Here is a 57,671-nt window from a genome sequence, read left to right on the forward strand (position 1 = left end):
TTCTTGTTGTGGATGCTTTCTACCACCATTAGGTGGAACACTAGCAACAGTACCTTCTAAGATCTTCAATAGCGCTTGTTGAACACCTTCACCGGAAACATCACGTGTGATTGAAACATTTTCAGATTTCTTAGCAATCTTATCAATTTCATCAACGTAGATAATTCCCTTTTCAGCTCTTTCAACATCAAAATCAGCATTTTGAAGTAGCTTTAATAAGATGTTTTCAACGTCTTCACCCACATAACCAGCTTCGGTAAGGGTTGTAGCATCTGCAATTGCAAATGGAACGTTTAAAATACGAGCTAGTGATTGAGCAAGGTATGTTTTACCTGAACCAGTAGGTCCAATTATTGAAATATTACTCTTTTGTAGTTCAGTATCGTCGTCATCATCTAAGTTATTAACACGCTTGTAATGGTTGTATACAGCAACCGCTAAGGTCTTCTTAGCTTCATCTTGACCAATTACGTAATCGTTTAACTTATCAACGATTTCCTTTGGACTTAATGATTTGATTGTTGTATCTGCATTTTCTTGTGCTAATTCTTCGTCGACGATATCTTTACATAAATCGATACATTCATTACAAATGTATACGCCAGGTCCCGCGACGATTTTCTTTACTTGATCTTGTGATTTACCACAAAAAGAACAAGTAATGGGGCCTTTTCCTTCATTATCTTCAAACAAAAACTTCACCCCTATATAATTCCGATATTATTTTAAATAATACCACATTATTAATGTTGATAACATCATAATGCTTTAGTTTAAAAAAGGTCCAATTAACGAATTGTTAACTGGACCTTTAATATTAACAAAAGTAGAAATTATTTGTTAATTTTTGACTTTGGTTCTTGTTTTGCGTTGTCAGTGATTAACTTAACAGCGTTTTGGATTGAAATATCATGTTTCAACATGTCTTCAGTTAAAGCACCACGTACGGCTTCTTCTTTCATACCGTATTGAGCAGCTAAGTCCTTAACTTGTTGATCGATTTCTTCTTGTGAAGGAACGATGTTAGCATCCTTAACAATTGCTTCTAATACAAGGTTAGTCTTAACACGTTCGTCAGCACCTTGAGCAAATTGTTTCTTCAAGTCTTCTGGCTTAGTACCAGTTAGTTGGAAGTACATTTCAGCATTGATACCTTGTTGTTGCATGCTTGCAAGGTATTGATCCATTTGACGTTGAACGTCTTCGTCGATCATTGCTTGAGGAATTTCTTTAACAGTAGCGTTTGCTACAGCACCCTTAATAGCTTCGTCTTCAACTTGAGTTTCACCTTCGGCCTTCTTTTGGTCCTTTAGTTGGTCCTTAATCTTAGCCTTTAGTTCTTCTAGACTGTCAACATCTTCGTCAACGTCCTTAGCAAATTCGTCATCTAGTTCAGGCATTTGCTTTTCTTTAACTTCGTGAATCTTAGTCTTGAAAGTAGCTTCTTTTGATGCTAATTCTTTAGCTTGGTAATCTTCTGGGAAAGTTACCTTAACATCAACATCTTCACCAGCTTTGTGGCCAACTAGTTGGTCTTCAAAGCCTGGGATAAATGATTTTGAACCTAATTCTAGTGAGTAGTTAGTTGCTTGGCCACCATCAAATTGTTTGCCGTCAACGTAACCATCAAAATCGATAACAACAGTGTCACCGTTTTCAGCAGCCTTGTCTTCTTTTAGAACAAGTTCTGCTTGGTTCTTACGCATGTCTTCAATCTTAGCGTCTACATCTTTTTGGTAAACACGAGTGTTTGGTTTTTCAACAACGATTCCTTTGTAATCACCTAGTTCTACATCTGGCTTAACAGTAACGTTAGCTTTTAGAACCCATGGTTGATCCTTTTCTAGACTATCAATGTTAACTTCTGGTTGAGCAACTGGTTCAATGCCAGTTTCCTTGATAGCTTCACTGTATGCTTCTGGTAAAAGAATGTTTAAAGCGTCTTGGTATAGAGCTTCTTCACCGTACATTTCGTTAAATACTTGGCGTGAAACTTTTCCCTTACGGAAACCAGGAACAGTGATGTTTTTCTTGTTCTTGTTGAAGGCTTGATCTAAACCTTCTTTTACTTTGTCAACACTAATTTCGAATGTTAGTTCACCGTCATTAGTGCCTTTTTTTTCCCATTTAGCTGACATTATTTTCCCTCCGACATGAAAATATAATTTTTACAATTTTCTTCTAATTGCGCACCTCTATATTTTAACGTAACACAAGTAAAAAGTAAATAATTATAGGTCTTTCGCTTATTTTTATGTACAAAAAAAGATCCAGATAAAAATCTGAATCTCTTTTTTAGAATTGATTATTCTTCGATGTCTGAAACAACACCGGCACCAACAGTGTGACCACCTTCACGAACAGTGAACTTAGTTCCCTTTTCGATGGCAACTGGCTTAGTTAGCTTAACGTCAAATTCAACGTTATCACCAGGCATAACCATTTCAACACCGTCTTCTAGTTCGATAACACCAGTAACGTCAGTGGTGTGGAAGTAGAATTGTGGACGGTAGTTTGAGAAGAATGGAGTATGACGTCCACCTTCTTCTTTACTCAAAGCATATACTTGAGCTTTGAATTCAGTATGAGTCTTGATTGAACCAGGAGCAGCGATAACTTGACCACGTACAACTTGTTCACGGTTTACACCACGAAGTAACATACCAACGTTATCTCCGGCTTCACCTTCGTCAAGAGTCTTACGGAACATTTCTAGACCAGTAACAGTAGTCTTTAAGATGTCTTCAACAAGACCGATGATTTCAACTTCGTCACCAATCTTAACAACACCACGGTCGATACGTCCTGAAGCAACAGTACCACGACCAGTGATAGTAAATACATCTTCAACAGGCATTAGTAATGGTTTTGAAGCATCACGTTCTGGAGTTGGGATGTATTCGTCAACGATATCCATTAAGTGTAAGATAACATCTTTTTGTTCTTGGTCGTCTTGTAGAGCCTTTAGAGCTGAACCACGAACAACTGGAATATCATCACCAGGGTAATCGTATTCTGAAAGTAATTCACGTACTTCCATTTCAACTAAGTCAACTAATTCATCATCGTCAACTAAGTCAGTCTTGTTTAAGAATACAACGATGTATTCAACACCAACTTGGCGAGCTAGAAGAATGTGTTCACGAGTTTGTGGCATAGGACCATCAGTTGCGGCAACAACTAGGATGGCACCATCCATTTGAGCGGCACCAGTGATCATGTTCTTAACGTAGTCAGCATGTCCTGGGGCATCAATATGAGCGTAGTGACGCTTTTCAGTTGAGTATTCAACGTGAGCAGTATTGATTGTGATACCACGTTCACGTTCTTCTGGAGCAGCATCGATTTGAGCGTAATCAGAAGCGTCTGCTAGACCCTTTTCTGAAAGCACTTTAGTGATAGCTGCAGTTAAAGTAGTCTTACCATGATCAATATGGCCAATAGTACCAATATTTACATGGGGTTTTGTTCTTTCATAATGTTCTTTTGCCATTTATGAAAACCTCCTATAAATTTCGAAAGATTTGAGTTAGCGAATGCCAACTCATCTTTATGATTTATTATACTACATCTTCTCAAAAAGACAAAATCACATATCAGTCTCAAGAAGAATTCCTTTAATATTATAGCTACTGTATTTTTATTTGTAAACACAAAAAAAGCATATTTAACAATTTTATTCTATTTAATTGAATTAAATTGTCGCTTTATAATTTCGATTAATTTTACATAATCATCATTATCATCTTCAGTGTACTCTTTTGCACTTAGATATGCCTGTATTGACAGGTCATACCACCTGTTTGCATCCAGAATTATTTCATCATTGAATGGGTACATCAAAATTGATTGATGTTGGAAATAACTACTTAATAACATGAACTTTTCTGGATCCATCATGTACTCGTCAGTTAATCGATTAAAGATAAGTTGATATGATTTCATATCTTGAAGTGATTCAATTTCACCCATCTTAACTTTCTTTGTCTTTCCATCAATCCACATCATGTCGACGACCTCTTTTGAACCGACCTTTCTTAACGTGTCGATTACCTCTGCCTTAATCACAGATTGGACAAATGGGTCCATCAAAACAAAGCGACTGTATTTTAAAAATTCATCGTATGGTAAATGTTGTCCATTTAAGAACGATTCCTTTTGCCAATACATCGTTTGCTTACTACTTATATGGTAGAACTTTTGTGCAAGTTGATGAATTTCTTCACTTGAATTACTTCTAAAAGAAGCTTCGCTTTCTTCAATTAGCTTTAAGCCATCATTGTTATAGCTATCGTTGGCCTTAAATGTTTCAACAATTTCTCTAGATTTAATGTATTCATTGTTCTTCAATAACACATTAATCATCAATAAAAAGTCCTGCTCGTTTGTGGTAAACGCATTTGGATTTTCCATGACTTCTTTTCTTGCCTCAACATATTGCTTTAAGCTAAAAAGAGATTGAACTAATAATACTTCAATCTCATCGCTTGTCTGATCTTCTAAGTAATTTTTGGCTTTGTTGATAGCTAGTTGATATTGTTTATCATCAATGTTTGATGCAATATCCTTGGCTATTTGTGAACTATGTTCATCCATTAAAATCACTCCGAATAATTAACCTTATTTATTTTTGTGGACGCTTCTTTTTATGATGTTGGTTTACTTCCATAATAACTGGAAGAATTACCGGACGACGTTTTGTCTTATCAAATAAGAAGTGACTGATTTTTTCTCTTACTGATTGCTTCAAGTGGCTCCAATCAAATTCCTTGTTATCAAGGTTTAATTGAATGGTCTTGGAAACAATTTCAGCTGCTTCATTCATTAGGTCCTTGTTTGACTTAACGTAAATGAATCCTCTTGAAGTTATCTTAGGACGAGAAATGATAATCTTTTTCTTTCTATCAATTGTAACAACAACGATGAAGATACCATCTTCTGATAATACCTTACGGTCACGTAAAACGATGTTACCAATGTCTCCGACACCGATACCATCAATCATAGTGTTACCTGCTTCAACAGCGTTACCATGGTGGAATTTAGCACCATCGTATTCGATAGTTTCACCCTTGCTTAGGATTAAAATCTTATCTTCGTCTACACCCATGTTAGTAGCAGCACGTTTGCTTTCGTTCATCATCATGTATTCACCACTAACTGGAATGAAGTATTGTGGTTTCAACAAGCTGATTAGCATTTGGATGTCCTCGGCACTGGCGTGATCTGAAACATTTAGGTCGTTTGAAATCACCTTAACTGTACCGTCTGCTTGATATACCATGTCATCAGTCTTAGCCATGCTGTTATCCATTGCTGGAGATGGTGAAGTAACGATTAGTACAACGTCACCAGATTCGATGTTGATATCCTTTTGTTGTTGAGCGGCCATTCTTTGAACTAGCTTGATTGGTTCACTAACTGGATTAGTTTCCAATACAACAATTTCGTCGCTTTCAAGCTTCTTTAGTTCTTCGATGTCTTCAATTAATAAGTCTTCTGCTACATTAATGTATCCAGAATCAATTGCTAGTTTGACTTTAGGATCTAGGTGCTTACCAACAAATACTTTTCTTTCAGACTTTGCAGCTGCGTCAAATACTTGTTGGATTCTTAATAGGTTAGCAGAGTTAGCTGCAACAATCACACGACTCTTACTATCTTCGAAAGTATCAAAGATGTATTGGCTAGCTTGAATTTCGTTTGCCATTGGGAATGGATTATCCGCATTTTGTGAGTCTGCTAATAAAGCGATAACCTTCTTGTTACCAACCTTTGCGATTGAACTGTAATCAGTTGCAAACCCGTTACGTAATGATGGATCAAACTTAAAGTCACCAGTGTATACGATTTGACCTTCTTCAACAGCCAATGAAATTCCCATTGAGTCAGGAACTGAGTGACTAGTCTTAAAGAAAGTAACTGTAACGTCATCAAAAAGAATTTCACTCTTTTCGTTTATTACGTTGAAGTTGTTAAACTTCTTTGATCTTTCATTATTCTTAACTTCGTACTTAGCCATTTCAATGGTTAGTTTTGATCCGAATACCGGAACATTGAATTCACTGACGAAATATGGTAGTGCGCCAATTGAATCCATGTCACTATTAGATAGGAAAACTCCAATAATCTTTTCCTTGTTTTCACGTAAGTATGTGAAATCAGGAATAACTACATCAATTCCTAACATATCATTTTCAGGGTATTTTAGACCGCAATCTAAAACATAAATCCCATTGTTAATCTCAACGGCATATAGGTTCTTGCCACTCTCCCTTACTCCTCCTAAGGGAATAATTTTTACACTATTTTTCATGATTCACCTCATATAATTTTATGTATATTTTTTATTATGAAATAAAATAATTATTTTCAATACGATCTCATTTAACTATCTATAGTGTATCATACTTTTAAATTGAATAATAACTGATAAGTGCATATATGTATGTATAAAAAAATGGAACCACTCATAGAGCAGTTCCATTTTAAAAATATTAACGACGTAGACCTAAACTCTTGATTAAATCACGGTAACGTTGAACATCTGTGTTACGTAAGTATCTTAGTAAGTTACGACGGTGACCGATTTTCTTCAACAAACCACGTTGTGAATGGAAATCCTTCTTGTGTTCTTTCATGTGACCATTAATTTCGTTAATGTCAGCAGTTAGTACAGCAATTTGTACTTCAGCAGAACCAGTGTCACCATCATGTCTAGCATACTTCTTGATGATGTCGTTCTTTTCAGCTTGTGTTAGAGCCATTGTGTTTCCCACCTTTCAAAAGTAAATATACCAGATACTGAGTAAAGCGCCAGATGAGAGCAGCGACAAAACTAAGTATCGGTACTGTAGTTTTAAACTACGTTAATCATACTACTATGATTACCTGAAAATAGCAAGGTAATATCCTTATTAATGTGATCGGAGAAATCCGAATTATATAATTCTATTGCTTTTTTAAGTTGTCTTTTGTATAATAAAAGTCGTTGAAATTTAAGGATTTTAAATAAAATTCGACTTTTTTGGAGGTGAATTTCATGCCTGTTATTAAATCTGCTATCGAACGTGTAAAAACTAATGAAAAAGCAAACAAACGTAACGCATCTCAACTAAGCAAGATGAGAACTGCTGTTAAGAAGTTTGAAAAAGCTGATGCTAACGCTGACAACCGTGAAGAACTATTCAACAACGCTGTTAGTGCATTAGACCATGCTAAGTCAAAGGGCTTAATCAAAGCTAACACTGCTGCACGTAACAAATCACGTCTAGCTAAGTTAAACAAGTAAAAAGAACTCAGTTTTAACTGAGCTTTTTTTATTCCTAAAAAAGGACATCTCGTTTGAGATGTCCTTTTTTGTTTATCCAATTTGATTATCGACAAATTTCAAAGTGAACATTTGAAATAGTAGTTCTGGTGATTCTGGTGTTGATTTTAGCTTTTCTTCCACATCAACTAATCCTAAATAGGCATCCCTCAAACTACTAAATTGATACTTACGCACATTTTGCATTGCCAGTTTCACTCTAAATGGATGTACCTTTAGCTTTTCCGCAATGTTTCCCTGGCTATATCCCTTACGGCTTAACACATTCACCTGTAGTAATAGTCTAAACTGTGATAACAAGACCGCATTGATTTGTAATGGTTCTTGATCTTCCACGATTAGGTTACGGTATAAATCGATGGCGTTTTTGGAATCCTTCTTCATTACGTAATCAATTAAGTCAAAAACGTTTTGATCCAACGACTTTGCAACCAAGCTGTCAATACTGTTCTTAGTAATGACCTTATCCTTTTGACAGTATAGGAATAACTTAGGGAGTTCGTTCATTGCAGATGATAAATCGTTAGAAACTCTGCCTAGTAATTCTTGAAGAGCATCCCCTTCTACCGTGTAACCATTACTCTTAATGTTGTTGGCAACGTATGATTGGATGGCACGATCATCTAGTTTGGTTAAATCGATTACCTCTGCATTGTTTTTCAACTGCTTGGTAACCTTTTTTCTAGAATCTAGTTTGCCGTATGGTGCCATGATGACCATGACCGTACTATCAACCGGGTGGTTAACGTAATCAATAAAACTATCGATGTCCTGATCTAAGGTCGACTTACTACGTTCACCGGTTAAAAAGTACGGATTATTTACGACAACCAATCGCTTTTCACCAAAGAATGGCAAACTTTCTGCATCCCCCACAGCAGTGGCGATGTTTTGACTTTCCATGTCATAACTAGCAAAGTTCATGGTTCTTTCTTCTTCCGGAATTAATTCCACGAAGTGTTTCTTAATTTCATTAATTAAATAGTCTTCTTTACCTAACACTAGATATATTGGGTTAATATTATTGTTTTTAATTTGTGTTAATAGTTCGTTTACTTTCATTACTATTCCCCTTGCAATTTAAATATCCAGTGATTTCCTAATAATCCATATTTATATGATATCATACCCTGTTTTTGTGTGGTCACGTATGCTAAATTATTATCCTTTAATCTTTCAAGCATTGCAACACTTGGATGGTGATATCGATTGTTCCTACCAGCGGAGATAATTGAAATTTTGGGATGAATGAATTTTAAAAATGCATCACTGCTGGATGTATCACTACCATGATGACCCAATTTCAAATAATCCGCTTTTAGCATCGGATATTTTTGCATGATGTCACTCTCACCACTTGATGGCAAGTCACCCATAAACAACCAACTGTGATTTCCTTGCATGGTTCCCAAGACGACCGAGTCCTCGTTTTTACCAAGGCCACTTGCAAAGGGATGATAAATGTTAAACGGAAAATCAGGTAACTTTTGATTGGCTTTAATTAACACTAGTTTTGTTTTATTCAAATAAGGGCGGATTTTTCTCATTATTGATGGATTGTTCTGCAAACCATCCCCAACAATAATCCGGTCAACCTTTAAATCCGCTAAGATTGCGGGAACATCCCCTGTGTGATCAGCATCCTGATGACTCAACACTAGATTATCAAGATGATTAATACCAATACTCTTTAGATAATTAATCGACGTTTTTTCCGCCTGATAGTTCACCTTACTATTCTGCCTGCGACCAAATTGTAACTTACCACCCGTATCAATCATGGTGATTGAATGGTTAAACGGCTCGCGAATTAAGATGCTATCACCCTGGCCGACATCGAAAAAGGACACCTCACCCTGAACTGGATAGTGAATATACATAAATGTGATTAGATACATACATATTAGCATCGATACTCTTTTAAGACTCACTCTATCGATTACCAACAAAGTCATTACCAATAATATTGTAGCCACATACAGATTGGGTTTACCAAAATTAATCTGCCCGGGTAAATCCCCCAGCCAATTGACGGCAGTATCAAAGCTATTCAATATCACCGCCACCACCGAACTAAACCATCCGGCAATTGGGTACGTAATGACCGCAATTAATATCATCGGCATAATCAACGCCGAAAATATCGGAATCACTAAATAGTTGGCCAACATCGTTAGAGCATGCCACTGAAATAGCTTGTATATAATAAAGGGTAAACTGACCAAGTTCATCATCACCGTTTGCTTGAGCGGATTCATCTTATTCGTATAAATCAATCCGAATGCCAAAGCGTAACTTAGTTGTGAACCAAACTGCAACAACATATCCGGCTCAATTATTAAATTGACCATCAAGGTAATCGCAAAGACATCCAAACCGGTCAATCGCTTCTTTAGCATTAACGCAATAATGCCGATTTCAACCGTTAATATTGACCGCATCAATCCAATCGATGATCCGGCAATGACGAAATATGTTGGCAGAAATATCAAGGTAATCCACCGAGTCTTCTCCCTGGTCACACGAAATAATCCCAGTATCATTTTCAAAAGGTTCACGATGTAAAAGACATGCAAACCAGAAATACTAAATAAGTGAATCAACCCCAATGTCTTCACACCCGATAGTTCATCGTTGAAGGAATTATCCATGACGCCTAAAAACAGACTACTGGCATAGAGGTTCAGGGGATGTGGTAACTGGTTCGTGTATTTCAGCATTAGCATCCGTAAATAATGAAGACTATCAATGATTGAAAAACGATGTTGTTCTTCTACACTATTTAGCTGCTTAACAGTCAATCGACTGTAGACACCCATGCTCTCGTAGTATTCTTTGGCATCAAACTGGTTAAAGTTTCTGGCCTCATCAAACGGCTGGACGACTCCAGACACATTCATGACAATTGGTTTAAAATATTGCTTTATCCTCTTTGCGTCATTGCCGTAGACCATTATCTGTTTACCGGTATCAGTAATAGTGCCAATACCATAAAACGAGTCGTCACTGTACTTAATATTGTCTGGATAAATTAAAACACTTTGCGTTACTGTTTGTTGTCCTTGAATTTGATTAGCTTGATTTTGTTTATATCTATACCAGCAAACCAAACAAAAAATAACCACCATGACGGTGGTTATTTTTATTACTAACGCGTTTTTTAATCGAATGATTCGAATCATCCATAGACAAAAAAGCAGTAGACCTAACTTTAAATCACCAAAGAAAATAATGCTTAATATTCCAATCGAAATCGATGGAAAAATATATAAATTATTAATTTATTTTGGTAAATAAGAGCTAAATTCAATTTGTTTGATTGTTTCTTCATCCAAGATTACTTGATTCAATTCGACGTTATTTTGTTTAATTAATGACAATGCATATTCATCATTGTGGTAGTTTCTTAGGTAGTTAATCTTTTTGATTCCCGCTTGTAATAATACTTTGGTACAAGGAAGACATGGGAAATCAGTTACATAGATTTCTGAACCATCGGTTGATTCACCGAATTTCGCACATTGAGAAATGGCGTTCATTTCGGCATGAATTGTTCTTAGGCAATGGCCGTCTCGCATGTAACAACCAACATCAATACAGTGTTCATCCCCTGCAACTGATCCGTTATAACCACCGGCAATAATACGTTTATCTCTTACGATGGTTGCTCCAACAGAAAGGCGATTACAGGTACCACGTGTTGAAAGTAAAACAGCTTGTAGCATGAAATATTGATCCCATGGAATTCTGTGTTTAGTCATAATTAATTACTCTCCCTCTTTTACTACTATTCATAGTATAGCAAAGATTACACCTCTAAAGAATCTTTTAATCTTTCAAATGTCTTATCACCGAATCCACTAACCTGTTTGATTTCATCGATTGAGTGAAAACCGTTGTGTTGGTTACGATAATCAATTATCTTTTGCGCTTTCTTTTCACCCACGCGATCAAGTTTTTGGAGTTCATTTAAATCTGCGGTATTCAAATTAACTTTGACGTTATTAGCAGAATTACCGGTGCTCGTATTATTCGAACTAGCAAACGATGAACTACCGGCTGCGCCTTTTTTATTAACAACGACAACATCTTGGTCGTTTAATACCTTGGCTAGGTTAACGTTTTGTTCATCGGCATCCGCCTTAAAGCCGCCCGCTTCCTTGATGACGTCGGTAACACGGCTGTTAGATGGGATTGGGTAGACGCCGGGATGCTTAACCTCACCCTTAACATCAATATATAGGTCTCCTGAAGCACTACTTTGACTTTGAGGAGATGCTGATGAAGCCACGACACTACTTTGTTCAGAATAATCGGTTGCTACGTTATTAGCATCATTGCTGTTTTGATTCATGATTAAAATAATAACTAACCCTAAACTAAAAGCGATTAGCAATAGACCAATCAAAATTTTATATGCATGTTCGTCAATTATTTCTTTTATCTGCGTTGAAAAATCTAATATCTTATTCACCGTTTCCTCCTTTCTAAAACTTAGATACGAAAAAAAGGAATGTAATTTATTCAATTACATTCCTTTTATTTTATTTTTTTCAATGCATTTAAAGCATCACTGAATGAAGTTACCGGAATAACCTTCATATTTGGTGCGTACTTCTTCGCTGTTTTAACCGCAAGTTGGTAATTAGTCATATGTTGATCTTCATACTTAAGCACTTCTTTGGTTGGCTTAACGTATGGTGCTAAGAAATACTTAGCGCCAGCATCTCTGGCCGCTATAATCTTCTTATCGATTCCGCCAATTTCACCAACATTCCCATTTTCATCAATGGTTCCAGTCCCCGCAATATTTTGCGAGTGTCTAATGTTTTGTTGAGTTAGTTGACCATAGATTTGAAGTGAGAACATCAATCCGGCAGATGGTCCACCCACTTCACCTGGATTAACATCAATTGGAATCTTCGTAGAAACTTGATTGTCATCAGATAAAATAATACCAATTCCAGCTTGGTTGGTACCAGCTAGCTTATAGAGTTTTCTGGTAATTTGAATTTTCTTCTTATTACGGTAAACCGTTAAGGTCATCTTTGAACCAATCTTCTTGGATTTCACATAGTCTCTAAACTGAGCAGAGCTCTTAAACTTATGCCCATTCAAAGAAACAATGGAGTCACCAGCCTTAATTTGATTGTAGAAGTTAGAATTACTATCAACAGCTAGCACGTAGATGCCACGATATTTCAAATAAACATCTTTTTTGGCGTAGTGAAAGGCATTATAAATTGCGTTGTTAATTGCACTTTCCATGTAAACATTTTGCAAGTTGATATAACTTTGTTGATCTTGGTTACCAGTTACATCGCTAATACTTTCAATTGTTTGGTGCGGATTAAACTTGGCAACAACGTATGATGCAATTGATGCTTGTGATTCACTCACCGTGGTAAACATGAATTTACCTTTGAACTTATCACTGTGTCCCTTGATTGAAACAACTGGTTTTAAATTAGGAGATGTTCCGGGACTTTCAATATACTTTGGTAGAAATGGAATATTAACAAAAATCGCAAGTGCGGCAATTGCCACAAAAAGTGCGATTAATTTATTCCGTCTGTTATTTTTAAACATTAACTTAACTTCTCTTTCAATGCCATAGCAACGTTTTGTGGTACATAAGGAGTAATATCTCCGCCAAAATGAGCAATTTCCTTAATTAAACTAGATGAAACAGATTGAAACTCAGGACGTGTAATCAAAAAGGTTGATTCGATTGTGTTATCCAAGTTGTAGTTCATTGAAGCAATTGAGCTTTCCGCATTAAAGTCACTAGAGTTACGAAGTCCCCTGACAATTACGGTTGCGCCTACCTGTCTAGCAAGATCAACTGTTAATCCATCAGCAGAAGTAACTGAGACATTTTCAATTCCTTCGATATTGGGTTTAATTAAACTCATTCTTTCATCATAACTAAAGACGCCATTTTTACTGGTATTCTTTGCCACAGTAACGACGACCTCATCAAACATCTGGCTTGCGCGCTTAATTAAGTCCAGATGTCCCTTAGTCAATGGGTCGAAGCTTCCCGGGAAGATTGCTTTTGTCATAACTATCCCCTCTTTATTCTGTAAATAGAAATAATGGTAATTCCATACTTCTTTTGTTTGACCATGTCGTAACCTTCTACATCATCTTTTAAAACAACGTTATCATCAGTTTCACAAATGACAATTCCATCCTCATTAAGCAATTCTTTTTCCTTAATGATATGTAGTTGGTCGACCATCTTTTGGTCTTTGTATGGTGGATCCAAGAAAATGTAATCAAACTTATCATTTTGTTCAGCAAAACGATTTAATGCCATGTCTGAATCCATCTTGTAAATTCTAAAGGCATCCATTTCCTTGGTCATCTTAACGTTTTCTTTGATGGTCTTGATGGCTAGATATTGGTGATCTACCAATACCGCACTATCAATTCCCCTAGATACTGCTTCGATTGCGACCGAACCAGAACCTGCGTATAAATCTAAAAATGACCCACCATTGAAAAATGGGCCAATCATATTGAATAAGGATTCTTTCACTTTATCGGTTGTTGGTCTTGTCTTACTACCTGGCACAGGCTTAAGGCTGCGACTACCAAATTTACCTGAAACAACTCTCATTTATCCAAACTCCTTAATAATCTTCATCATCGTCAACATCTTCGAAATCACCTTCAAGTGATAGTTCACTAGAAAGACGTTCGTAAGGTGTTTCTTCAATTTTCTTCACAATTTTTAAACTACTAATTTTTTCTTTAATCCAATCGTAGTTATCAGCATTTACATACATAACCACGTAGTGCATTTTTTGTGAGACATAATATATTAAGCCATATTTTTTCAATTGTCTGACTTGTTTAGTTGAATAAACATAAACAATTAGGCTTTTTCTGTTTTCGATTGTATCTGTCAAAAAATCACCTCCACTTTAATAACGGATTCTTCTAGTTTTTTGAGTTTTTTGTTTTGCACTAATTACCAAAATCATTCCAATACACAATGCTAAGGTTAACATACTAGATCCACCATAACTAATGAATGGGAAAGTAACCCCGGTGATTGGTAGTAAACCAATTACACCACCGACGTTGAAGTATGCTTGAACCAACATGTATGTTCCAACACCATAACAAATTAAAGTATCGTATGTATCGTTTGAACGAATACCTAGTTGGAATGCTCTAACAATAATTGTAAGTAATAGGAATAGGATGAACAATACCCCAATTAGTCCTAATTCTTCGGCGATAATCGCCATGATAAAGTCGGTATTTGGTTCAGGTAGGTACCCAGTCTTTTGAATACTGTTTCCCAATCCAACACCAAAGATTCCACCATTACTTAATGCGTAGTATGAATTAACCAATTGTTGTCCAATTCCGTTGGCGTATTTAAACGGATTACTGTAAGCAGTGATACGTTGGATTTGGTAAATACTTGTTCCGTCTTTAAATACAAAGGATAAGATTTTTAGTGATATCCATCCAAATAATAATCCAGCAGATGTAAGTAAGGTTGCACCTCGCCAATTAACTCCGGATCCAAATAGGATTGCAAACATAATTGCTAAGTTAATAACGGTACCACCCAAGTCTGGTTGGATAAAAACTAAGAACAACATAACGAAGATTGAAAAAACTTGGACATGTGTTCTTGATTTTTCACCGTTAATGATTCCTTCTTCTCGAGAAGACAAGAATTGAGCCATTCTCAAGATAATATATACCTTGGCAACTTCGGCTGGTTGCACATGCAAAGGACCGATTGGAATCCATCCGGCAGAACCGTTAACTGAATGTCCAAATGCCTTTAACAAGATCAAGGCAACAAACAATACGATAAAGAAGATTCCTAAAAACTTAGCTTTTCGGACGAATTGATTGTTCCCAGCTAAGCAAATCAGAATAATCGCTAAGCTGACTACCACAAACATACTTTGTTTGATTAAGTATCCAGTAGGTGTTCCACCAATTTGCGTTGCAACGTTTGAACTTGCTGAATAGACCATAATTATTCCAATTACAGATAGTAGTAGAAATGGAACAAAAATGTAGTAGTCCATTGCATTAATATTGAATTTCATTCTTTTCCAGTGCTCTGATATATGCCACTTGTGCCAATACTCGACGATTTTGCGTATCATATTTTTACATCTCCAACGTAACCTTTTAATATAACTAACATTATAGCATATCTACACTATTTGCTTTAGTATTTTAAAGACAACAAAAAAGGATGGACAAAATGTCCATCCTTTTTATTAAATGCTAAAGTATTAGCTGTTGTGACGCTTGCGCTTAGCTTGCTTTTCACGTTCGTTAGTGTTTAGAATTTCTTTTCTTAGACGAACGTTTTCTGGAGTTACTTCACAAAGTTCATCTTCGTTCAAGAATTCTAGTGATTCTTCTAGAGTTAAGTGTTGTGGTTCCTTAATCTTAGCAGTTTCATCCTTAGCAGAAGCACGAACGTTAGTCATTTGCTTACCCTTAGTGATGTTAACTGAGATATCGTTGTCACGACTGTTCTTACCAACAATCATACCTTCGTATACTTCAGTACCTGGATCTACGAAGATAGTACCACGGTCTTCTATACCCATAGTAGCGTAAGTAGTAGTCTTACCTTCGTTAATTGAAACTAAGGCACCGTTTCTTCTACCTGGGTTCCAGTTCTTGATAACTGGTTGGTAACTATCGAATGTATGGTTCATGATACCGTAACCACGAGTGATTGATAGGAATTCAGTTGAGTAACCGATTAAACCACGAGAAGGTGCAAGGAATGTCAAACGAGTTTGGCCGTTTCCAACACTTTCCATGTTTTGCATGTTACCTTTTCTTTCAGATAATGTTTGGATGATAGTACCTGAGTATTCGTCAGGAGTATCGATTTGAACTGATTCGAATGGTTCACATTGTTGACCATCAACTTCTCTAATAATAACTTGTGGACGAGAAACTTGTAGTTCGTAACCTTCACGTCTTAAGTTTTCAATTAAGATTGATAAGTGAAGTTCACCACGACCAGATACAGTCCATGAACCTGGTTGGTCAGTTTCTTCAACACGTAGAGAAACATCAGTGTGTAATTCTCTTTCTAGACGGTCTTGTAGTTGACGAGCAGTAACAAACTTACCTTCTTTACCAGCAAATGGTGAAGTGTTTGTACCGAAAGTCATTTGTAGAGTTGGTTCGTCAATTCTTAGGATTGGTAGAGCTTCTTGGTTTGATGGATCTACAACAGATTCACCAACGTTGATTTCTTCCATACCTGAAACGGCGATTAAGTCACCAGCTTTAGCTTCTGTGATATCTAATTTCTTTAGACCAAAGAATCCCATAAGCTTTGTAACACGGAAGTTTTGAGTTGAACCATCAAGCTTCATAACAGTAACGTTATCCCCAACCTTGATAGTACCTCTAAATACACGACCAATACCGATACGACCAACGAAGTCATCATAATCAAGCATAGCAACTTGGAATTGTAATGGTTCGTCTGAGTTGTCGATAGGAGCAGGAATAGCCTTGATGATAGTGTCAAATACAGGCTTCATAGTGTGTTCTTGAGTTGATAGGTCTTCATCGTAACTTGAAGTACCGTTCATAGCTGAAGTGTAGATAACAGGGAAGTCTAGTTGTTCATCATCAGCACCTAATTCGATGAATAGGTCTAATACTTCATCAACTACTTCACTAGGACGTGAACCTGGACGGTCAACCTTGTTAATAACAACAACTGGAGTTAGGTGTTGGTCTAAAGCTTTCTTTAAAACGAAACGAGTTTGTGGCATAGTTCCTTCAAAAGCATCAACAACTAGTAGAACACCATCAACCATTCGCATGATACGTTCAACTTCTCCACCGAAGTCAGCATGTCCTGGTGTATCCAAGATGTTAATTTGTTTGTCTTGGTATCTAACGGCAGTATTCTTTGAAAGGATTGTGATACCACGTTCCTTTTCAATATCGTTAGTATCCATGGCACGATCATCAATTTGAACGTGTTCGTCTAAAGTATCTGATTGCTTTAGTAATTCGTTAACCAAAGTTGTCTTACCGTGGTCAACGTGGGCAATAATAGCAATATTTCTAATATCGTCTCTTGTCTTCATTATTAGTTTCCTTCCCTTCGAAGCATAAATATTTGTTTCTTTAATACTTAGCAACTCGGACCAAGTTTATTACATTAAATAATTAAATTTGCATAAAAAAACTGTGACATCAGTCACAGTCAGAACCGTACTTAACAATATTAAGTATGTCCTTTTGTGCAATCTTCGTCGCTACCAATACAATGTCTGATGATACCACATCAATTATATTTCCGTCAATATCAGACACCTTAATACCAAGCGTATCACAAAGCACTTTTCCAGCTGCAATGTCCCATGGCTTTAAAGTAGAAATATATCCCACTATTTCGCCCTTCAAGACGGCAATAATCTGGATGCCGGAACTACCATATATTCTGGCACCTTCGCTGGCTTTAGAGATTGCTTGCATGTTTTTCTCATTATTTATTAATAATGGTCCACTTAATCCCATTAATCCTTCTGATAATGAAATATCTTCTGGTGGATTAATTTCGGTATCATTTTCATAAACTTTACCATCCCAATTGTGATAAAGTTTGTCATTCATAACATCTAAAATATAGCCGAGTTCTTCTTTGCCATCGATGTATAAAGCTAACATTATCGCAAAATGATTGTGCTGCTTTACAAAGTTCATTGTTCCATCGATTGGATCAACTATCCACACGTGGCCATCTAGATTGGTAACAGCATCCCCAAAGCCCTCTTCACCTAAAATGTGAGCCTCTGGATCAAATTCCCTAATTTTTTTGATAAAGAACTGTTCGTTTGATTTATCGACATCGGTAACTAAATCAGTTCGACCAGACTTAGTGGAAACATCATGAATCTGATTAACTGAACTAACGGTGAATTCACGAATTTCCTTAAACCAAGACTGAATTGCCTCGTCTGCGTTTTTTAACCATAAATCATTCATACATATCTTCCTTAAAACAAATTACATTCTTATGTTTTTAGTCTTAGCCTTAGTGGCTGCTTGAAAAGTTCTATAAATGCTGTAATCAGAGATGCTTTGAAAATCACGGTCAATTTGCTTTTGTTCCATCTTAGCAGGATTAATCTCCCTAAAACGGTTGTATAGCTTGACTACCTTTTCAGCATTAACACCATTGACGTCTTCGTATGCACTTTCTACAGCATTATATAAGGCCATCATGTCCATTAATTCTTCTTTGGACCAATCAGGAAAAATTGGATAAGAATAGTTATTCATAATCATTCCTACTTACTTTCTAAAATTTCATCAATTATTTCATTAGTGTATTGTTTGGCATCATCGAAAGCTTGTTTTTCTTTGTCAGATAATACTAATTCTACAGTTGGAACCAATCCGGTTTGGTTCAACATGATTGGTTCACTGGTCACTGCTATTTTACCATCTATTTGACTAACATGTCCTACACTTGCTAAACACGAGTTACCCATGTAAAAGGCATCCAAGATCACTCCAATTGCCTTTGCCTGGATTACTTCGTCACAAGGTGTGTCAGATTTATTGATGATTTCTTCTGCTTTGGTGAAGATTTCAGTGCTAAACATATTGTTAGGGTTGGCTAGGTAGGCCAAAATTGGTGATTGACCAATGTATGCGCGACTCCATGAGATTAAGTTCTTGGATTCACTACCTAATACACTGGCGTTAATATCGGATAAACTGATATCAAAGTAACGACGTAGTGCGTGTTTTAATAGTAACGTCTTTGCTAGCATCCCCGTTGATACAACCTTGTTATTTTCTTTACCAGAAAACTTGGTTGCAAAGTATGCGAAGACTTCATCATGAAAACCATTAACGATAATCTTTCCGCTAAACCCTTCTTTAATAACTTGATTTAGTGACTTTCTAAAGTGATCTAAGTAAGGTGATAAGAATGAAGTAACTTCGCTTTTTTCTTCAACTGCTTCCTTTGGAAAATCATATAGGTACATGTACCCGTCAAAGTCATGATAATCCATTTTGTCATCCGCTAATTTGACTTCAAAATGTTCACATAGCAAATTGGATTGAAGTTGATTGATAAAATCATTCATCTTTAAATTTGCGATAGTTAGGTTAACTGGATAATCCACTAAAATCATGAATTCAATTAGTGATTCAATTCTTTGCTGCTCTCCATCAACTACCAAATTAGTTTTCATAATGAGCCTCCGTTTAATTTAGTACCTGTAATTATACCATTTTCTAAAAATAAGCAACTCTTATGTATCATATTAGTATCATATAATTTCCGTTAATATGTTATAATACAATAATAAACTTTTTGGGAGGTCATTTAAGTGATACTAATGAAAGACATCGTTCGCGATGGAAATAAAGTATTAAGACAACAAGCTAAACAAGTTAAATTCCCACTTAGCGCGGAAGACAAAAAATTAGCTGAAGACATGATGGAATATCTTGAAGTAAGTCAAGATCCTGAACTTTGTGCCAAATATAAACTAAGAGCTGGAGTTGGTCTAGCTGCACCTCAAGTTGGTGTATCAGAAATGATGGCTGCTGTACTAGTGCCAAACGACTTTGAAGGTGAAGGCGAACCAATCTTTAAGGATGTCATTATCAACCCTGTCATCCTATCAAGCTCAGTTCAAAGATGTGCTATCACTGAAGGTGAAGGCTGTCTATCAGTTGACGAAGACGTTCCTGGCTTCATTCACCGTGCTGCTAGAATTACTCTTAAGTATCAAGACGTTGAAGGTGCTGAACACACAGTTAGACTAAAAAACTATCCTGCGATTGTTTGCCAACACGAAATTGATCACTTACACGGAACTCTATTCTACGATCACGTTGATAAAGAAAATCCATTCTCAAAAGTGGACAATGACTTGTTCATCGAATAATCAAAAAAGACCTAACATTTTGTTAGGTCTTTTAATTTACTTTATTTAATTGGCGCATATCTAACACATACTCGTATGTCGCTGCATTTAATAGGTATGCTAAATCGACATGGACCTGATTGTCCCTTACAAACGAATCGGTTAACACCACTTCATGGTTAAATCTTTTCGATTGATTTGCTTCGTCAATTGCTTCTTTAATTTGATTGATTAGTTCATCGTTTGATTCGTCAGTTTGGCACTTAGAAATCACATATTCGAAAGCGTATATGTTTCTTCCCCAAATATTGGATAAATCATGGACTTCTATAATTTCATTTTTTTCCTTTTCTAAGAGGTTATTAACCAATCCATTTAATATTTTTAATGTTTGATTATGACCTTTATCAATTGGCCGCGTAATGAAGAAATAATGGATCAAATTGTACGCTATAACAGCGACAATAAAGCCAATTACAATTTCTACAAAAAGTGGCAAAATCATCGCCTCCTTGTAAATAATATCTGATTTCATTCTATCATTTTATCAAATTATTGGTTACTATACTTATCATTATTAATATGATAAAATTAAAAACAATTAGATGTGTATTACACAATCGATCGGTAAAAAAAACATAGAAGGAGATTTTAATTTTTATGATATTTAAAGTTTTATACCAAGAAGATACTAAGGCTAATCCTAAGAGAGAATTCACAAAATCACTTTATGTAGACTGTGATACAGAAGTTGAAGCAAGAGAACTTGTTGACAAGAACACTGATCACAACATTGAATTTATTGAACCTCTTGAAGGTAACCACTTGGCTTACGAACAAAAGAGCCCAGATTTTAAAATTACGGAGTTTAAATAATTATGAACAAACTAAACGTCAAAAATAACGAAACAGCTATTTATGGCGTTGGTGGACTTGGTGAAATTGGAAAAAACACTTATGGTGTTCAATTTCAAGATGAAATCATCTTAATCGATGCAGGGATTAAATTCCCAGAGGATGATTTATTAGGGGTCGACTACGTTATCCCTGATTATCAATACCTAGTAAAAAACAAGGACAAAATCAAAGCATTAGTTATCACCCACGGACATGAAGACCATATCGGTGGTGTTCCATACCTAATCCGCGATTTAAATGTTCCCATTTACGCTGGTCCATTGGCGTCAGCATTAATCAAGAACAAGTTAGAAGAACATGGATTATTGAGAAGTACTGAAATTCATGAAATTAATCCACAAACCGTCTTAAAGTTTAACAAGACAAAAGTTTCATTCTTCCGTACCACCCACTCAATTCCTGATACTTTAGGAATCGCGGTTCACACCCCTTCTGGAGTGATTGTCGAAACCGGGGATTACAAGTTTGATTTGACCCCTGTTACGAGACAGCCGCCTGATTTACAAGAAATGGCAAGATTGGGACGCGAAGGTGTCCTATGTCTAATGTCGGATAGCACAAACGCTGAACGACCTGTTTGGACTAAGTCAGAAAGTTGGATCGGTTCTGCAGTTGAACACATCTTTGATGAAGAAACTGGAAGAATCATCTTTGCGACTTTCGCATCAAATATTTCAAGAATTAAGACAGCTTGTGACGCTGCCCTAAGGCATGGTAGAAAGATTGCTGTTTTCGGAAGAAGTATGGAAGCTGCAATTGTTAATGGACAAGAATTAGGATACTTAAACGTTCCTGATGGTACATTCGTTGACGCTTCAGAATTACAATCTCTTCCAGCCGAAAAGACCCTTATCTTATGTACAGGTTCTCAAGGTGAAACTATGGCTGCCCTTTCCAGAATTGCTAATGGTACTCATAGACAAATCGCAATCCAACCAAATGATACTGTAGTATTCTCAAGTAACCCAATTCCTGGTAATAAGGTTAGTGTTAACCGTGTTATCAACGAATTGGAAGAAGCTGGTGCTAAAGTTATTCACGGTAAGATTAACAAGATCCATACTTCTGGTCACGGTGGACAAGAAGAACAAAAGCTTATGCTTAGTTTAATGAAGCCAAAATACTTCATGCCTATTCACGGTGAATTCAGAATGTTAAAAATTCATACTGAACTAGCGGAACAATGTGGTGTTCCAATGGAAAACAGTTTCATTATGAAGAATGGTGATGTATTAGCACTAACCAAGGATTCAGCTAGAATTGCTGGTCACTTCGCTGCCGGAGATGTTTACATTGATGGTAACGGAATTGGTGATATTGGAAACGTTGTTTTACGTGACCGTCAACTATTATCGGAAGAAGGACTAGTTGTGGTTGTCGCTACAATTAACCTAAAAGATCAAGAAATTCAATCTGGTCCTGACTTACTATCCAGAGGTTTCGTATATATGAGAGAGTCTGGTCAATTACTAGACGAAGGAAGACGATTAGTATTTAGAACTATTCGTCGTGCTATGCGTAACAAGAATGCCAACGAATCAAGCATCAGAAACGCTATCATCGATGATTTACAAGAATTCTTATATAATAAGACCGAAAGACATCCTTTGATTTTACCAATGTTAATTATGAATAAAAAATAATTTCAAAATGATGCTTATTAAAAACGAATTCTTAATTGAATTCGTTTTTATTTTTACATAGAAAGGAGTATTTAAGTTGAACAATGATTATTTAGTCATCTTCAATCCAGTGGCTAATAAAAGAAGAGCTAAACATCAATGGCCCGAAATTAAAAAGCAATTGGACGCAAACGATATTAAGTACCGTCTAAAGATTACTAGACGCCCTCTTCACTGCGTATCCATTATTTCGCATTATTTAGTTACATCATTTAGAAGTGACTCACTACCTAAGGCCATTATTGTGATTGGTGGAGATGGAACAGTTCATGAAACCATCGAAGGGATTAATGCTGCTCAATCAAAGAATGAATCAATTCCAAACGTACCGGTATTAATCATTCCAACCGGAGCTAACAATAACTTCTACACCCACATGAAGCAACAGCATAACATGAATAGTAACTTCATTGAACAAATCAAGAACCACCATGTTGAAAATCATGAAATTGGTTTATTCGATGAACACATTAAAAAGCAACGTGGTATCTTCTTAAACAATTTAGGAATTGGTTTAGATGCCAATGTCTTTAACCTAAAAAACAATTTCATTTCACATAAGATCAACTTAAAGACCAGAATCGAATACTACCTTTCAATCTTCCCTACTATCTACAACCTAAGCACATTTCCTGTAGATATTAAGGCTAACGGTGAAAAACATAAGATTAAAAAGGCATTCATGGTGACTGCTTTAAATCATGACACTGATAATGACGTTGAATTACTAGTCTTAACTAGAAAAAACATTTTCCAACTATGCTACGTAATCATGCGTGTGTTATTCAAACGTGAGTTAAAAGTGAAGTCTGCTTTTAGAATCACAAGCGATAACATTCATGTTGAAATCCCATCTTTGGAATACGCTCATGCCGATGGTGAAACATTGGGAAGCCGCTTTTACGATATCGAATACCGTAAAACAAAATATCCATTTATATACTAAAAAAAGAGTGATATTAATCACTCTTTTTTTATATGGTAATTCCACCAGTAACTAGTTCATAAATCGCAATTACGGCTAAAATAACCAATGCAATCGCTAATAATTTTTCTAGTTTGGTAAAAATACGATCTTTTTTATTATCGACCTTTTGTAAGTAGCAATAAGCTGGTAGCCCTGCCGCAAACAAGATGGTGGTCAATAGAATGTAGTTTAATCCAGCTGCATAAATCAACCAAATGGAATATGCACTGGCGATAATTCCAAGAATTAAATTACGTCTACGGTCGCTAGCACCCTTATCAAGGTAAGAATACTTAACTTGGTATAATGCTGAAAATGCATAAGGAATTAGCACAGCTGAACTTGAAATTGATAGGAACAAGTTGTAAGCACTTGATGCTAGGAAGAATGAAACCATGAATAATTCAACCAATACGTTAGTAAAGATTAGTGAATTAACGGGAGTTCCGTTCTTGTTTTCCTTAGCAAAGAATTTTGGAAATGATCCAACCTTTGCAGCTTCATAAGGCACTTCTGCAGCAAACATTGTCCATGATAACCATGCACCCAATACGGCGATGATTAATCCAATGTTTACGATGATGGCACCCCACTTACCCATGACGTGTTGTAATAAGTCGGCCATGGCCGGTTGACCCAATTGTGATAATTGAGCTTGGTGCATAACACCAAATGAAAGTAAGGTTACCAACATGTAAATCATGGTTACGGCAATAATTCCAAGAACTGTTGCTCTACCAATGTCTTTTCGCTTCTTAGCGTATCCTGAGAAGATTACCGCCCCTTCGATACCTGAGAATACGAAGACTGTAACTAGCATTGTACTCTTAACTTGCCCCAACATATCTGAGAAGCTAAATGGTTTGCCATGCATTAACCAGAAGTCGCTGGTAAATACGTTTAGTTTGAATGCAGTAATCATAATAACGATAAACAAGAAGATTGGAATCAACTTGATAATAGTAATAATTGTGTTAATAAATGATGCTGAATGAATTCCCCTTAAAACAAGGAAATGACCAACCCATAGAATAATGGTAGCAGCAATAAATGATACTAAATTATGACCGTTATCAAAGATTGGGAAGAAATAAGTTAATGAACTCATCAATAGAGTTGCATAACTAATATTTCCTAACCAAACTGATAACCAGTATCCCCATGCAGAGTTAAACCCGATATAATGACCAAATCCAGCATCAGCGAAACTGTAAATTCCAGCTTGTAAATCTGGTCGTTTGTTAGTTAAATTTTGAAATGTGAATGCTAAACAAAGCATCCCAATGGCTGTGATAATCCAACCAACTATCACTGACCCAACACCAGCTTGTGATGCCATGTCGTGCATAAGGTTGAAGATTCCTCCACCAATGATTGAACCAATAACTAAACCAATTAGTTCCGTTAAATTCAGCTTTTTAGCGGAATCCTTCATTCTATCTCTCCTTTTTTAAACGATTGAAAACAATTTACTATTATAACGCATTTAAACCATGTTTGTCATATAAAAAAGGAGCAGTCTTTTACGACTGCTCCTCTTTTTAAATTTATTTTTTCAAAATTTCGTTGATACGTGTTAATTCATCTGCGGTGAAGTCTAAGTTATCTAAAGCCTTTAGGTTTGAATCTAAATGCTTAGGATCAGATGCTCCAGTCACAACACTGGTTACGACTGGGTCGTGTAATAACCAAGCTAAACTCATTTGAGCTAATGTTTGGTCTCTGTTCTTAGCCAATTCATTTAATTGGTTTAAACGTTTTACAACTTCATCCTTGTTTTCCATCATGAAACTGTTAGTAAAGTGAAGTTTCAAGTCATCAGGTAATCCATTTAGATACTTGTCAGTTAGGATTCCTTCAGCTAATGGACCGTATGCAACTAAACCGTCGTTATTTTCTTTTAACGCATCGATAGTTCCGTCTGTTTCTGCAGAACGGTTTAACATGTTGTATGATGCTTGGTTAACAACGAATGGTGTGTGTAATTCCTTGAAGTACTTAATGATTTCGCGGGTTTGTTCACCATTGTAGTTAGAGATACCAACATATAATGCTTTACCAGATCTAACAGTACTGTCCAATGCTTCGGCAGTTTCTTCTAGACTAGTGTTTGGGTCAAAACGGTGACTGTAGTAGATATCTACGTAGTCTAGACCCATTCTTTCTAGTGATCTGTCCAATGCGGCAATCAAAGTCTTTCTAGCTGAGAATGAACCGTATGGTCCAGGCCACATGTGGTAACCAGCCTTAGTAGTAATCACTAGTTCATCACGGTATGGCTTCAAGTCGTTCTTGTAGACTTGACCAAACATTCTTTCAGCTGCTCCTGAACCAGGACCGTAGTTATTTGCTAAATCATAACTAAAAATTCCTTTATCAAAAGCATTTAGCATTACTTCGCGACTGTCCTTAAAGTTGGCATCGTCACCGAAGCTATGCCACATTCCAAATGATAATGCGGGTAATTGTAGTCCGGAGTTTCCGGCTCTTCTGATTTTCATATTATCGTATCGTTCATCTGAAGCTTTATACATTTTAAACACCTCAATTTTCATAATACTACATTTATATTTTAAATTTTATTGGCCCTTAAAGCAAGAAAACAAGTAAACAAAAAAGCCCACCCAATCATGGGTGAACTTCTTATCTAAATAATTTACCAACAGATTTGTTGTTATGAATACGCAAGATTGCCTTACCCATTAAATCTGCTACAGACACAATGTCCAATTTATCAATTTTCTTTTCGTCACTGATGTAAACTGAATCGGATACAATCACTTTTTTGATTGGTGATTCTTCGATGCGTTTAATTGCATCCCCAGCAAAGATACCGTGTGTAGTAACAAGATATACTGATGAAGCACCGTTTTTTGCTAAAACATTTGCTGCTTTAACAGCACGAGAAGCAGTGTCAATCATGTCATCAGCTACGATTGCCACCTTATCCTTAACATCACCAATGATGAATGTTGGAATGTGCGCATCATTTTCAGGATCTCTGTTATCAATAATTGCAATTGGTGCATCAATTAATCCTGCAAAACCTCTGGCTCTTCCCACTCCACCATGATCAGGTGAAACGACAACGGCGTTATCTAAATCGTAGTTTTCCAACATGTGCTTAGCCATTAGCTTATCAGCCTTTAGGTTATCAACCGGTTTGTTGAAGAACCCTTGGATTTGAGCGGCATGTAAATCAAGGGTTAACACACGGTCAATTCCTGCTCTTTCTAATACACGCGCGATTAATTTGGCAATGATTGCCTTTCTTTCACGCTTCTTAGCAGAGTGTCTAGCATAACCATAATATGGAATAATTACATTAATAGATTTTGCACTAGTTCTTCTAACAGCATCAATCATGATGAATAATTCCATGATATTCGCGTTAATTGGTTCACTTAGTGATTGAATGATGTATACGGCATCCCCACGGATACTTTCATCAATTTTAATTTGAATTTCGCCATCACTAAAACGATTAATTGTTGCTTCACCAAGCTTAAGTCCACAAGTTTGGGCAATCTTTTCTGCTAACGGTCTGTTAGAACTTAAGGAAAAGATTTTCATATTTTTATTATCCATTGACTCCACCATGAAAGTGCTCCTCTCGAGTTCTTTTAATGCTTAAATTTTAACACAAAAAAAGCAAATTGATATAACAATTATGGTTTGATTCCGTGCATACCAATCATCGGATCAACCTGATTCAATAAAATCATGTCCTTAGTTAAGCGGTATGATTTTGGTTTGTCATCGAATGTTGCCTCGTCAAAAGGTGATTCCTCATCCTCATCAGTTACCACATTATTTTGAGTAGTATCTGAAATTGAATCAGCTTTAGGTTCTTCCACCGGTTTATTATCAACAGGTGTTTCTGCCTTCTTTTCTTCATCAACTTCTTTAACGATACTACTTTGGTCGTTAACAGATGTTGTCACTGGTTTGACTTCACCATCCAACAATGATTGGATTCGTTGCATCAAACTAGTATTTCTGTTGTCAGATTCACTTTGTGCACATGATAAGAATGAATTGTAATCCCCAATCATAATCAAGGTATCACTGGCACGAGTAATCGCTGTGTACAACAAGTTCTTTTTCAACATCTTGGTAAATTGCGGAACGATTGGCAAGATAACCATCTTGAATTCGCTACCTTGAGCCTTATGGATGGTTGTACAGTAAGCCAATGTGATTTGAATCCAATCTTTACGTTGATAAGTTACTTCGCTTTGATCAAAGGCAACAGTAATCTTATCTAGGCTTTGCTTACTTCCCTTTTCAATATCGATAATTTGACCGATATCACCGTTGAAAACATTATCTTCGGGACTATTTACCAATTGTAAAATCTTGTCACCTAAACGGTAATGAATTCCACGGTATTCGACTTGGTTATCGGTATTGTTAGGATTCATAATTTGTTGAATCACTTCGTTTAAATGATTAACCCCAGCATTACCACGATACATTGGCGATAGGACCTGAATGTCGGTTGCACTAAAACCCTTTTGCTTAGCGCGCTTTACGATTTGTTCGATTACCGAACTCATTTGGTTAGCGTTACATGGAATAAAACTACGGTCTGATTGCTTATCGTTAAAGTCATCAGGTAATTTCCCTTGTTGAATACTGTGAGCTAACGGAATAATGGTTGAGTTGCTATCTTGACGATAAATGGTGGTCAATTGCATGCTATCAATTCTCTTTGAATTCAATAGATCAGTGAAGACCTGACCTGGTCCAACTGATGGTAATTGATCCTTATCACCAACAAAGACAACCTTCATTTGGTTTGGAATAGCGCGTACTAACGCTCTGAATAAGAAGGTATCAACCATCGACATTTCATCAACGATTAACAAGCCACCCTCGATGTCTTGGGTACCTTCATCACTATCTTCATAACCGTTTAATCCCAGTAAACGGTGAATAGTACTGGCGGGAATTCCTGTGGTTTCCTGCATTCTCTTCGCAGCTCGACCAGTTGGTGCTGCTAAAAGAATTGGAAATTCACGTTCCTTGTACTTGTTAATATCCAAAGATAGGTCGTTTAAATAAGCGTACAAGTAAATGATTCCCTTGATGATGGTGGTCTTCCCGGTTCCTGGACCACCGGTTAGTAGGAACATTTGTGACTTGATGGCTTGTTTTAACGCATTGGTTTGTGATTCGTCATAGCTAATATTTAGTTTCTTTTCGATTAAACGAATCTTCTTATCAATTGTCTTGTCATCAAATTTCTTAACAACTGGGTTCTTGATAATTCGACTGATGTGTTCGGCAATGCGCCATTCATCATCATATAATTCCTTTAAATAAACACGGTCCTCTTCACCAACAATCTTTTGGTTCTTGGCTAGCTCTAAAAATTGCGCGGATAAGTCTTCGCCACTAACTGGTTCAGCATTACCGTTATTCAATAATTTTAGCGTTTCTTCGAGGATTGGACCGGTTTGAGTGTAAGTATCCCCATTACGTAAAGAAAGCGTCTTAAGGGCTGAAATTAGCCCCGCACGAATTCTTCCAGGATTGTTTGCAGACATCCCCATTTGTTTGGCAATATCGTCAGCCTTTTTAAAACCAACTCCGTCGATATCTTCAACCAACTTGTATGGGTTTTCTTGGATTACCTTTAGGGTATCCCCCTTGTACTTGTTATAGATTGCAGAAGATAGACTGCTCCCAAATCCATAACTGTTTAATCCAATAATCACCTGTTCCATCCCATTGTTCTTGTTCAATGTTTCTAACACAGTTGATTTTTGTTTATCGGATAATCCGGCTCGATCCAACAATGAGTTGTTTTCCAACACGTCTGAAATTAGATTGGTGCCTAAAGCATCCACCATTCGTTTAGCGGTTTGCTTACCAACTCCCGGAAAATTGTCACCAGATAGGTATTCGACTAGTCCCTCTTTAGACGTTGGGACCGTGCTTTGATAGTTATCTGATTTGAATTGCTTTCCGTACTTTGGGTGGTCGACTAATTCACCATAAAATTGATATTCGCTTTCTTCAGCAATATCCGCAAAATTACCAGTAATTACAATTTCATCTTCATGCCAATCTGAAATATTTGTTTCGGAAATTTTTACCAATAGCACCTTAAAGAAGCTATCGGGACTTTCAAAGAAAGTAGCCGCAACTTTACCTTTTATAAATAGCTCTTGATTGTCTTCAATATGTTCGTCATTGTCGTCTACTGAGAACAAATTCATTGATTCTGCCACGGCTTATCTCTCCTTATTTTTTACCATTTTTTACTTGAATAAACTTTTCAATATCTGCTAGACGCTTTTGTCCCTTTTCAAAGTACTTAGGATCTTCTCGTTTAGCGGTTTCAAAGTATTGGTTAAAGTCTTCTTCCAATACCATTGCGACGATTCCACGATCAAAGTTGGCCTTACCGTCCTTTGGTTTAGCTTGTAGGACCTTGTCATAGAATTCTGCTGCTTCACTGAAGTTTCCTAAAGCTAATAAACTACTTGCCAGTAGATAGTTTATTTCTGGGTCTTGTCTTCTAAAACCTTGTGCGGTTAGCGCAAATACGACCGCTTTTTTGTAATCTTCCTTAGCCATGTAGCTTTGTGCCAACATGATGTAGGCATCGGTCTTCATGTCACCGTCAGATAGGTTGTTAAATTGTTCAATCGCCTTATCGTATTCTCCGGCTGCATAGTAGACGTTCCCTAGTCCGTATACCAAAGTTTCTTTGGCCTTCTTACTTCTGTCAGCGAATAAACCTAAGGCTTTCATCATTAGTTCTTCGGCTTGGGTGTAGTTATGTAATTGAACTAAAAAACTTCCTAAGTCGTAGTAGGTACGGTAATCATCTGGATGATTATCGATATCTTCAACTAATTTATGAAGAGTTTCATCGGCCTTTTTTTGTTGTTCTTCTCGTTTCTTTTCAACCGCTTGTTGCTTTTCTTTAATTTCTTCAGACTTTTGATCCATTTTAATCACCTACATATTAAATTACGTCAGTTTTATCAGTTTTCTTTGTAAGATATTCAGTATTATTCCAGCTTACTAGTTCAAATGACTTTCCGCCATCGGTTGTTTCTAGAATGGTTGTACTAGTGTTAGCTAGTCCACCACGTTTTCTTAAATCCTTAATCTCAACACCCAAAAGTGAATTGATTAGTGCGTTTAATGCAGCACCGTGGCTGAAAATAATCACGTTATCTTCATTATCGTTTTCATTTACAACACGTTTAATAGCATACTGCATTCTGCTAATTACGTCATTAAAACTCTCTCCACCAATTTCGTTGGCATCGTATTTTTCTGGATGATTTCTGAAATTGTCAAAACTTTGCGGAAATTGTTTTTTAACATCGTCAAACTTTTGGCCTTCCATCTTACCTAAATGGAACTCTTCAAATCGGTTCCATAGACTCAATTGAGGTTTGCGATGGAAGTGTTGGATAACTCTATAAGCGGTAATGCGCGCACGCTTAATTGGACTGGAATAAGCATGACTAAACTTAACATCTTTTAGGTACTCACCTAATTGATCCATTTGTTTATAGCTTTCCGGCAACAATTCGGAGTCTCCTCCGGCACCTTGATATCTGCTTTCTAGATTCCATTCAGTTTTTCCATGTCTTACAAAGTAAAGTTTCACTTTTATCCCTCGTTCATTTTGATTTATATATATTATCTCAATTTATGCGGATAAATTCAAAGTTTATATAAAAAAAGATGCTTAATAAATAAGCATCTTTTGGTTTTAAATGTATTGTAATTCTTTATCGTCTTGGTATGCTGCATCGATAATTGCTGAACCTAGACATTCATCACCATCGTAGAATACAACGGCTTGTCCTGGTGTAACGGCTCTTGCAGGATCATCAAAATCAACACGTAGTGACTTACCATCATCGTTTAGATGAACAGTTACACCAACGTCTTTTTGACGATATCTGAATTGAGCTGTACAACGGAAGTCGTTACCACGATCATCAATGTCATTAATCCAGAAAATATCTGAAGCTTCTAGGTAATCTGCGTATAGGTGCTTGTTTTCATAGCCCTTACCAACATACAAGATGTTCTTTGAAAGGTCTTTTCCAACTACGAACCATGGGCGGTTATCTTTACCGTCTCCACCGATTCCTAATCCCTTACGTTGACCAATTGTGTAATACATTAGGCCATCATGGTTACCCTTTTCTTCACCATCAAAAGTCATCATTTTACCAGGAGTTGCTGGTAAGTAGTTACTTAAGAATGACTTGAAGTTCTTTTCACCGATGAAACAGATTCCCATTGAATCCTTCTTTTCAGCAGTGGCTAGACCAGCTTCTTTTGCAATTTCACGAACCTTAGGCTTTGGCATGTCACCTAGTGGGAACATAACGCGGTCTAATTGTTCTGCGGATAATTGACTTAAGAAATAAGTTTGGTCCTTGTTGTCGTCGCTTCCGCGAAGCAAGTGGTTGTGCCCATCTGAATCACGTTGTAAACGAGCATAGTGACCAGTAGCGATGTAGTCTGCACCTAAATCTAAGGCGTAGTCTAAAAACGCTCTGAACTTAATTTCCTTGTTACAAATAACATCGGGATCTGGAGTTCTACCTTTTTTGTATTCATTCAAGAAATAAGTGAAAACGCGATCCCAATATTCTTTTTCAAAATTAACAGAGTAGTAAGGTATTCCGATTTCTGAGGCAACTTTGGCTACGTCCTTGTAGTCTTCTGTTGCGGTACAAACACCGTTTTCGTCAGTGTCGTCCCAGTTCTTCATAAATACACCTACAACGTCATATCCTTGTTGCTTCAAAAGGTAGGCGGTAACGGATGAATCCACTCCACCTGACATTCCGACAACAACACGGGTATTACTATTGTCTGCCATTTAAAATCACCATCATTTCTTTTAGATTCTTAGAATCTACGATTTGAAGGTCGTATATTCCATAAAAAATATGATAACCCATTTACTGCACTAATTGCAATGAAGATGCAAAAAAGAGGGCTATTAAGCCCTCTTTTTAATTATTTTCTCACGAAAACTTTTCTTTCCACAAAGTTATCCATCAAGAAATTAAATTGTTCAACTAATGCATCAGCATTTTTGTTGGTAAAAATATTAACCTTATTTAAACCATTTGCAGTAATGGTGCTCATCTTGAATGTTTTTAAATCACTCTTAAAAACAATCTTTAACTTGATACCATTGTAAGGATCTTCAGGATCTAATGTTCTTTCAAATTGAAAATTACCAGCATTAGTCTTTACAAAACCCATGTCAGATAGTGTGAATTTTTTGATTTCAGGACTAACTGCGTATGTTTTAGAATCACCTTGTAATTGATTTGCTGTTTCAAAAGCCATATTAGTCAACCTTCTTTATTCTCTTAATTACCTTTACTAATGCAGTGGTAAAGGCATCGATTTCTGAATCTGTTGTGAATTTACCGAAACTAATTCGAATTGATTGAGATGAACGATTGGTATCATTACCAAACATTGCCATCAAAACGTGTGATGGTTCAATGTTTCCAGCGGTACATGCTGAACCAGCTGAAATCGCAATTCCTTCCAAGTCCAAATTAGCCAAAATGATGTCTGAAGCAATGCCCTTAATCCAAATGTTAAATACATGTTGGACCGGGTTGTCTTCGACAGTTCCGTTAACAACGAAATCAATATCATTATCATTTAAAGCATCAATGATTTGATGTTTGAATCCATAATAACGATCGTGTAGTTCGTGCTTTAATTCAGGTGTAATTTGAGAAACCGCGGTCGCAAATCCGGAAATTGCAGGAATGTTTTCTGTTCCGGCACGACGCTTCTTTTCTTGGTCTCCACCTTTTACAAAACTTGGAAAATCTACCCCAGTTCGTCTGTATAAGAAACCAGTCATCTTAGGACCATTAATCTTATGAGCAGATGTTGATAGTAAATCAATGTGATCCTCATTTACATCAATATCCAACAATCCATAAGCTTGAACGGCATCGGTATGGAACCATGCCTGATGGTCCTTTAAGATTTCACCAATTTCGTGAACTGGCATGTGAGAACCAACCTCATTGTTAGCAGTCATGATGGTTACCAAGATGGTATCATCGTCTAATGCATCCTTGAAGTCGTCTAAACTAATTACCCCAGTTTCATCAACTGGTAGGTAAGTTACTCTAAAACCTTGTTCTTCAAGATAGGCAAGTGGCTTTAACACTGCTTCGTGTTCAATGGCAGTTGTAATAATATGGTTTCCTAAATTCTTTCTTGCTTCAGCAGTTTGAAGAATCGCGGTATTATCGCTCTCACTACCACCACTTGTAAAAATAATTTCGTCTGGCTTCGCATTAATACTGTTGGCGATAATGTCTCTACTATCTTCCAATACGGTATGAGCCTTTCTACCGATGCTGTACAAAGTAGAAGCGTTACCGTAAACGTTTTGCATCTTATCGTACATGTCATCCAAAACGTTTTTATCGATTGGAGTGGTAGCGGCATTATCTAAGTAGATTTCAGTCAAGTATACCTAAACCCCTTCTATTTTTGATTTGCGAATAAGTCTAATAACATTTGAGCAGATTTCTTACCTGCATCAATGATGAATTCGTCAAAGCTACGATCAGCGTCACCGTTGGCGTTATCTGACATTGCTCTAACTACAACGTATGGGATATCAAATTGGTTAGCAACTTGTCCCACAGCTGCCCCTTCCATTTCACATGAAAGTGCGTCTGGGAAGTTCTGTAGAATGTTATCAATCACTGCTTGGTCAGCAACGAATTGATCACCTGTAACGATTAATCCCTTTTGAACGTTTAAACCAACTTCCTTAGAAGCTTCAGTAATTTCTTTTACCCATTTTTCTGAAGCTTTGAATCTTGCTGGTTGACCTGGTAATTGGCCGTATTCGTATCCAGCAGCTGTAGCATCAACGTCGTGGTATGCAGTTTCAGTTGAAACAACAACATCACCGACAGCTAAGCCTTGGCCAATTCCACCAGCAGAACCTGAGTTGATAACGATATCAACATCAAAGCTAGTAATTAATTGAGCAGTTGTTAAACCTGCTTCAACTTTACCAATTCCTGAACGAACAAGAACAACTTCTTGTCCAGAAATGTTACCTTCGTAAAAAGTCATTTCTTTGATGTCCACTTTCTTAGTGTTGTCTAAGTTATCTAGCAATGATTTGATTTCTTCGTCCATTGCACATAAAATTCCAAATTTCATAAATATCTCCTTAAGGATTAACGTAGATTAGTATTAAGTAAACGATAATGATTGCAAGAATTAAAAATGCAATTGCCCAGTTAAGTCTTCTACCTAAACGTTTTGTCTTTTGTTCGGTTGTCATTGCATGAGCCTTACCCTTTTTTTCTTCGGGTCTAATTCTCTTCAATGAAGGTTGATCAACTGGTTCGTCTCTTTTTATAAAATCATCGTCAATATAATTTCTTTTTTGACTATTTTGATACTCTTTTCTAGTTATCATATTGGACTTGCTCCTTTATTAATTAAAGACCAATCTTATCATGTAACTTCCAATAATAAATAGCAGTAATTGTCTTAGCATCCTCGATTTCGCCACTTTCAATCATTGCCATGGCTTCATCAAGTGAGTATTCCTTAATTCTCAAGTATTCACCCTGATCTCTTGGTAATTCATCTTCAACTGGTTCTAGATCAGTTGCCAAGTATAGGTCCATATATTCGTCACAAAATCCAACACTTGAATAAAATCCGGTGATTCGTTTGATGTTGTTAGCCTTGTATCTAGTTTCTTCGTTCAACTCACGAACTACAGTGTCCAAGGCAGTGCCATGGTCTCTACTATCAACTTTACCGGCAGGAATCTCGATTGTTTCTTTAGCAACAGGAGCTCTCCATTGGGTTTCTAATAACATCTTGTTGTTCTTAGTTAAGACTAAAATACCAACGGCATTGGAATGATGAACAACATCTCTAGTTGATGTTTCACCATTTGGCAATTCAACTGTTTGTTTTTCAACGTTGATAATTGCGCCATCGTACTTAGGCTCAACACCTAGTACCTTTTCCTCTAAATCCATAATATCAGCCCTTTTTTAGTTATATATTCATTCTATATATATTTAATTATTTTTTCAATGGACTGACTAATCAATTACGCGAATTTTGACAGCTTGTGGTCCCTTCATGCCTTGTGCAATTTGGTATTCCACTTGTTGACCAATTTCAATTTCATTTCTAGTCTTGTTTTCGACCGCTGAACCATGGAAGAATACCTTGTTCTTGTCTTCGCCCTTTAGAAAACCAAAATCGTGATCCGGGTTAAAATTATTTACTTTACCTTTAATCATATTATTTCTCCTTAAAAATAAAAAACTGGGATAATCCCAGTTTTTTATCGATTATTCTTCGAATCCTTCAGTAGCTGTTTCTGGGAAGTTATCACGCACAATCTTAGCACAACGTGCACAGAATTGTGGATAATCTGCATCAGAACCAACATCTGTAGAGATTAGACGACAACGTTCACAAGTGTCACCTTCAGCATGTTCAACCACGATTGAAACACCGTCGTTAAAGCTTTGTGCATCACTTGGAGCATCAGCTAAATCTTTAACTTCTAGTTGTGAAACCATCAAGATTTGACCAACATTTGTGTGTAGGTTATCTAGTAATGATTTTACTTCATCATTTACAAATAATGATAGTTTAGCTTCTGAAGCCTTACCAATTAGCTTGTTATTTCTAGCTTCTTCCAATGCCTTTAATACATCATCTCTGACTTCCATGAACTTGTGCCAGTTTGAGGAAAGTTCATCTGCACCAGGTAAGTCCATTGGTTCTGGCATTTCTGATAGTTGAACGAATTCTTCTTTTTCAGATAAGAATGGCCAGATTTCTTCAGCAGTGTGAGGAAGAATTGGTGTAATTAATTTAGTAATTGCAACAGCTGCATTGTATAGAACTGTTTGCATTGATCTTCTTTCGGCACTATCTTCGGAGTAGATGTATAGGATATCCTTAGCGAAGTCTAGGTAGAAAGCAGAAAGATCAGCATTGATGAATGAAAGTAGACGACGGTTTAGACTTAGGAAGTCAAAGTTGTCGTAGTCTGCCTTAATGTCTTTTACGAAGTTGTTTAACTTAACCATCATGTATTGGTCAGCTGACTTCATGTCTGCAAAATCAACGCCGTTTTCCTTAGGATCAAAGTCAGAAGTGTTGGCAAGCATGTATCTCATGGTATTTCTAATCTTCTTGTATGAATCAGAAATCTTAACAAAGTTTTCCATTGATACACGAACATCGGCAGAAGTATCTACAGAAGTTACCCATAGACGAACGATTTCTGCACCCATCTTCTTAATAACTTCATCAGGAGCAATTGTGTTACCAAGTGATTTACTCATCTTGTGACCTTCACCATCAAGAGTGAATCCTTGTGATAATAATTGCTTGTATGGAGCCTTACCGCTAAATGCAACACTAGTAATTAAACTTGAGTTGAACCATCCACGGTATTGGTCAGAACCTTCTAGGTATAGGTCTGCAGGGTATGTTAGGTAATCACGTTCGGCACAAACACCTTGGTGTGATGAACCTGAGTCAAACCATACATCCATGATGTCGTTTTCCTTAGTAAACTTACCATTTGGTGAATGTTCACTAGTGAAGCCTTCTGGTAATAGGTCTTTAGCTTCTTTTTCGAACCAAATGTCTGAACCATGTTTTGCAAATAAGTCTGCAACGTGGTCAGTAGTTTCTTTAGTGATGATAGGAGTACCATCTTCACCGTAGAAGATTGGTAGTGGAACACCCCAAACACGTTGTCTTGAGATTACCCAGTCACCACGATCTTTAATCATGTTGTATAGACGTTTCTTACCCCATTCAGGTTTGAATTGAACGTCTTCGATGGCATTTAGAATGTCATCTCTAATCTTATCAACAGAAGCAAACCATTGATCAGTAGCACGGTAAATGACCGGCTTCTTAGTTCTCCAGTCAAATGGGTAACTATGAGTGATTGGTTGGTACTTCAATAATAAGTTCTTTTCTTTTAACTTGTTTAATGAAATTTCGTTTGCATCATCGTAGAAGACACCTTCGAAATCTGGACCAGCTTCCTTAGTTAGGTAACCTTGTGAGTCAACATCAACAAAGATGTCTAAGCCGTATGATTTACCAACGTAGTAGTCATCTTCCCCAAAACCAGGAGCAGTATGAACTAAACCAGTACCAGTATCGATAGTAACGAAATCACCTAGCATGGTTAATAGTTGTCTGTCCATAAATGGATGTTGAGCTAATACACCTTCTAGTTCTTGACCTCTTACCGTCTTTACGATTTCGTAGTCTTCCCAACCGAATAATTCGGCATCTTTTTCAACTAATTCTGCAGCTAAAACAAACTTACGATCATCGTTAGCTGGTTTAACAACTGCGTAGTCGAAACCGGCATCAATTGTGATACCCATTGAAGCAGGAATGGTCCATGGAGTAGTAGTCCATACAACCATGTATGTGTTATCTTCGTCTAAAACACCTTTACCATCGACAACCTTTTCAGCGTAGAAAGCTGAAGATGATTCGATATCGTGGTATTCAACTTCGGCTTCAGCTAGAGCTGATTCTGAAGACCATGACCAGATAACTGGTTTCTTACCACGGTAGATTAGACCCTTTTCAGCCATCTTACCGAATACACGAATTTCAGCGGCTTCAAATTCAGGCTTTAGAGTTAGGTATGGGTTGTCCCATTCACCAGTAACTCCTAGACGTTTGAAACCTTCTCTTTGACGATCAACTTGCTTCAAAGCATATTCATGACAAAGTTTTCTGAATTCGTTAGTATCCATTTTCTTTCTGTCATATCCAGCTTGAGTAAGCTTTTGTTCGATTGGTAAACCGTGAGTATCCCAACCTGGAACGTAAGGTGCTCTAAATCCGTTCATTGACTTGTATCTTACGATAAAGTCCTTTGAAATCTTGTTTAAAGCGTGTCCCATATGAATGTCACCATTAGCATATGGAGGTCCATCATGAAGTACGAATGATGGTTTTCCTTCGTTTAGTTTTTGTCTCATTTGGTAGACGTGATTGTCTTCCCATGCTTTTTGTCTTTCAACTTCTTTAACAGGTAAGTTTCCACGCATCTTAAACTTGGTCTTACCTAGGTTCAAAGTATCTTTTACACGCATAACACACACTCCCTTTTCAAATTATAAAAAAAGAAGACTTCATCACAAGGGACGAAGTCTTCCGCGGTACCACCCAAATTAGGACATTAAAAATAATATCCCATCTTTATTTACTACATTAAAAGAGATTAGCCAGAGGTGATCTGCATAGAATGATTTACAACTGACCTTCCACCATTTGTCAGCTCGCTATATTGTGTCGAATTCTAAGCTTTCTATTCTCTATCTCAAGTTATTCAATTGCTTTGAATGAGCCATCAGGATAAATCTTAATAGTTGCATCTGCTGGCATTTCTTTACCTTCAGATTGTACAACTGTTTCCTTAAAATTGTCAAGGTTATTAATTTGTTCGTTAACCTTGTCGAAGTTACCGTCAATTCCGGAAATCATTTGATCCCATTCTGGACTGTTAACAAATTGCATTTGGCTTTCAAGTAAAGTTCTGATCTTTTCTCTGAATGATTCAGTAGTCTTTCTTAAATCATCATTTGCAATAAGTAGTGCTTTAGATTGGTTTGAGATATTTTCAACGATGTCTTTAGCCTTAACGCTAGCATCATTCAAAATTTCATCAGCTTGTTTTCTTGATTGTTCAGTTACGTTGTTGGCTTCGTTTTGAGCTTCAACTTTAACCTTATCAGCAGCATTTTGTGCAATGATAATTGATTGATTCAATGAATCCTTCATACCATTAAAGTATTTTAGTTCATCTTCAGTTTGTTTCAAACGGTTCTTCATATCGATATTTTCGGATAAAGTTAATTGGTAATCCTTGATAATACGATCTAAGAATTCGTTTACCTCGTCAATATTGTAACCTCTCATTTTTACAGAAAACTCTTTATTATGAATATCTTGTGGGCTAAGTACCATTGTATCTCTCCTCCAACCTATTTTTTTAATACAGAAATAATGGCTCTATATTTACCTTTTTTGGTTTGGCCTTCCTGACGCTTTAAACGAATGCGGCCGAATCTTCTAACCGATACAACATCGTGTGTTGTAATTTCGTAATCCGGTCGACTGTTTACCGCCCAGTTAAGGTGAACCTTTTGATGACTAACTAACTCTTTGGCATCATTTCTGGATATGTTAAATCCTTCCGAAATTAAGTTATCCATTCTAAATGATGATAGAGTAGTTGACTCATCTCTCCATTCATTTTCCGGCGTAATTACGTCCGAAAATTTTGTTTCAATCAGTGAAACCTTTGTTTTACCAATTGAGCTAATTTGCATTTTCAAGAAGTCAGCAATTTCTCTTGTGCATAGGAATTGCCATCTTGTACCGTCAGTTAAAATATCGCCAATTGTTGATCTCTCAACACCTGAACCTAATAAAGTTCCCAATATCTTACTGTGGCGTAATTTTGAGAACTTTACCGGATATCTAATTTCAAATAACTTAACTTGATAATCATCTTCAGATGGTTCGAAGTATTCAGGATATATCAAGCCACGTTTCATTTCCGAATTTGGATATCCCCCGAAAAAGGCGACTGATAAATCGCTATGGCGATTAACTAAGGTCGTTAAAATATAAACCTGTCTAGGGTTTAAAAACTTAGTTAGGATTGGACGATATTGATTAATTGACTCATCAATTAAATCTGCACAAGAATCGATGAACGGAACTTCTTCTTTTCTAAAATGCTGTTCAATATTTTTATCCATTTTATCTTAAACGTTCATTCATTTCTTTTCTGATTTCTCCGTCTACATAGTAGTTGTGTGGAGTGAAAAGAAAGACTAATTCAGAAATTCTCTCAATATTTCCATCAATAGTGAAAACAACTCCGTTTAAGAAATCAATAATTCTTCTAGTTGCTTCATCGCTAGCAGCATCAAAATTAATGATTACAGCATTGTTATCTATTAATTTTTGCGCAATTGTTTTTACATCAGCATAAATCTTAGGTTCAAAGACGGAAATTTTGCTATTACGACTTTGACTTGAGTTTTTGCTAATTGAAACTACCTTATCATTGTTCTCCACTTGGGAGTTATCTTCTTCGTAAAAGTCTTCGTCTTGATCGTAATCAGTTCCGAAGAATTTACTAAAACTAAACTTAGCTGTCATTTCAATTCATTCCCTTCAAAGAAATCTAGAAAAAGTGATTAGTTCTTACGACGGAATTTGAAGAATGGAGGTAAATCGTCATCGCTTGATTTATCTTCCTTTTGATTGTCACTTGAGTTGTTAGCATCAAATGGATCAAATTCTTTCTTTTGTACGTTTTCAAAACGTGTGTCAGATGGCTTGTCGCTATCTGTGTTTTCGTCGTTAGTTCTAACGTTACCTTGGTCTTCCTTGTGATGTCTTGGACTAACTACCTTACCAGGAGTTTCTGAAACTCTTGATGGACGTGCTTGGCCATTTAGTAGTTCTTCTGGACTTGTTTCGATTCCTGTAGCAATAACAGTAACCTTGATTTCGTCGCCTAGGTCTTCATCAATTGAAGTACCAAAGATAATGTTTACATCGCTAGTTGCAGCTTGAGCAACAATGTCTGAAGCATCTTGGGCTTCAAATAGTGACATGTCTGGGCCACCAGTGATGTTTAATAATACTTGTTTTGCACCATCGATTGAAACTTCTAGCAATGGTGAAGAAATAGCCTTCTTGGTTGCTTCTGCAGTTCTGTTTTCACCTGTAGCAGTACCAACACCCATAAGTGCTGAACCAGTGTTTTGCATAACAGTCTTAACATCAGCAAAGTCCAAGTTAACGTATCCAGGACTAGTAATTAAGTCTGAAATACCTTGAACACCTTGTCTTAATACGTTGTCAGCTTCTTGGAAGGCTTCCATCATAGGTGTCTTCTTATCAACCATTTCTAATAGACGGTTGTTGGCAATTACGATTAAAGTATCAACGTTTTCCTTTAATGCTGAAACACCTTCAGCAGCATATTTGGATCTTCTTGGTCCTTCAAAAGTAAATGGTCTTGTAACAACACCGACAGTTAAGGCACCTGAGTCCTTAGCAATCTTTGCCACGATTGGAGCAGCACCGTTACCAGTACCACCACCCATTCCGGCAGTTACGAATACCATATCTGCACCTTGAAGTGCTTCTGAGATGGCTTCTTCACTTTCTTCAGCGGCCTTAGTTCCTACTTCTGGATCAGAACCTGCACCTAAACCTCTAGTTAATTTAGGTCCTAATTGGATTTTTGTTTCAGCTTTTGATGTGTTTAATGCTTGAACATCGGTATTTGCAACGATAAATTCAACACCTTTAACATCTTCAGCAATCATACGGTTAACGGCGTTACTACCACCGCCACCTACACCAATAACTTTAATTTTTGCGCCTTGGTTTTCAGTAGAATCTAATGAAAATTCCATTTTAACTTCCTCCGTGTACTTCTGTTATTTTATTCGAAAAAGTCTTGGTAAAAGCGTTTAAGTCTTCCCTTAGTACTTTTAGCTAGTTTTGAACCAGACTTTTTAGGTTTACTTGGTTGTTGTGGTTGATTATCTTGTTGAATGTATTCAGATGAGTTATCGATTACATCATCGCCATAATCGTTACCAATGAAATCATCATTGGATTGAGTGTTGTTCACTACAGTTTTGCCCTCTAGTGATGATCTTACTAACACTTGAATTTCACTCATGTTAGCACGATAAGTTACTAGTGACAATGGAAGTGAAAATGATGGGTGTCTTAATCCCATTTGATCTGGAATGTAGACTCTAACGTTAGTATCAAATCTATCGGCTGCTAATTCTGAGATTCCAGGCAATGCTGCAACTCCACCAGTTAGAACAATACCTCCAGGTAGGTTTAAAGCAGAGATACTGCTTAAACTCTTGTACATTCTAGTAAAGATTTGGTCTACTCTAGCTTGAATGATTTCCGCTAGGTATTTTTCAGAAATTCTGACTGGTTGGCTTTGACCAACAACTTCAATTGGAAATTCATTGCTTTCTGATGCTTCAATTTCATCAGCATAACCGTAATCGCGTTTAACTTTTTCGGCACTTTCTAATGAAGTGTTAAGCACAACAGAAATGTCTTTAGTGATGTATTCTCCACCTTCACTATCAACAGTAGTGAATTTTAGTTGATGATCATGAACAACAGAAGCAGTTGTTTGGCCACCACCTAAGTCGATTAGAACAGTTCCAAAGTCTTGTTCTCCATCATCTAAAATGGTCATGCCTTGTGCTAGTGGCATGTTGATGATTGAAGATGGATTTAATCCAGCTCTTTGAACAGCTTTTCTAATATTATGGATGATAGTCTTTGGTCCAGTGATGATACGACCTTTCATTTCAAGTCTTACACCAACCATACCTCTTGGGTCCTTAATACCGTCAAATCCATCAACGATGAATTCGTCAGCTAAGGTATCCATAATTTCTCTTTCTGGTGGTAGGTTTTTAATCATTGCAGATACAGTAACGTTTTTAACGTCTTCATCTGAAATTTCTCTTGATTGATCTGAGATTGCGACCATACCACTGCATGGTTCAATCTTTAATTGGTTGGCAGGAATACCAACAATCACATCATGAATTTGAATACCAGCTTTTTCTTCTGCCTGGTTAACAGCTCTTCTAATTGATTCAGAAGCCTTGTCAATATCGACGATGATGCCTCGGCTAACACCTTCTGAACGTTCGTTTCCTAAACCTAAAACGTTCATTTGGCCCTTTACTTTTTCGGCAACAATCACCTTAATTGACGTAGTTCCAATATCCAATCCAACATACATTTCTGAATTCATTATCTAAGGGAACCTCCAATTAAGCATAATTATTCTTAGATACTCTAGTTTATATTTAAGTTAGTTATAAGTTAATTTTAACACAAGAGTAGACAACTCTAAAGAACCATTATTAGTTTCTTTTTTTAGTTGTAGTTGTTGTTTTCTTTGCATCCTTATTTAGCGTTTCTTTTAGCTTAGTTTTAGTAGATGCTTTAGTGGTTGTATTGCTACTTTTTTTCTCATCATTGATTGGGAATGAGTAGGCACCAACCTCTAAATTAATAACACTTTTTGTTTTTAATTGAGTGGCGATTGAGCGATAGAAACCCATCTTATCATTAAAATCATGCATTAAGATAATAACGCGATTACCATCTCGCATATAAACGTGTAATTCATCTGGGTACACCTTAGTTGGTGAGTATGAAATGACACGAATGTTGTCTCTGATGTCCTTAGGTAGCTTTACATACTTTTCAATCATTGATTTTAATAATGACTGATTATTAAATTTAACTATATAAGGCATCTTAGAATCATTAGGATTCTTTACAGCAATATTAGTAACCTTTCCATTTTCTAATATTAGATACTGCTTGTTGCCACGAGTTTCATAACCAATTTCTTTGTATGGTGAAAATGAAACAGAAAGATGATTAAATCCCGTAAATTTAAAATCTAACGATTTAACGCGATGATCATCATTAATAACCCTTTGGTTAATTTTATTTTTATGACCGATCACTTTAAAAATACTGTCCCCTTCATCTAACTGAAGTTCTCTCTTAATATCTCCTTGAGAGATATATCCGTTTCCATTAATGCTAATACTGCTAATTCGACTCATTGGTGAAACCAAATAAATCAAGATTAGTAGCAACACTACCAACGGAATGATGATATATGAGGAAGATTTCATTTTATTTTTTATCTTTTGCTTATGCAATTCAACAAAATCATCGGATATTCTTGAAGCCCTATTCGAGGATTTTTTTGAGGAAAATAATTTAGACTTCATAGTAAAGTTCCTCCATTAACGGCAAATTGACTTTGCAACTTCCAACAGACGACTTGCGGCATCACGACAACCCATTTTTCTAGAGTTTTCAGCCATTTCATTTCTCTTTTCCTTATCGTTCATGATAAAGTCAGAATTTTCAATTAATGTCTTCGCATTTAAATCATTTTCAGTAATGATTAATGCGGCATTGTTTTTCACCAAACTCAAGGCATTCTTGGTTTGATGATCAGCGGTAACGTATGGACTTGGAATTAACACTGATGGAATTCCAAGAGCAGTAATTTCAGCTAAACTAGTAGCCCCTGCTCTACCAACGATTGCATCAACCTTTGGTAAAACGTTTGGCATATCAGCAATGTAATCCTTAATTACGATATTATCGTTAATTGTTTGTCCTTTTAGTTGTTCCATAACGTCATCATAACGCTTCTTACCAGTAACAAACACGACTTGGTAATTCTTTTCGTTGTATTGACGAATACTTTCGCAAACAACTTTATTAATCTTCAACGCACCTTGGCTACCACCAAAGATTAAAAGTGTTGGAACATCATTTTTTAATCCGTATTGGTCCCAAGAAAAATCAGATTTTAAGTTTGCTACTTGTTGGGCACGTGGGTTACCTGTGTACACGGTCTTTTCCTTAGGGAATTGACTGATGGCATCTTCGAATCCAACGGCAATCTTGTCAACGTGTTTGCTTAGGAAACGGTTAGTTAAACCAACAACACTATTTTGTTCGTGAATCATTGTTGGAATCTTCATTTGTGAAGCGGCATAAACAACGGCTCCAGAAACGTATCCACCAGTTCCAATCACGATATCTGGTTTGAATTTTTTAATTAACTTCTTTGATTTATGTAGACTCTTTAAAAACAAACTAACGGTTTTTACGTTGTATAAAGAAAGAGAACGTTTGAATCCTTGGATTTCTAATTCTTCAAAAGCAATGTTGTGCTTTGGAACGATATCCTTTTCCAATCCTCTAGTTGATCCAACGTATAAAACTTCAGCATCAGGATCAACTCTGCGAAGTTCTTCAATTAATGCTAGTGCAGGATAGATGTGGCCACCAGTTCCTCCACCTGAAATCATTAGTCTCATTAGTTTTCTTCCTTTCTACCTGTTTTTTGTTCTACTAGTTGGATGAATTCGTCCCCTCTTTGTTCAAAGGTATCATATTGATCCCAACTAGCGTTAGCTGGAGACAATAGAACAATGTCGCCTTCTTCACTCATTGCCCATACTTCATCCACAGCTTCTTTCATGTTGTTTACAATCTTGATGTTTTTAACACCGGCCTTCTTAGCAGTGTCTGCTAACAAGTCCTTAGTTTCACCAAATAAAGTGATTGCCTTAACGTGGTCGGCAAAGTCCTTTTCTAGTTTTTCGAAAGTATAACCACGATCTAATCCACCGGCAATTAAAACAACATTATCTTTAAAACTTCTTAAAGCCACTTGAGTTGCTTCAATATCTGTAGCCTTGGAATCATTGTAGAACTTTCTACCATCGGCAGTTAATACGTATTGGACACGATGTCTGACACCACCAAATGTACTTAGTGCCTTCTTGATTGCAGAGTTACTCTTGCCCATAATCTTGGCAACAGCAATCGCTGCTAAAGCATTTTGTACGTTTTGTTGACCAGGCACTCTAATTTCATCGACGTTCATAACGAATTCATCTTTAAAGAAGATTTGTTCATCTTTTACATAAGCACCATCGGTACTTACTGCATCGTATGAGAAAGGAACAACCTTAGCTTTGCTACGTTTGCTCAATTCACGCCATTCTTCATTATCAAAGTTAACAACGAAGTAGTCGTTTTCATCTTGATTTTCGGTAATGCGCATTTTGGCGTTAACGTAGTTTTCTCTGGTCTTATGGTAGTCAAGATGGTTAGAGAAAACGTTATTTAAAACGGCAATGTGTGGATGTAATGTCTTAATACCAACTAGCATGAAACTAGATAGTTCTAATACAATGTCATCATCCTTAGTTGCCTTAGTGGTAACAGTACTTGCTGGAACACCAATGTTTCCTGCAACGTATGAATGTCCATTAGTTCTTTCTTCGTTTAGGATGTCATTAATCATAGTTGAAACAGTGGTTTTACCATTACTACCAGTTACACCGACGATTGGTGCTTCACTGACTTGACTGGCAATTTCAACTTCAACTGTGATTGGAATATTTCTTTTAATTGCTTCTTTGATTAATTCATTATCGTAAAAAATTCCAGGGTTCTTGACGATTAAATCAAAATTGTAATCATCTAAAATCTTTGGACTTTGTTTAGCATCAATTACCTCAACGCCAATTTTTTCTAACTCTTCTTTTGCGTCCGATTTCAAAGGATTAGCGTCATTTAACCAAACGTTAGCGTTTAATTGTTTTAATAGTTTAGATGCATTGATTCCACTCATTCCTGCACCTAAAACTAGTATGTTTTTATTTTGATAATCGTCAATATTTTTCATAATTCATGCTCCCAAAAATATTATTATAAAATAATTGATAAAACTCCGGTAATTGCCAAAATAGCACCTGCAGACCAGAAGACAATATCAATCTTCCATTCTGACCAACCTAGCATTTCAAAATGGTGGTGGATTGGTGACATTAAGAAGACTCTCTTACCAGTAAGTTTGAATGATGTAACTTGAATCATTACACTCAATGTTTCCAATACAAACATGAAACCAATCCATATCAATGAAAGTTCATGATGAACCAGAATTGATACGGCAGCTAATGAACCACCAAGTGCTAATGATCCCATGTCTCCCATGAAAATCTTAGCTGGCTTGTGGTTGAATACCATAAATGCACATAGGGCACCAACTACTGCAAAACAGAAAATTGCAACATCCATTTGGTGTTGAACTAATGCAACAACTGCATAAGCTAGGAAGGCAATGATTGATAATCCACTAACTAGACCATCTAACCCATCAGTTAAGTTAACTGCGTTTGAGAAACCAGTTAGGTAGAAGATGATGAAAATTGCGTAGAACCAACCAAGGTGTAAATCACCCATAAATGGAATCTTTAATGCTAGTGGGAAGTGGTGTGCATAAACAAAAGTGAAGATTAATCCACCTACGATTTGACCCGCTAGTTTTTGCCATGCTTTTAGACCTTCATTTTGACGTCTAAATAGCTTAATACTATCGTCCCACATTCCTAATAATCCGTACAATACTAATATGAACAATAGGATTAATAGTGTTGGGTTCATCATATGAGCAACCCCACCACTAATTAGTGACGCAATAATGATTGCGATGATGAAAAGAAGACCACCCATTGTAGGTGTTCCTGATTTCTTTTCATGCCACTTTGGTCCTTCTTCTCTGATCATTTGGCCTTCATGCTTTCTTCTGAAGTAGCCAATTAGAGATGGCATAAAGATTAATGTAATTAAAAAACTAATTATGATTGGTAAAACAATATTCATAAACATCCTGATTTCAATCCCCTATTTAAATTTTATGGTTACCTTGGTTCCACCGTCTAGACTTGCCCCCGGTTTGACGGATTGCTTGTAGGCATATCCATCACCGTCAAGTTCGGCACCAATACCTGCCATTCGACAGTATGTCGCAACATCATATCTAGACCAGCCCTTTAGGTTAGCCATCGTCTTACTGCCGTTGGTTTGAACGATTACCATTCGATTCTTTGAAACTTTTTCGTTGGCATCAATTGATTGATCTAATACTTTATCCCCGTCACCAATAATTGCGTATTTCAAACCAGCAGCTTTTAGTTCTGCCTTAGCTTCACTAGTAGACTTACCAGTAATGCTTGGAACCTTTAGACTATTTTCACTTTCAGCATTTACGTTTTCTTCCAATGCTAATCTCATCACTGGGTTAAAGATTTCAGCCATTAATTGTGAAGCTGTCTTAGTTCCAGTTAGATGAGGTTGTTTCATTGTTATATATAAGATGTATTTTGGATTATTTGCTGGTGCAATTCCGGCAACTGAGTATAGGTAACTATCGTCACCAGATTCGTATCCAGACTTACCATCACTGACTTGGGCAGTACCAGTCTTTGCGGCAATCTTGTAACCTGGAATCTTGTATGCTCCACCAATACCATATGATTTATAAACAACATCTTCCATATGCTGAATAACTTGTTTTGCTGTGCTTGCGGTAATTGGATGACCAACTACCTTCTTTGGATATGATTTAATGACCTTCTTGGTCTTTGGATCCACAATCTTTGTAACAAGTCTTGGTTGTAACATTGTACCACCGTTAGCGATTGAAGTTAATGCTCTCATCATTTGCATTGCATTAACTTGGATACCTTGTCCAAACGCTGTATTAGCTTGTTCGATTGGGTAGTTAAATTGAACGCTTCCTGTTTCTTCTCCAGGGAAACCTAAGTTAGTTGAAGTAAAAAATTGGAAACGATTCATGTAGTTGCGCCACGTCTTGGCACCCATTTGTTGTTCAAGATGAGCCATGGCAACGTTACTTGATAATGCGAAACCTTTGTTGTAAGTAATGTTACCCCAACCATTAGTATTCCAGTCAGGAACGACCTTACCATCAACTAGGTATTTACCAGAATGATATGTGGAATTTCCATTATAGTGACCACTGTTAATTGATGATGCAACAGTGAAAATCTTCATTGTTGAACCAGGTTCGTATGAATCCTGGATCAATGTGTTACGCCAGATACTGCTTAGTCCCTGCTTGGTAGTAGCGTTAAATGTAGGACGTTGAGTAGCAGCTAAAATGTCACCAGTTTTGGCGTTCATCAAAACGGCATTCATTGTCTTTGGATGAACTTGGTTGTAAACACTGGTCATTTCAGTTTCTAGTAGTGATTGAAGACGATAGTCTAAAGTAGTGTAAACATCGTCACCATTTTTAGCTGGTTTGTTAACACTTTCACCGTTATCAACTTCAACACCTGCGTTGTTTAGTTGAGTGGTCTTGTATCCGTTCTTACCAGTCAATAGTTCGTTATATACCTTTTCGATTCCCATTTGACCAGTTAGTGAAACTTTGCTATCGCTAGAGTTTGAGTTAGCAGACGCATATCCAATGATGTGAGAAGCAAAGACACCGTTTGGATATAGTCTTGATGGTTGTTGTAAGAAATTCAAACCTGAGATGTGGTATGAATCTAGTTTTTGTTTTTGAGTTAATGAAATGTTAGTACCGGCTGAACCAAATTCAACTTGGAATGCGTTGGTACTAGGATTTAGATCCTTTAATGCTTGCTTATAAGAAATTGGCAACACTGAAGAAATGGCTTTGGCAGCTTTTTCCTTATCAGTGATGTACATTGGCTTGTTATCCAAACCAACTTGTTTCTTATTCAAGATGGCATACATTGTATAAACATTAGTGTCTTCAGCAAGAGGTTGACCGTTTGCATCATAAATAGTTCCACGTTTAGCAGAAATAACGTTGCTTTGAGTGTACAAACTCTTCGCCATTTCGCTTAGGTTGTATCCACCAACGTTTTTAAATACTGATACATATGTAAATCTCAATACCATACACAAAAAAACGCCTAGACATAGCAATAGTAAAAATTGTCCATAGCGGCTACGGTTTTCTCGGCGTTTTTTTTGTTTGTTCCGATTATTTAATTTATTCATTTGCTAACATTCCTTACGTTTTTATTGGACAAAGATAAATCGGCTTGTTTAGCAATTTTTTGTAGACGATTTCCGCTTTGAAGTTCACTTACTTCTTGCTTTAGTGTACTGTTATCATCTTTAACCTTGCCTAATAAATTAGTTGTTACTTGAAGTTCTGTGGCGTGGTTACCTAGTGCAATCTTTTCACCAACTAGACCAACCATTAAAAAGAATACAAGTGAACATCCTAATATTACAACAGTTTTTTCAAATTTTGACAATCCAAGTCTTACATTTGATTTTACTTCTGGATTTTGTTGTTTTTGTTGTTCCCCTGCGGAGTAATAACCAGGGGTAGCGTATACGCTATTAGCTAGATTATTTTGTGCCATCAGATTAACTCTTCTCTCTATTATTTATTAATTCTCTCAATAACTCTCAATTTTGCACTATGCGAACGATGATTATCTCTCAATTCGTCATCACTCGGTAGTATTGGTTTTCTATTAATTAGTTTGTAGTCTGGTTTCATGTCATCTGGAATGATTGGTAAACCACTTGGTAAATCTTCAATCGTGGTCTTTTCCTTAAACATTGTCTTAACTAATCGATCTTCTAATGATTGGAAAGTAATGACGCTCACTCTTCCGTTTACATCAATTAAATCGATTGCTTTTTCCAATGATTCTTCCAAAGCACCCAGTTCGTCGTTCACGGCAATTCTCAATGCCTGAAAGACTTTCTTGGCAGGATGACCACCGTGACGTCTAGCCGCGGCTGGAATTCCTTCCTTAATGACATCAACAAGTTGTTCGGTTGTATCAATTGAATGGTTTTCTCGGTTCCTTTCAATCGCTCTTGCAACTTGCTTAGAAAATTTTTCTTCTCCATAACGGAAGAAAATCTTCACTAATTTTTCGTATGGCCATTCGTTGACGATTTTCCATGCGTCCAATGGATTTCTCTGATCCATTCGCATATCTAATCGTGCATCGTGTTGATAACTAAAACCTCTACTTGCGTCATCAAACTGTGGAGATGAAACTCCTAAGTCATACAGAATTCCATCAACAGATTGAATTCCTAATTTGTTCATTTCTTCTTGAATGTATCTAAAGTTGCTTCTAACAAAGGTAACCTTATCTTCATCTATGTATTTCTTGAGGTTAGTTTTGTTATATTCAATTGCCACTTCATCTTGATCGAATGAATAAAGATGACCAGATGTTAATTGTGACAAAATTCGGGCACTGTGACCTCCCCCACCGAGGGTACAGTCGATGTAAATGCCATCGGGTTTAATATTTAATCCGTCAACTGCTTCTTTAAGTAGTACAGTTTCATGATGAAATTCCGTCATAATTAGTCACCTTCTTTTCTAAAAATCAATTAAGTCTTCAGCAATGTCGTCGAACTCTTCACCAGCAGTTGCTGAGAATTCGTCCCACTTTTCCTTGCTCCAGATTTCAATTCTTGTGGAAACCCCCACAATCACACATTTCTTTTCGATACCAGCGTAGTTAATCAAAGTATCTGGAATGTTAATTCTTCCTTGGCTATCGACCTTACTTTCGTCGGCGGCTGAGAATAGAAAACGTGAAAAGTATCTTGCTGACTTCTTGCTTACAGGAAGTTGGTTAATCTTTTCTTGAACCTTTTTCCATTCATCCATAGGATATCCGAATAAACATCCATCAAGTCCACGTGTGATGATGAAGTTCGCACCTATTTCTGATCTAATCTTGGAAGGAATGATCAAGCGCCCTTTTGAATCTATTGAATGTTCATATTCACCCATTAACACGCTTCTTCACTCCTTCCAATTTATATTACCTTGATTTTACCACTATCCACCACTTCGTACCACCTTATTATTAAATTTCTTCCAATATCTACTAATTTTCACCAAATTTAGATTAAAATCCACTAATTTTAGGCAATAAAAAAAGAGCTACCAACGTTGGTAGCTCAAGGTTTTAAAGCGTTTTTGCTGCAATTATCAAAATGGTGGAGGACCAGACCACAAAAAAGTAAATTACTGAAAATCTCCACAAGAATTTGTAAAAAATCCCCACTTTGGCATTACTACGTGTAAACAAGTAGTAGATTGCGTAGATAATCCCAATGATAACAAGTCCTAACCATACATATGGTAAGAACGATTGATCGTGTTTATCCAATGATAATTGGTAGATATAATAGCTCATGATAATTGGAAAGAAATCACTCGCTCTAATCGAAATCTTATAAAGTTTGCTAATAATTTTTTTGACGATATTGAACAGTAATGAAAATAGGAATAAAAATACCACCTGAACTAATACCATGGTCAAAAATCCAAACGGAGAAATAACAATCACCTCAATATGAATTAGTTTGCATTATTCGCTGATGAACTGTAAACTTTAAAATATATTATTAATTGCGGAAAGTGGTGTTAATAATGGCTAAGAAAAAGAAATCTAGATTTCAAATCATTACCATGATTTTTGTTTGGTTAATGATTATCTCAACTGTTGGTGGTTTAGTACTAGGTGCTGCCTTCCAACTATTTGAAAACTAATAAAAAATGGAACCTATCAAAATGATGGGTTCCATTTTTTTAGTCATTATCAGGTTGTTTATAAACCTCTCTCGGTTTACTTCCTTCCTGAGGGCCAATGTAACCACGTTGTTCTAAGTCATCAATAATTCTAGCTGCACGATTATAACCGATTCTAAAGTTACGTTGTAACAATGATGTACTTGCCTTTTGTTCTTTTACAACAAAGGCTAGTGCGTCATCGAATAAGTCGTCTTGATCTTCGTTTTCCTCGTCGACCTTGATTTCTTCATCCGTAACAATCATATCGTCGTCATATTCGGCAGGTTGTTGTTCTTTAATATAATCTACCACATTTTCAACATCTTGATCAGATATAAATGCACCTTGCACACGGCTTGGCTTATTCTTATCAATTGGTAGATATAACATATCCCCACGACCTAATAGTTTTTCGGCACCATTAGTATCTAGGATAGTTCTAGAATCAATCCCACTTGAAACGGCGAAAGCAATTCTAGATGGCACGTTAGACTTAATTAAACCAGTAATAACGTCAACTGATGGACGTTGAGTTGCCAAAATCATGTGAATTCCGGCAGCACGTCCCATTTGCGCCAATCTAATGATGGCACCTTCAACGTCATTTGAAACAGTCATCATCAAGTCAGCCAATTCATCAACAACAACAACGATGTATGGAAGTGGTTTTAAATCGCCACGTTCTTCTTCGGTCATCCCTTTTACATATTCATTAAAAGTACTAATCTTTCTTTGATTATGCTTAGCAAACAAGTCATATCTGTGTTCCATTTCAGCAACAACCTTGTTAAGGGCTCTTGCTGCCTTCTTAGGTTCTGAAACAACTGGTGATAGCAAGTGTGGAATCCCGTTGTAAATTCCTAGTTCAACCTTCTTAGGATCAATTAGCATCATCTTAACTTCGCTAGGTTTAGCATTCATTAAAATGCTGGTAATAATTCCGTTGATGGCAACGGACTTACCACTACCGGTTGAACCAGCGATTAATAGATGAGGCAACTTAGTTAGGTCGGTTGTAATAACATCCCCACTAACGTTTCTTCCCAATGGCACTGTCAATAATCCATGCTTGGATTGTTGAGATGTTTTGACAACATCCTTAAATGACACCATTGCGACCTTCTTGTTTGGTACTTCAATCCCGATTAATGATTTACCAGGAATTGGTGCTTCAATACGAATGTCCTTAGCTGCTAATGCCAAGGCCAAGTCGTCTGCTAGGTTAACAATCTTGCTAACCTTAACACCGATTGCTGGGTGTAATTCATATTCGGTAACTGAAGGTCCCAAGTTAACATTCTTAATTTCGGCGTCAACACCAAAACTGTTCAATGTCTTCTTCAATACGGTTGTATTGTGGTCGATGTTTTTAAACTCATCTTTTTGGTCACTTCTAGCCACATCGGATAACAAGCCAATAGGTGGCAATTGATAGTTGGAATCATCAATATCCTTAATATCGATTCCCTTACTATTATTTTCGGTGTGTCCATTGATAATTTCAGATAGTTTTGGTTTGTTTCTAGTATCTTGATTGTAGTCGTCTGCTGACTTGAAGTCGGAACGATCCAAGTTAGCTTCCGGCTTACTCTTTACCTCTGGTTTTTCAGGTTCATTATCCATCCAACCCGAAAGCTTAATCTTAGGATTTTCTTCAGTAGCAGATGGGTTCTTTCTTCTTTGAACCCTAGACATTGGATTAACGTCTTCGCTTGGTTCTTCGTCATCTTGATTATCTTCTTTTGCTTCTAAACGGCGTTGCTTACGTTCTTCGATAGCAGACCCAATCTTTTGTGATGATTCTTCGGAGTACTTTCTAACGTTATCCATGACTTTATTCATTGGAACGTTAAAGAATACGATTAATCCGACAATCATCATAATAATTGATAGAATTTCTGATCCCAGAATTGAAACCAAGAAATCAAATACTACTAATAAGCATGCCCCAATCATTCCACCACCAACTGATGAAGCATCGGTTAGGTGAATGAAATCCTGACTAATTAAAGATAGTGTCTTTGATATAAAGCCATTGTCGCTACTGTTTGAAAACAATAATGCTGATAAGAACAGTGTTAAACCAAGGTAAAAAATGGTTCCACCAATTATCCAACGCTTATTATATTCCAGCTTAGGTCCTTTAATTAGGTAGATAAAACCGACTACTAGTGCGATCAATAATCCAAATGGACTACTATCTCCGATAAAGAATCTAACGATATTATCGAAAGTGATTCCTAAAAAGCCCAATTTAAAGAGACTGAATGCACTAACCAAAATCATAACAAATCCGATAATATGATTTTGATACTTGCTATCGATATTAAATAATTTGGCATTGGTGGTTGTTTTTTTCTTTTTACGCGCGCTTGTTTTTCTCTTTGCCAAATTGATTACCCCTTATCATTTATTTTAGTTTGTCGTATTCGTACTTGTGTGTTCTTTCAAGATTTGGAAATGATTGTTGTCTTAATGCTTCGTAAATAACGATGGCACATGTGTTTGATAGGTTCAGTGCACGAATGTGAGTGTCATCTTGTGGAATTCTGATTGCCTTTTCTTCATTATCACGCATGAACATTTCAGGTAATCCAGTGGTTTCCTTACCAAACATGAAGTAGTAGTTGTAGTCATCGTCTGTGTAATCACGATCTGTGTAGTCGTGGTTAGCAAACTTAGATACTAAGTAAAGTTTGTCCTTTTCGCCTAAAGTATTCATGAATGCTGGTAAGCTTTCGTGATAGTTAATATCAACCTTGTCCCAGTAGTCTAGTCCAGCTCTTTTTAGATGCTTGTCATCAACTGAAAATCCTAGTGGCTTGATTAAATCCAAAACAGTGTCGGTACCAGCACATGTTCTAGCAATGTTACCAGTGTTGGCTGGCATTAATGGTTCAAATAAAACAATATGGTTAGTCATAAATTTTTCCTCGCTTTAAAACTGATTATCTAATATTGATACATCAACTGTGATTGATGTTAGTGATTCAACCTCTGCTTGTGTTAAATCTTTCGCATTATGGCCCCAATGAAGTGGTGTCATAATCATTAAATCGTGAGTTAACTCCTTGGGTAACTCAACGGTGTATTTGACATCGTATTTCTTCGCATTTGGATAATGCTCCATAAATAAATCGACAACTTTTTGGTTATCATAGCTACTATTTTCGCTATCATTACCATAAAGCTTTTGACGCAATTCAAATAGGTAATGTGAGTTTGGCACAATCTTAATCAAGTGACCATTTGGTGCAATGATTCGATTGAATTCCTTGTAAGCTGATGGTGAAAATAAATCCATAATAATATCAATGCTTTGATCATTAAATGGAAGGTTCGCCAAGTCAGCAACACAGAAAAACATTTGGTCGCTTAATTCACTGGTTGATAGATTGACCCCTGGTTTAGAAATATCAAAACCAATCGCACTATCCATGTTTTTTCTTAAGTCTTCTAAACGTTTTAGTGGTGTTCCTTCCCCACTACCGATGTCGACGATGTTCTTATGCCCGGCATCGATCATTTCATTAATCTTTTGTAAAATCCCATCGAAGAAACCAGCCTGCATAATTCTTCGTCTTGATTCTAACATATCCCCATCATATTCTGTATTCACCTTATGGTTAATAAATTGAATGGTTCCTTTTTTGGAAATATCCAATGAGTGATTGTTAGGACAAACGATTGAATTATCAACTTGGTTAATAAATGATTCTTTACATACTGGGCATCTAAATAAATCGATATTTTGTTTTAAAAATTGCTTTGCAATTTCGATTTTTTTCATATCTAAATCATCCTTATCCAATTCAATATATAAGTATATCATATTCGTAAAGTCTTCATTTACAGGAACTAAAAAAAGACCCTAATACCAAGATATTAGAAGCCTTGAATAATTGTCGACATGTCTGTAGGAATTTTTGATTCACAGACTACGTCTTGTTGTGTAAACGGATTATAAAATTTCATTTTGTAGCAGTGTAGTGCCTGACGATCCAACTCATGGTTGTCTGGATTGTAAAGCCAATCACCAATTAATGGATGACCGATTGCTTCAAAGTGAACCCTGATTTGATGGGTTCGACCAGAATGCAGCTTAATCTTAACCAATGAGTGACTAGGTGTATTTTTAACCACCCACGCCTCCGTCTTGGAAGGTTTTCCACCATCCATCACACATCTTTTGATAAACGAACCAGGTTGTCGCTCAATCGGTAGATTAATTTCTAGATGTTTGTCGTTCAGTGGATTTTCCACAATTGCGACATACATCTTTTCAATTTGATGGTGTTGCATTTGTTTATCCAATACCGAATGCGCAAAGTGATGCTTGGCGAAAATGATAATCCCACTAGTATCCATGTCTAATCTATTAACGATATGAATTTTTTGATTATCGTAATCTTGTCTTAGGAAGTATCCCTTCACTCGATTAGCAATCGTATCATTTTTATATAAATGAGATGGTAAACATGCCACGTGAGCTGGTTTATCCACAACCAAGAAGTGATCATCTTCATACAAAATGTTGATTGGTAGATTTGATACGGCAATAATGTCATTGGCTGGTTCAGGAGGTAACGTGATGGTTACCTCGTCGCCTTGTGCCAACATATAATTGACCTTCTCTTCGGTTCCGTTGACTACGATTTTGCCGCCTTCGAATTTAATCTGTTTCAATAATGTGCGCGAAATACCATTTTGGCGTAAGAAAGTTCTTAAT

General features: G+C 36.6%; 58 protein-coding genes (2 of these 58 cut by a window edge). 6 read left to right on the plus strand and 52 right to left on the minus strand.

The window, feature by feature from the left end:
• From clpX to rpsO, 6 genes are all read right to left on the minus strand, one after another.
• Positions 1-693, minus strand: partial view of an ATP-dependent Clp protease ATP-binding subunit ClpX gene (clpX, locus tag RZ55_RS04185; RefSeq protein ID WP_034531733.1) — the 5' portion only. It extends 543 nt beyond the left edge of the window; the window shows 693 of its 1,236 coding nt (coding positions 1-693); it begins with the start codon at positions 691-693; its stop codon lies off the left edge, out of view.
• A 140-nt stretch (positions 694-833) separates the two neighbouring features.
• Entirely contained in the window at positions 834-2,138 is a 1,305-nt protein-coding gene (tig, locus tag RZ55_RS04190; protein ID WP_034531735.1) for a trigger factor, read from the minus strand.
• A gap of 167 nt (positions 2,139-2,305) precedes the next feature.
• Entirely contained in the window at positions 2,306-3,493 is a 1,188-nt protein-coding gene (gene tuf, locus RZ55_RS04195) for an elongation factor Tu (RefSeq protein ID WP_053792802.1), read from the minus strand.
• A 188-nt stretch (positions 3,494-3,681) separates the two neighbouring features.
• On the minus strand, positions 3,682-4,596 hold the full coding sequence (locus RZ55_RS04200; protein ID WP_057175844.1) for a hypothetical protein: 915 nt from the start codon (positions 4,594-4,596) through the stop codon (positions 3,682-3,684).
• Positions 4,597-4,624: 28 nt separating this feature from the next.
• Complete coding sequence (locus RZ55_RS04205) at positions 4,625-6,316, minus strand: ribonuclease J (RefSeq protein ID WP_057175845.1); 1,692 nt, start codon at positions 6,314-6,316, stop codon at positions 4,625-4,627.
• A gap of 181 nt (positions 6,317-6,497) precedes the next feature.
• Entirely contained in the window at positions 6,498-6,767 is a 270-nt protein-coding gene (rpsO, locus tag RZ55_RS04210; RefSeq protein ID WP_034531743.1) for a 30S ribosomal protein S15, read from the minus strand.
• Between the two features lie 275 nt (positions 6,768-7,042).
• Here rpsO and rpsT point away from each other — a divergent pair, with 275 nt between their 5' ends.
• Complete coding sequence (gene rpsT / locus RZ55_RS04215; RefSeq protein ID WP_034531745.1) at positions 7,043-7,291, plus strand: 30S ribosomal protein S20; 249 nt, start codon at positions 7,043-7,045, stop codon at positions 7,289-7,291.
• Between the two features lie 72 nt (positions 7,292-7,363).
• On the opposite strand, the gene holA is transcribed toward rpsT, so the two are convergent.
• From holA to RZ55_RS04280, 13 genes are all read right to left on the minus strand, one after another.
• Positions 7,364-8,392, minus strand: coding sequence for a DNA polymerase III subunit delta (holA, locus tag RZ55_RS04220; protein ID WP_057175846.1), 1,029 nt, complete (start codon positions 8,390-8,392; stop codon positions 7,364-7,366).
• 2 nt (positions 8,393-8,394) lie between these two features.
• Entirely contained in the window at positions 8,395-10,458 is a 2,064-nt protein-coding gene (locus RZ55_RS04225; protein ID WP_171823256.1) for a DNA internalization-related competence protein ComEC/Rec2, read from the minus strand.
• Between the two features lie 153 nt (positions 10,459-10,611).
• On the minus strand, positions 10,612-11,091 hold the full coding sequence (locus tag RZ55_RS04230; RefSeq protein WP_034534666.1) for a ComE operon protein 2: 480 nt from the start codon (positions 11,089-11,091) through the stop codon (positions 10,612-10,614).
• Between the two features lie 47 nt (positions 11,092-11,138).
• Complete coding sequence (locus RZ55_RS04235) at positions 11,139-11,804, minus strand: helix-hairpin-helix domain-containing protein (RefSeq protein WP_057175848.1); 666 nt, start codon at positions 11,802-11,804, stop codon at positions 11,139-11,141.
• A gap of 65 nt (positions 11,805-11,869) precedes the next feature.
• Entirely contained in the window at positions 11,870-12,919 is a 1,050-nt protein-coding gene (locus RZ55_RS04240; protein WP_057175849.1) for a SepM family pheromone-processing serine protease, read from the minus strand.
• On the minus strand, positions 12,919-13,395 hold the full coding sequence (gene coaD / locus RZ55_RS04245; protein WP_054483575.1) for a pantetheine-phosphate adenylyltransferase: 477 nt from the start codon (positions 13,393-13,395) through the stop codon (positions 12,919-12,921). The genes RZ55_RS04240 and coaD overlap by 1 nt, the downstream gene beginning before the upstream one ends.
• Positions 13,396-13,397: 2 nt before the next feature.
• Complete coding sequence (rsmD, locus tag RZ55_RS04250; RefSeq protein WP_034531754.1) at positions 13,398-13,955, minus strand: 16S rRNA (guanine(966)-N(2))-methyltransferase RsmD; 558 nt, start codon at positions 13,953-13,955, stop codon at positions 13,398-13,400.
• A 13-nt stretch (positions 13,956-13,968) separates the two neighbouring features.
• A complete protein-coding gene (locus tag RZ55_RS04255) occupies positions 13,969-14,247 on the minus strand; it encodes a YlbG family protein (protein WP_054483577.1) in 279 nt (92 codons plus the stop codon).
• A gap of 15 nt (positions 14,248-14,262) precedes the next feature.
• Entirely contained in the window at positions 14,263-15,417 is a 1,155-nt protein-coding gene (locus tag RZ55_RS04260) for an FtsW/RodA/SpoVE family cell cycle protein (protein WP_057175850.1), read from the minus strand.
• A gap of 192 nt (positions 15,418-15,609) precedes the next feature.
• Positions 15,610-17,448: a translational GTPase TypA gene (gene typA, locus RZ55_RS04265; RefSeq protein ID WP_053792810.1), complete on the minus strand. Its 1,839-nt coding sequence runs from the start codon at positions 17,446-17,448 to the stop codon at positions 15,610-15,612.
• Positions 17,449-17,557: 109 nt separating this feature from the next.
• Positions 17,558-18,349, minus strand: a complete 792-nt coding sequence (locus RZ55_RS04270) for an inositol monophosphatase family protein (RefSeq protein WP_057175851.1) — start codon at positions 18,347-18,349, stop codon at positions 17,558-17,560.
• Positions 18,350-18,370: 21 nt separating this feature from the next.
• Positions 18,371-18,646 (minus strand): UPF0223 family protein, encoded by a 276-nt coding sequence (locus RZ55_RS04275; protein WP_053792812.1) that lies wholly within the window; start codon positions 18,644-18,646, stop codon positions 18,371-18,373.
• Between the two features lie 8 nt (positions 18,647-18,654).
• A complete protein-coding gene (locus RZ55_RS04280) occupies positions 18,655-19,572 on the minus strand; it encodes a hypothetical protein (RefSeq protein ID WP_057175852.1) in 918 nt (305 codons plus the stop codon).
• Positions 19,573-19,710: 138 nt separating this feature from the next.
• On the opposite strand from RZ55_RS04280, the gene def reads away from it, so the two are divergent.
• Positions 19,711-20,274, plus strand: coding sequence for a peptide deformylase (def, locus tag RZ55_RS04285; protein ID WP_057175853.1), 564 nt, complete (start codon positions 19,711-19,713; stop codon positions 20,272-20,274).
• A gap of 31 nt (positions 20,275-20,305) precedes the next feature.
• On the opposite strand, the gene RZ55_RS04290 is transcribed toward def, so the two are convergent.
• Entirely contained in the window at positions 20,306-20,788 is a 483-nt protein-coding gene (locus RZ55_RS04290) for a hypothetical protein (RefSeq protein WP_171823257.1), read from the minus strand.
• Between the two features lie 125 nt (positions 20,789-20,913).
• On the opposite strand from RZ55_RS04290, the gene RZ55_RS04295 reads away from it, so the two are divergent.
• The 3 genes from RZ55_RS04295 to RZ55_RS04305 all read left to right on the plus strand — a co-directional run bounded on the left by RZ55_RS04295 (position 20,914) and on the right by RZ55_RS04305 (position 23,799).
• Positions 20,914-21,129: a DNA-directed RNA polymerase subunit epsilon gene (locus tag RZ55_RS04295; RefSeq protein WP_034534654.1), complete on the plus strand. Its 216-nt coding sequence runs from the start codon at positions 20,914-20,916 to the stop codon at positions 21,127-21,129.
• Between the two features lie 2 nt (positions 21,130-21,131).
• Positions 21,132-22,814 (plus strand): ribonuclease J1, encoded by a 1,683-nt coding sequence (rnjA, locus tag RZ55_RS04300; protein ID WP_034531767.1) that lies wholly within the window; start codon positions 21,132-21,134, stop codon positions 22,812-22,814.
• 76 nt (positions 22,815-22,890) lie between these two features.
• The gene (locus RZ55_RS04305) at positions 22,891-23,799 is read left to right on the plus strand and encodes a diacylglycerol/lipid kinase family protein (protein WP_057175855.1); all 909 of its coding nucleotides are present in this window, start codon (positions 22,891-22,893) and stop codon (positions 23,797-23,799) included.
• Positions 23,800-23,827: 28 nt separating this feature from the next.
• Here RZ55_RS04305 and arcD read toward each other — a convergent pair whose 3' ends face one another.
• The 28 genes from arcD to RZ55_RS07350 form a co-directional block, all read right to left on the minus strand.
• Entirely contained in the window at positions 23,828-25,255 is a 1,428-nt protein-coding gene (gene arcD, locus RZ55_RS04310; RefSeq protein WP_057175856.1) for an arginine-ornithine antiporter, read from the minus strand.
• A 112-nt stretch (positions 25,256-25,367) separates the two neighbouring features.
• Positions 25,368-26,354 (minus strand): aldo/keto reductase, encoded by a 987-nt coding sequence (locus RZ55_RS04315; RefSeq protein ID WP_053792817.1) that lies wholly within the window; start codon positions 26,352-26,354, stop codon positions 25,368-25,370.
• A 109-nt stretch (positions 26,355-26,463) separates the two neighbouring features.
• Positions 26,464-27,420: a ribose-phosphate diphosphokinase gene (locus RZ55_RS04320; RefSeq protein ID WP_034534454.1), complete on the minus strand. Its 957-nt coding sequence runs from the start codon at positions 27,418-27,420 to the stop codon at positions 26,464-26,466.
• A 68-nt stretch (positions 27,421-27,488) separates the two neighbouring features.
• The gene (recD2, locus tag RZ55_RS04325; RefSeq protein ID WP_347230237.1) at positions 27,489-30,059 is read right to left on the minus strand and encodes an SF1B family DNA helicase RecD2; all 2,571 of its coding nucleotides are present in this window, start codon (positions 30,057-30,059) and stop codon (positions 27,489-27,491) included.
• Positions 30,060-30,072: 13 nt separating this feature from the next.
• On the minus strand, positions 30,073-30,786 hold the full coding sequence (locus RZ55_RS04330; protein WP_053792818.1) for a tetratricopeptide repeat protein: 714 nt from the start codon (positions 30,784-30,786) through the stop codon (positions 30,073-30,075).
• A 16-nt stretch (positions 30,787-30,802) separates the two neighbouring features.
• On the minus strand, positions 30,803-31,459 hold the full coding sequence (locus RZ55_RS04335) for a histidine phosphatase family protein (RefSeq protein ID WP_080997709.1): 657 nt from the start codon (positions 31,457-31,459) through the stop codon (positions 30,803-30,805).
• 105 nt (positions 31,460-31,564) lie between these two features.
• Positions 31,565-32,692, minus strand: a complete 1,128-nt coding sequence (mnmA, locus tag RZ55_RS04340) for a tRNA 2-thiouridine(34) synthase MnmA (protein WP_054483598.1) — start codon at positions 32,690-32,692, stop codon at positions 31,565-31,567.
• 140 nt (positions 32,693-32,832) lie between these two features.
• Positions 32,833-33,171 (minus strand): DUF1831 domain-containing protein, encoded by a 339-nt coding sequence (locus RZ55_RS04345; protein ID WP_053791868.1) that lies wholly within the window; start codon positions 33,169-33,171, stop codon positions 32,833-32,835.
• 1 nt (position 33,172) lies between these two features.
• Positions 33,173-34,327 (minus strand): cysteine desulfurase family protein, encoded by a 1,155-nt coding sequence (locus RZ55_RS04350; protein WP_054483600.1) that lies wholly within the window; start codon positions 34,325-34,327, stop codon positions 33,173-33,175.
• Positions 34,328-34,344: 17 nt separating this feature from the next.
• Positions 34,345-35,037, minus strand: a complete 693-nt coding sequence (locus RZ55_RS04355) for a 5'-methylthioadenosine/adenosylhomocysteine nucleosidase (RefSeq protein ID WP_057175857.1) — start codon at positions 35,035-35,037, stop codon at positions 34,345-34,347.
• A 10-nt stretch (positions 35,038-35,047) separates the two neighbouring features.
• The gene (locus RZ55_RS04360) at positions 35,048-35,299 is read right to left on the minus strand and encodes a hypothetical protein (RefSeq protein ID WP_057175858.1); all 252 of its coding nucleotides are present in this window, start codon (positions 35,297-35,299) and stop codon (positions 35,048-35,050) included.
• A gap of 22 nt (positions 35,300-35,321) precedes the next feature.
• Positions 35,322-35,876, minus strand: a complete 555-nt coding sequence (locus RZ55_RS04365) for an NUDIX hydrolase (protein ID WP_034534468.1) — start codon at positions 35,874-35,876, stop codon at positions 35,322-35,324.
• Between the two features lie 66 nt (positions 35,877-35,942).
• Positions 35,943-36,146 carry a cold-shock protein gene (locus RZ55_RS04370; RefSeq protein ID WP_034531780.1) on the minus strand — a complete coding sequence of 68 codons (204 nt, stop codon included), beginning with the start codon at positions 36,144-36,146 and terminating at the stop codon, positions 35,943-35,945.
• Positions 36,147-36,197: 51 nt separating this feature from the next.
• Positions 36,198-38,996 carry an isoleucine--tRNA ligase gene (ileS, locus tag RZ55_RS04375; RefSeq protein ID WP_057175859.1) on the minus strand — a complete coding sequence of 933 codons (2,799 nt, stop codon included), beginning with the start codon at positions 38,994-38,996 and terminating at the stop codon, positions 36,198-36,200.
• 232 nt (positions 38,997-39,228) lie between these two features.
• Positions 39,229-39,870, minus strand: a complete 642-nt coding sequence (locus tag RZ55_RS04380; RefSeq protein WP_053791873.1) for a DivIVA domain-containing protein — start codon at positions 39,868-39,870, stop codon at positions 39,229-39,231.
• A gap of 17 nt (positions 39,871-39,887) precedes the next feature.
• The gene (locus tag RZ55_RS04385; RefSeq protein ID WP_054483606.1) at positions 39,888-40,670 is read right to left on the minus strand and encodes an RNA-binding protein; all 783 of its coding nucleotides are present in this window, start codon (positions 40,668-40,670) and stop codon (positions 39,888-39,890) included.
• 1 nt (position 40,671) lies between these two features.
• Positions 40,672-41,076, minus strand: coding sequence for a cell division protein SepF (locus RZ55_RS04390; protein WP_034534475.1), 405 nt, complete (start codon positions 41,074-41,076; stop codon positions 40,672-40,674).
• 38 nt (positions 41,077-41,114) lie between these two features.
• On the minus strand, positions 41,115-42,347 hold the full coding sequence (ftsZ, locus tag RZ55_RS04395) for a cell division protein FtsZ (RefSeq protein ID WP_053791875.1): 1,233 nt from the start codon (positions 42,345-42,347) through the stop codon (positions 41,115-41,117).
• 29 nt (positions 42,348-42,376) lie between these two features.
• Complete coding sequence (gene ftsA / locus RZ55_RS04400; RefSeq protein WP_034531792.1) at positions 42,377-43,738, minus strand: cell division protein FtsA; 1,362 nt, start codon at positions 43,736-43,738, stop codon at positions 42,377-42,379.
• Between the two features lie 109 nt (positions 43,739-43,847).
• The gene (locus tag RZ55_RS04405) at positions 43,848-44,735 is read right to left on the minus strand and encodes a cell division protein FtsQ/DivIB (protein ID WP_057175860.1); all 888 of its coding nucleotides are present in this window, start codon (positions 44,733-44,735) and stop codon (positions 43,848-43,850) included.
• A 15-nt stretch (positions 44,736-44,750) separates the two neighbouring features.
• A complete protein-coding gene (gene murG / locus RZ55_RS04410; RefSeq protein WP_054483610.1) occupies positions 44,751-45,842 on the minus strand; it encodes an undecaprenyldiphospho-muramoylpentapeptide beta-N-acetylglucosaminyltransferase in 1,092 nt (363 codons plus the stop codon).
• On the minus strand, positions 45,842-47,221 hold the full coding sequence (gene murD, locus RZ55_RS04415) for a UDP-N-acetylmuramoyl-L-alanine--D-glutamate ligase (protein WP_057175861.1): 1,380 nt from the start codon (positions 47,219-47,221) through the stop codon (positions 45,842-45,844). The genes murG and murD overlap by 1 nt, the downstream gene beginning before the upstream one ends.
• A gap of 23 nt (positions 47,222-47,244) precedes the next feature.
• Positions 47,245-48,201: a phospho-N-acetylmuramoyl-pentapeptide-transferase gene (gene mraY / locus RZ55_RS04420; protein ID WP_034531845.1), complete on the minus strand. Its 957-nt coding sequence runs from the start codon at positions 48,199-48,201 to the stop codon at positions 47,245-47,247.
• Between the two features lie 21 nt (positions 48,202-48,222).
• Positions 48,223-50,376, minus strand: coding sequence for a penicillin-binding transpeptidase domain-containing protein (locus RZ55_RS04425; RefSeq protein ID WP_054483614.1), 2,154 nt, complete (start codon positions 50,374-50,376; stop codon positions 48,223-48,225).
• Positions 50,373-50,750, minus strand: a complete 378-nt coding sequence (locus RZ55_RS04430; RefSeq protein ID WP_041152401.1) for a hypothetical protein — start codon at positions 50,748-50,750, stop codon at positions 50,373-50,375. The genes RZ55_RS04425 and RZ55_RS04430 overlap by 4 nt, the downstream gene beginning before the upstream one ends.
• A gap of 20 nt (positions 50,751-50,770) precedes the next feature.
• A complete protein-coding gene (rsmH, locus tag RZ55_RS04435; RefSeq protein ID WP_034531806.1) occupies positions 50,771-51,718 on the minus strand; it encodes a 16S rRNA (cytosine(1402)-N(4))-methyltransferase RsmH in 948 nt (315 codons plus the stop codon).
• 18 nt (positions 51,719-51,736) lie between these two features.
• Positions 51,737-52,162, minus strand: coding sequence for a division/cell wall cluster transcriptional repressor MraZ (gene mraZ / locus RZ55_RS04440; protein ID WP_034531808.1), 426 nt, complete (start codon positions 52,160-52,162; stop codon positions 51,737-51,739).
• Positions 52,163-52,334: 172 nt separating this feature from the next.
• On the minus strand, positions 52,335-52,685 hold the full coding sequence (locus RZ55_RS07350; protein ID WP_080695540.1) for a DUF3397 family protein: 351 nt from the start codon (positions 52,683-52,685) through the stop codon (positions 52,335-52,337).
• A 116-nt stretch (positions 52,686-52,801) separates the two neighbouring features.
• Here RZ55_RS07350 and RZ55_RS07185 point away from each other — a divergent pair, with 116 nt between their 5' ends.
• Positions 52,802-52,921, plus strand: a complete 120-nt coding sequence (locus tag RZ55_RS07185) for a DUF4044 domain-containing protein (RefSeq protein ID WP_080695541.1) — start codon at positions 52,802-52,804, stop codon at positions 52,919-52,921.
• Positions 52,922-52,960: 39 nt separating this feature from the next.
• Here the strand turns inward: RZ55_RS07185 and RZ55_RS04445 are convergent, their stop codons facing one another.
• From RZ55_RS04445 to RZ55_RS04460, 4 genes are all read right to left on the minus strand, one after another.
• Positions 52,961-55,333, minus strand: coding sequence for a DNA translocase FtsK (locus RZ55_RS04445; RefSeq protein WP_057175862.1), 2,373 nt, complete (start codon positions 55,331-55,333; stop codon positions 52,961-52,963).
• A 19-nt stretch (positions 55,334-55,352) separates the two neighbouring features.
• Positions 55,353-55,865, minus strand: coding sequence for a tRNA (cytidine(34)-2'-O)-methyltransferase (locus RZ55_RS04450; protein ID WP_034531812.1), 513 nt, complete (start codon positions 55,863-55,865; stop codon positions 55,353-55,355).
• A gap of 15 nt (positions 55,866-55,880) precedes the next feature.
• Complete coding sequence (locus RZ55_RS04455; protein WP_057175863.1) at positions 55,881-56,732, minus strand: methyltransferase domain-containing protein; 852 nt, start codon at positions 56,730-56,732, stop codon at positions 55,881-55,883.
• Positions 56,733-56,827: 95 nt separating this feature from the next.
• Positions 56,828-57,671 carry the 3' portion of an RluA family pseudouridine synthase gene (locus RZ55_RS04460; protein WP_057175864.1) on the minus strand. 44 nt of this gene lie beyond the right edge of the window, so only the last 844 of its 888 coding nucleotides appear in the window; the start codon falls outside the window, past its right edge; it ends in the stop codon at positions 56,828-56,830.

It is taken from the genome of Apilactobacillus kunkeei (genome assembly GCF_001421115.1).
In the GTDB taxonomy this organism is placed as follows: domain Bacteria; phylum Bacillota; class Bacilli; order Lactobacillales; family Lactobacillaceae; genus Apilactobacillus; species Apilactobacillus kunkeei_F.

What these genes read in the sequence shown, in the direction of transcription:
- tig (WP_034531735.1), bottom strand. Translation starts at nt 2,138, where the DNA reads ATGTCAGCTAAATGGGAAAAAAAAGGCACTAATGACGGTGAACTAACA.
- tuf (WP_053792802.1), bottom strand. Translation starts at nt 3,493, where the DNA reads ATGGCAAAAGAACATTATGAAAGAACAAAACCCCATGTAAATATTGGT.
- RZ55_RS04200 (WP_057175844.1), bottom strand. Translation starts at nt 4,596, where the DNA reads ATGGATGAACATAGTTCACAAATAGCCAAGGATATTGCATCAAACATT.
- RZ55_RS04205 (WP_057175845.1), bottom strand. Translation starts at nt 6,316, where the DNA reads ATGAAAAATAGTGTAAAAATTATTCCCTTAGGAGGAGTAAGGGAGAGT.
- rpsO (WP_034531743.1), bottom strand. Translation starts at nt 6,767, where the DNA reads ATGGCTCTAACACAAGCTGAAAAGAACGACATCATCAAGAAGTATGCT.
- rpsT (WP_034531745.1), top strand. Translation starts at nt 7,043, where the DNA reads ATGCCTGTTATTAAATCTGCTATCGAACGTGTAAAAACTAATGAAAAA.
- holA (WP_057175846.1), bottom strand. Translation starts at nt 8,392, where the DNA reads ATGAAAGTAAACGAACTATTAACACAAATTAAAAACAATAATATTAAC.
- RZ55_RS04225 (WP_171823256.1), bottom strand. Translation starts at nt 10,458, where the DNA reads ATGGTGGTTATTTTTTGTTTGGTTTGCTGGTATAGATATAAACAAAAT.
- RZ55_RS04230 (WP_034534666.1), bottom strand. Translation starts at nt 11,091, where the DNA reads ATGACTAAACACAGAATTCCATGGGATCAATATTTCATGCTACAAGCT.
- RZ55_RS04240 (WP_057175849.1), bottom strand. Translation starts at nt 12,919, where the DNA reads ATGTTTAAAAATAACAGACGGAATAAATTAATCGCACTTTTTGTGGCA.
- coaD (WP_054483575.1), bottom strand. Translation starts at nt 13,395, where the DNA reads ATGACAAAAGCAATCTTCCCGGGAAGCTTCGACCCATTGACTAAGGGA.
- rsmD (WP_034531754.1), bottom strand. Translation starts at nt 13,955, where the DNA reads ATGAGAGTTGTTTCAGGTAAATTTGGTAGTCGCAGCCTTAAGCCTGTG.
- RZ55_RS04260 (WP_057175850.1), bottom strand. Translation starts at nt 15,417, where the DNA reads ATGAAATTCAATATTAATGCAATGGACTACTACATTTTTGTTCCATTT.
- typA (WP_053792810.1), bottom strand. Translation starts at nt 17,448, where the DNA reads ATGAAGACAAGAGACGATATTAGAAATATTGCTATTATTGCCCACGTT.
- RZ55_RS04270 (WP_057175851.1), bottom strand. Translation starts at nt 18,349, where the DNA reads ATGAATGATTTATGGTTAAAAAACGCAGACGAGGCAATTCAGTCTTGG.
- RZ55_RS04275 (WP_053792812.1), bottom strand. Translation starts at nt 18,646, where the DNA reads ATGAATAACTATTCTTATCCAATTTTTCCTGATTGGTCCAAAGAAGAA.
- RZ55_RS04280 (WP_057175852.1), bottom strand. Translation starts at nt 19,572, where the DNA reads ATGAAAACTAATTTGGTAGTTGATGGAGAGCAGCAAAGAATTGAATCA.
- RZ55_RS04290 (WP_171823257.1), bottom strand. Translation starts at nt 20,788, where the DNA reads ATGAAATCAGATATTATTTACAAGGAGGCGATGATTTTGCCACTTTTT.
- RZ55_RS04295 (WP_034534654.1), top strand. Translation starts at nt 20,914, where the DNA reads ATGATATTTAAAGTTTTATACCAAGAAGATACTAAGGCTAATCCTAAG.
- rnjA (WP_034531767.1), top strand. Translation starts at nt 21,132, where the DNA reads ATGAACAAACTAAACGTCAAAAATAACGAAACAGCTATTTATGGCGTT.
- arcD (WP_057175856.1), bottom strand. Translation starts at nt 25,255, where the DNA reads ATGAAGGATTCCGCTAAAAAGCTGAATTTAACGGAACTAATTGGTTTA.
- RZ55_RS04315 (WP_053792817.1), bottom strand. Translation starts at nt 26,354, where the DNA reads ATGTATAAAGCTTCAGATGAACGATACGATAATATGAAAATCAGAAGA.
- RZ55_RS04320 (WP_034534454.1), bottom strand. Translation starts at nt 27,420, where the DNA reads ATGGTGGAGTCAATGGATAATAAAAATATGAAAATCTTTTCCTTAAGT.
- RZ55_RS04330 (WP_053792818.1), bottom strand. Translation starts at nt 30,786, where the DNA reads ATGGATCAAAAGTCTGAAGAAATTAAAGAAAAGCAACAAGCGGTTGAA.
- mnmA (WP_054483598.1), bottom strand. Translation starts at nt 32,692, where the DNA reads ATGGCAGACAATAGTAATACCCGTGTTGTTGTCGGAATGTCAGGTGGA.
- RZ55_RS04345 (WP_053791868.1), bottom strand. Translation starts at nt 33,171, where the DNA reads ATGGCTTTTGAAACAGCAAATCAATTACAAGGTGATTCTAAAACATAC.
- RZ55_RS04355 (WP_057175857.1), bottom strand. Translation starts at nt 35,037, where the DNA reads ATGAAATTTGGAATTTTATGTGCAATGGACGAAGAAATCAAATCATTG.
- RZ55_RS04360 (WP_057175858.1), bottom strand. Translation starts at nt 35,299, where the DNA reads ATGATAACTAGAAAAGAGTATCAAAATAGTCAAAAAAGAAATTATATT.
- RZ55_RS04365 (WP_034534468.1), bottom strand. Translation starts at nt 35,876, where the DNA reads ATGGATTTAGAGGAAAAGGTACTAGGTGTTGAGCCTAAGTACGATGGC.
- RZ55_RS04370 (WP_034531780.1), bottom strand. Translation starts at nt 36,146, where the DNA reads ATGATTAAAGGTAAAGTAAATAATTTTAACCCGGATCACGATTTTGGT.
- ileS (WP_057175859.1), bottom strand. Translation starts at nt 38,996, where the DNA reads ATGCGTGTAAAAGATACTTTGAACCTAGGTAAGACCAAGTTTAAGATG.
- RZ55_RS04380 (WP_053791873.1), bottom strand. Translation starts at nt 39,870, where the DNA reads ATGGTACTTAGCCCACAAGATATTCATAATAAAGAGTTTTCTGTAAAA.
- RZ55_RS04385 (WP_054483606.1), bottom strand. Translation starts at nt 40,670, where the DNA reads ATGGATAAAAATATTGAACAGCATTTTAGAAAAGAAGAAGTTCCGTTC.
- RZ55_RS04390 (WP_034534475.1), bottom strand. Translation starts at nt 41,076, where the DNA reads ATGACAGCTAAGTTTAGTTTTAGTAAATTCTTCGGAACTGATTACGAT.
- ftsZ (WP_053791875.1), bottom strand. Translation starts at nt 42,347, where the DNA reads ATGGAATTTTCATTAGATTCTACTGAAAACCAAGGCGCAAAAATTAAA.
- RZ55_RS04405 (WP_057175860.1), bottom strand. Translation starts at nt 44,735, where the DNA reads ATGAAGTCTAAATTATTTTCCTCAAAAAAATCCTCGAATAGGGCTTCA.
- murG (WP_054483610.1), bottom strand. Translation starts at nt 45,842, where the DNA reads ATGAGACTAATGATTTCAGGTGGAGGAACTGGTGGCCACATCTATCCT.
- murD (WP_057175861.1), bottom strand. Translation starts at nt 47,221, where the DNA reads ATGAAAAATATTGACGATTATCAAAATAAAAACATACTAGTTTTAGGT.
- mraY (WP_034531845.1), bottom strand. Translation starts at nt 48,201, where the DNA reads ATGAATATTGTTTTACCAATCATAATTAGTTTTTTAATTACATTAATC.
- RZ55_RS04425 (WP_054483614.1), bottom strand. Translation starts at nt 50,376, where the DNA reads ATGAATAAATTAAATAATCGGAACAAACAAAAAAAACGCCGAGAAAAC.
- RZ55_RS04430 (WP_041152401.1), bottom strand. Translation starts at nt 50,750, where the DNA reads ATGGCACAAAATAATCTAGCTAATAGCGTATACGCTACCCCTGGTTAT.
- rsmH (WP_034531806.1), bottom strand. Translation starts at nt 51,718, where the DNA reads ATGACGGAATTTCATCATGAAACTGTACTACTTAAAGAAGCAGTTGAC.
- RZ55_RS07350 (WP_080695540.1), bottom strand. Translation starts at nt 52,685, where the DNA reads ATGGTATTAGTTCAGGTGGTATTTTTATTCCTATTTTCATTACTGTTC.
- RZ55_RS07185 (WP_080695541.1), top strand. Translation starts at nt 52,802, where the DNA reads ATGGCTAAGAAAAAGAAATCTAGATTTCAAATCATTACCATGATTTTT.
- RZ55_RS04450 (WP_034531812.1), bottom strand. Translation starts at nt 55,865, where the DNA reads ATGACTAACCATATTGTTTTATTTGAACCATTAATGCCAGCCAACACT.
- RZ55_RS04455 (WP_057175863.1), bottom strand. Translation starts at nt 56,732, where the DNA reads ATGAAAAAAATCGAAATTGCAAAGCAATTTTTAAAACAAAATATCGAT.